Origin of the sequence: Perlabentimonas gracilis (assembly GCF_011174675.1) — a bacterium.
GTDB classification, from domain to species: domain Bacteria; phylum Bacteroidota; class Bacteroidia; order Bacteroidales; family Tenuifilaceae; genus Perlabentimonas; species Perlabentimonas gracilis.
In genome coordinates this window covers 1-57,671 of record NZ_JAANIG010000007.1, presented here as the reverse complement: position 1 = coordinate 57,671, position 57,671 = coordinate 1, and the positions used below count along the sequence as shown (strand labels likewise).

The window sequence follows — 57,671 nt, the reverse complement described above, 5'->3', positions numbered from 1 at the left end:
AGGACATCATCGATTACATTAAAACGGATCAGCTAATCTACCTAAAAGATTTTTTGAACCCCATTAGTAATGCCGACAAGTACCATGATTCTCGTGTACAAAACTTTAACCTGGGGGTTTATGCCGCTGATTTTGCTTATATCACGGTTTTTAAAACTTTAAGCGAAGCATCTGAGTATTTTGGAACTATCGAGAAATTGGCTTATCATGCGGGGTTGTCCTCAATTTTTGATGAACAGATGCGCAGGCGGGTTGAGGCTAACGAGGCTAATATCGATTCGCTTGGAGCCATTGCCCGAAACTCCTATAATGATATGGTAAACTACCTTACGCTGACTGGAAATGAGAGGCAGCTTGCCATTATTTCTGCAGGGGGGTACGTAGAGGTGCTTTATCTTGCCATAAATCAAACAGATGATTTGGAAGCTGATTACTCATTGCTGCGCAAAATATACGATCAACGCTATGGCTTGGAGAACCTTTGTAACTTTATGAGCGATTTCACCGACGATCAATGGATGAGTAATCTTTACCATGATCTGCAAGCCATTCTAGATGTGTTTAATCTCGTTGATGCTAAGATCGAATCGGAAAGCAAGGCCACCAAGGGTAAGGGTGGGGAGCTAAATTTTTCGGGGGGCAACATTCAACTGTCAATTACTCCCGAAAACTATGCTAAGCTTAAGCGCGTAGTTGTTGAAACGCGCGGGAAATATACAAGCCCATCTTAATGGTAACGATATAAGCAGGGTTTAGTAACAATGCAAATAACCCTACTCCACAACTAACTTTGGAACACGAAAGAAAAAGGTAGAGCCTATTCTGGGTTCACTCTCAACCCAAATTTTTCCCCCAAGCATTTCTATTAGATCTTTTGATATTAACAATCCTAGGCCAGTCCCCTTCTCATCATTGGTGCCTAGTTTCGATTCAACATCTTCACCTGTAAAAAGGGAGGAAGCTGTACTTTCGTCCATTCCCAAACCTTTGTCCCTAACCGAAAACTCCACGAAATCATTTTTGTCATCCACAACAATATCTACAATACCCCCTGTGTATGAAAATTTTATGGCATTTGAAAGCAGGTTGCGTAGAACGGCTTTAACAATATTTATATCGGAATGTATGGCCCTAACATTTATGTGCTTATTTACAACGATTTTTTTACTACAGGCACTCGTTGAAAGAACGCTAATGCAATGATCCACCAGTCTCTCGGTCTCAATACAGTCCATCTTAACACCTGTTCTGCTCGATTGGGCTCTCGACCAGTCCAAAAGGTTGTCGAGCAGGTTCATAACCTGAGCCGAAGCACCCCCTATCGCCTTGTTGAATTTTGCGGTTTTATTACAATCATACCCTTCAATGCTTTGGGTCATAAGGTCGTTAAGGCTTATTATACCGGCCATTGGCCCGCGCAAATCATGCCCAATAATGCTAAACAACTTTTCCTTAATGCTTAGAGCCGATTGTAGTTGGTTCGACTGCTCAATAAGCTCAATATTTCTTTGGGTTAAATCTTTGTTCTGCTTTTCAATGATGATTGATTGTATGATTCGATCGTTATTATACCTCCACATCACCAGCGAAAGGAAAAATCCTATACCAATGCTGGTTAAGCCATTTACTCGGTTCGAAAGGAGTATGTCAGGGTCATACTGGGTAAGCCCTAAGCCAATGTAAAACAGAATATAACCAGCAATAAAAAGGATGATTGTATAGCGAGGGTTTATTAAAAAAACCAGACCCAGAATTGTGCAAATAACCAAAAAGGGAGTTATTGATGGTGTAGCCCACTGGTCGATAACCACTATTGCAACAGCAAGAATAAGAAGGCCAAGAAAAACTAAACTGCTATAAATATTAATTAACTCGAGTTTCTTGTGCCGAACCCTTTTAAGTAAATAGTTTGCCAGTGCTATAAACAGTGAAAGGACTATTAGGCCTGAGTGTGCAGCAATTATTCCAATTCGCCAATTATACTCTATTGTGTTTGGTTCAGAAAGCTTTAGGTAAAAAAGAATAATATGTGCTAAACTTATGGGAATAATAAAAAAAGGAAAAAAGGATATACGCTTAAGATTTTGCAATAAAATCTTTTGCATCACAATACTTTTATCCACATTTGGTCTATTATTTTCCAGCATCCTTACAAAGTACTTGTGTATTAGAATTTGTAAAAGTACAACGTTTCCTAGTAAAGATAATTAAAAATACTAAGGCTCTTCCTCATAGCAAGTGCATATAAAGAGGATTTGTTAACATCTAACCACTTACAATGAGGAAGAACCATCCCCCCTATATCTGCTTAATTAAAACCCTATTCAAATTTGAATCCATCCACAAGCCAATCAGTTCCCTAAATTGAGTGAAGGCCTCAACCGGAACGATGCCATTTTTAAGTACAAGATGACGGCTCACCTTTAATTCACCATTTGCCCACTCAAAGGTTATGCTCACCCTGCCAAATTCATTTTCAAGAACCTCATTGTATTCTGGTGATACTAATTCAAAACCTTTTGGAATTTTTACCACATACTCATACAACTCATCAATTGCACCGGGTAGTTCCAAACGGGTCACTCTATCGGTGGGCAGCTCCCTTAAATTTGCCATAGCAATACCCTGTGCAATTCTGGGAAAACTGTAGGATATGTAATTATCAATCGTTTGTGCCTTAACCTTAGCAAACTCAAAGGCAATAACCTTCTGTCCGCCATCGTCGGGTTTATTTGTTGTGGATAGCATTGCAGAAGGAACATCGGTAAGTAAGCCCTTGTCCTTGTTGTAATTACTAAAGCTAATCGTTCCTTCGCACAGAACACTTTCATCCTTTTCAAAATTGAGCTGCGCTTGTAAATGGGCTCTTATATCTGGCTTTTCAACGGGTTTAAACTCGATGCTTGAAATATCATCTGCAACCGAAAGCATAGCTCGAGCGCCAGGGACTTCACTTCTATCGTCTATTGCCTTTATAAACTTAGTCTCTCCATTAATATCTACTTTAACCAGATATTTGTCAAAAACCATTGGGCATCCAACTTCTGGGCTCAGGTATTGAGGGTAAGCAGCAAGCGCTAGGTTGGCCTCGAAGCCCGCTTTTGTTAGTAGCGAAGCTAAAAGCATTGCCTTTTCGGCCTCGGTTCCTCCATTGCTTGCCCAAACCTCATTTGGGTTGCGGAACTGGTAGCCAGCATACCTTGGCGATACCCAGTAGCTATTCATGTTCTTAGCCACATAGGCTCTTATCTCTTCAACCAAATCCCAATCCTTTGATTTCCTTTTCAAAAGGCTTTCCATTGATTTATCTAACGAAAAATCCTTGGTCAAGGCATCCTTCAAAATCCTTACGGAGTTGGCTAGATCTACATTGCTAAACAAAAGTGTTTGGTAGTCGGTATACCCTTCAACCTGGTTGGGCTCGTTGGAGCGTGCCCTTAGTTCATTGGCTTTCCAGGTGTAGATATCAAAATTACCCTTGGTACTCTTGTTAAATCTTATGTTATCGTTTTGGTTAACAAAGAAATAGTTTAAAGATTCGCCTTTAGGAACTTTTACCATAACCTCCAGCTCCTTAATGGGTGAGCTCTCGTTTAGCAATTGCTTTTCTGCAAAAAATGGCGTAAAACCAGCATCGGAGTGCAGGGTGTAATCGAGTTCCACAACAGCACCAATCTCTAGCCCCACATGGGTAATAACCATCTCCCTAAGATGGTTGTATGCGGGAGCATCGGCGGCCTGAAAGGGGAGCACCTCGTTAAATGCATTCTCGGGCGATTGAACCTTTTTCCCATCGGCCATTGTGGTTTCGGATTTGGAAACTTTAAAGGATTGGAACTTGGGGTTGTAAACCACAAATGTTTCGCCATACAGGCGATGGAACGACATATAGGAATTGAACTGCCGTTGGTGGTAGTAACGATAGTCCATTGAACCATCGGCATTCAGTGTGTACTCATGTATTTGCTTTAGCAGGATAGAGTCGGCGTTCTTCTGCTCATCGGTTAGGGGCTTGGAGCACGATACTGCAATTAGTACCAGTAATCCAATTATATATTTTATGTTTTTCATCTCGATTTAATATTTTAGGATTACGGGTTGTTTAGCAAATTCGTTCTGATACTTCACCGCATTGCGGAACGAGGGCCAGTCCTCAGGATCGTAAACCCTTTTCTTGAGCGTAACGGTTTGGGTGAATTTGAGTGTATTACCATCGAGAGTATATGAAGATACGAAGTCGGCACCCGAGCCAGAAAGATTTTTCGATTCTGGGCTAAAGACCATCGTCATGTTGTCGGGTAGGGTTATGGTTTCGTTCAGTTCAATTAGCTTTGAGCAGCCATCGGTAAATTGATGCTCACGGGTTTCAATCGCAGTGTTAAAACTTAGATGGCTATGCCTACTACCAAAAAGATTTGCGGCCACAACAGGGGTAAAGATTACCTCGTTATCGGTTGCTACTGCGAAGTTTGGTATTCGGTACTTTACCGTAATAAGCACGGGATGTTTAAGGTACTCGTAGGGATCGGTTTTTGTAACCTCAATAATCTCAATTCGTGGTGATATTTTCACCAGTTCCCGCTCCAAATTAGCTTTCCAATCGGCCTTGTAGCTGCGGGTAAACAGGCCACGCACTGCAGCATCCGATTGCCCTTCGGCCGTTAGGCTGAACTCGCCGATTAATGTTCCATCCTTGTGGAGCTGAGACGTTCCATTTATTCTAAAGTAATGATTTTCGGGTGGAGAGATGGGGGTTTCCATTAAATCGGCACCCTCGGGCAAACCCATAAGGTATCCCTGCTGCTGCTCACGGCTACTCCACTCCTCGCGTACAAAAGGAACCCAGGTTGGATCGAGTAGCATATACTCGCCATTCTTTCGCTTTACAACCGTTACGGAGTGGTTAAATTGGTCAGCAGGAATACGATCAATTCTCGATCCGGCCATCGTCATCGCTGCATAGGATTCGAACCCTGCTGAACGGAGCATAGCCACAAGCATACCCGCCTTATCCTTACAAACGCCACAACGATCGTGGAAATTCATCTCGGCATTGTGGAGTGTAAAACCCTCGCCCTTACCCATTGATAGTCCGCTGTAGCGCATCTCATCGGCAACCCAATGGTTGAGTAGGGAAATTGAGTCGAGTTCAGTTTTAGCTTCCTTCAGTATCTCCTTAACCTTTTTGTCAACCTCAGGGGTTGGGATAAAACTCCCGTAATCCTCGTTTACCCCATAGAACCATTTCGATTTTGCATACCAGTCGGGGCTGGTGGACATTAGGAGTTTAGGAGCCACATCCGATAGGGCAACCATTCTCTCCTCGCGCTTCATTGGAAGAATGTTTTTTACAGCGAAAAAGAAATTTTCCCTTCCGTTTAGCTCGGTTCGCCTTTCAACGGCTTTGCCATTATAGAATTTATACTTTAGGTTTTTGTCCTTATCGATGGTAACCTGATACACCTTTTCCTTGATGGGAACGGGGCTAAAAAACTCCACAATATCATAAAAATGGCCACGCATTGGTGGAATGTAGTACTCATCGCTTAGTTCCTGCTGATAGAGCAAGGCGTATGAAAATCCTTTTTTAAAGAATTTTATTTCAATACCATCACCGGGCTCAAGCCTGCCTATGTCAATCATCTTTTGGCGAGCCCCCCAGTAAATCATTCGGGCTGGAGCAGGGTAGTCGTGTACCCGATCTGTATCTAAGTCCTCAGTATCACCATTTTTTCTAATGATACGTGCCCTTTCAATTCTCACAAAAGCCGTTAGGGGATCGTAATCGAACTTTAGTACGGCTAGCTTCTTTGCCCCCTCGGTTGTTAGCACCTTGTATAGGGTTGAAGTGTTAAAGTAGCTTAACCCTGTTTCCTGCACATCAACATGAATGCTGTCGTACACAAGCATATAGTCGGAGCCGGGGTAATCTTTAGGTCCACCCGCTCCTTGGAGTAGCTTGTGAGTCTGCGCCATAGAGCCAAATCCCAATAGGATTAGGAACAGGAATAATGATAATTTTAAACGCATAGGTTAAGAGTTTTAGGTTAATAGGATAAAGTTGTGATTTAGACCAGCATTATAAAAGCGGGTTAAATCAATACGGGTGTTTTGGTTGCCTTACGCCTCAAGTTCCCCAGCCCAATTTTAGCTTATGCTAAAAGGGGGATTGGGGAGGCAGAAGCTACACCAGGTAGTTGTTATTTCCCAAAAGTATTGATTAGTTTTTGTTTAATTATTCATTGCTGGCATTGCCTATATCCGTGGCCACCTTTAGAATTTTGTATACCTTACCGCTGGCATCTCTAATTGGGGTGTAGGTTTCCAAAAATATAAACTCTTTGCCCGCCAAGTTCACCCGAGTAGTTTGTTTTTGAACTTTACCCCTGCGCAAATCGGACCAAAACTCCTCATAATGCATACGTTGTTGCTCGGTAAGCACTAGATTATCGGAGTGGTGAGTGCCAATTGTCTCTTCGCGCTTTAGCCCTAGCAGGTCGAGGTAGGCTTCGTTAATGTTTATGATCTTTCCTTTGGAATCGTACTCCATAACGTAGGCCGATGCGTTTAACGCTTCAATTATGCCCTCCATTTCTATCGATTTACGAGTAGCCTCTTCCTGCGTGGCTTGCAGTTCCTCAAGGTTTTGCCGCATCTCCTCTTCCTGAGCGGCCATTACCTCGGCTTGTTCCTGCGATTTCTGAAGAAGTTCCGTAGTTCTTTGGTTTACCCTAACCGTACGTAGGGTTGAGGCAATGCTCTCTCCAATAATTTCAACGAACTCAATCTCGTGGGGCTCAAAAATCTTAAGCGAAGCTATCTCAATAACTCCCATCACCTCGTCTTCTACAACCAAAGGTACAATAAGTACGTTGTTTGGGTTGGTGGTGCCTAATCCCGACTTAATTTCGACATAATCCTCGGGGAGTTCCTTTAGGTATATGGTGCCTTTCTCGGCTGCACATGAGCCAATAAGCCCCTCACCCAGTTCGAACGATTTGGTTATGTATCTATTCCTATCGTAAGCGAAAGAAGCTGCCAAGTCGTACGTAACGGGTGAGTTGTTATCGTTTTTAACAAAAACACCACCCAGATTGGCGTTGATATACCACACCAGGTTTTTAATGATTTCCTCACTGAGCTTAGATAGGTTGTCGTTGTTCTGCCTAAGAATATCACCAAACTTGGCTAGCCCCTCGTTTGTCCATCTTCGTTTTTCATCCTCAGCTTTTCTCTGCTGTTCGTCATTCTCCGCCTTTCTAAGACTTTCGCGCATATCGAGTAGCGATTTGCCCAGCACATCATCATTACTCAAAAGGTTAAGCTCTGCATCTAGCTTACCCTCCTCAATACTTTTGGCAAATTCTGTTTTGGACAGCAGTCCATCAATCGACTTGTTTAGCGCATCGCCCATTCGGGCAACCTCATCACCCGTGTTAAGCATAACGTGCATACCCTTGTCTATTCTTCCGTGTGCAAGATCTTCGAGTAGGTGGGTGATGTGCTTAATTGGCTTGGTAATGCTATCGGCAAGGAGGACAATGGTGATAACAAGAATTATCATACCAATTACCCCAACCAAAAGCCCTGTATTGTAGCTCTTGGTGGCATCCATTAGGATGGTTTTTTCGGGTATAGCCATACCCAGCGACCAAGGTGTTTCAGTCCTGCCAACGGTTATTGGGCTAAAGCTGTAGAAGTAACTTTCGCCTGCATCATTTTTATGTGTAAAGCTGAACTTTTGCCCCCTTCTAATTTTGTGCATTACCTGCTGTTCATCTTCAAGGTTGGGGAATACCTCCTGAAATTTGCGCGAAAAGATGCTGGTGTCGGCATGCGCAACAAAAGTTCCCTGGTTGGAGATAAGGAATGCGTTTCCCTCTTCGTATGGCTTTATGCTGGTTATAAGATCTTGAAATCGGCCAAGAAAAAGATCGATACCCACCACTCCAATAAACTGTCCGTTGATATTCATTGGAGCCACCAGCGAGGTCATTAGCCCACCCTGCTGAAATGCTGAAACATAGGGCTCAATAACCGACTCTTTGCCCGAAGCTTTGAGTGCTCCATAGGCAGCAGGGTCTCCATCCATACTTCGCTGTTCATATCTTGAAACAAGCCTACCGTTCTCCCGCACAAAAATGTGCAGCCACCTTCCATAGGGTTTGTCCCAGCTGGGGTCGAGGTAAGTAAGCTCCCAGCTATCCCATATGGCATCAAAATGGGGGTTGGTAACCATTACCTGACGATACATACCCATAATTAGCTCGCGCCACTGCTCAAAAGGCAGCTGCCTATTCTCCAAAAATGAGCTTGAGATGGTTCGGGCTACTGCTATATCACTATTCAGCCAGCTCTCAATTACCTTTGAGTAATGGTCGGTGTATGCGATGGTGAGATCGGTTAGGTTTTTTCGGGCAGCTCTTTGCGAAGTTGTTGAAAAATAGCCAATGGTAACTGCAAACAGAATCAAGGCTACGCCTAGAACAAAAACGGAAATTTTCTGTCGAACATTGAGCTTAATCTTCATAACAAAGGGGGTGTTGGATTATCTTATCAAGCTTTAAACATAGCAAAAATTAGGATATCGAGGGTACAATTTGTCTAATTTATTACTTTATTGGATGCGCTATTGTCTTAAAATGCAGAATTGGCCTAAAAAAACATGAATGCTATTAATTTTTAATTATTTTTGCTTTCGATGCCATAGGGTACTTAACTAAGTAACTGCTAAGTAGCTAATCAAACGAAGCCACCATACAACTTAAAAACACGCAATGACCATTTCTTTTTCTGGTGACACAGATGCTAGGGTAAAGTTACTAACATCGATTTCAATCTTTAAGGATCTTGAAAAAGATCTGCTTTTTGATTTGGCTGAGGTCTTAACGCCAAGGTCAATTAGCGCCGATGAGGTTTTATTCAATAAGGGTGATAAGGATTACTCCCTATACCTTGTGGTGTCGGGTAAGGTAAAGGTTCATTCTGGCGATCATATCTTTGCATACTTTTCAAGCAACGAGTATTTTGGAGAGTACTCTTTGGTCGACTCAACTCCACGAAGCGCAAGCGTTACAGCCGTTGAATCTACAGAGCTGCTTAGGCTTGAGCAGCGGGTGTTCTACTCACTCATTGAGAAACGTCCCGATATATCGCAGGGTATGCTTAAGGCCCTTGTGATAAGGTTACGGGACTACAATAAGCTCGAAGCGGAACTTACTCAAAAGAATATTGAGATTGAGATGCAGGCCAAAGAGCTGGAAAAGCAGCGAGCCGAGCTGGAGGCCCTCAACTCCACAAAGGACAAGTTTTTTGCCATCATAGCACACGACCTAAAGAACCCGTTTAGCACTGTGTTGGGACTGAGTGAGTTGTTAGCCCGTGAGTTTGAAACCTTCGATTCTGACAGCCTTAAGAACTTCATTAAGCAAATCTATAAGTACTCAAATAATACTTTTAACCTACTGGAGAATCTGCTTCAGTGGTCGATGGTGCAAACCGGCAGAATGCCACTTAGACCGAAATTCGTTAGCCTTAGAGATATAGTGCACGATAGTGTTGAGTTGCTGGCGGGCAATGCCGAGAACAAGGGGATTGAGATTGTGGTTTCGCTTTGCGACGAGTGTACAGCATTTGTTGATACAAACCAGATTACAGCAGTTATTCGCAACCTGCTCACCAACGCCATAAAATTTACTTCTTCCGATGGTAAGGTTTCGGTATCAGTTAAACCCCAGGATGAGTTTTGGTTAGTTACCATTGCCGATAGTGGCATTGGGATTAGCGAGCATGATCAGAAAAAGTTGTTTATGATCGATTCAAACCCAACCACCATAGGTACTTCGCAAGAAAAGGGAACGGGCTTGGGCTTAATTCTTTGCCACGAGTTTGTTGAGCGCAACGGAGGTAAAATATGGGTGGAGAGCACCCTGGGAAAGGGGAGTAGTTTCATATTTACGGTTCCAAAATCCGATAAAATTACAGAACCTATTTAACCTTTGAAGATTGCTATTATTGGTACTAAGGGTATCCCCAATACTTATGGGGGGTTTGAGGCCTTTGCCGAGAATATTTCGGTAAGACTCCAAACGCAGGGGTATAATGTAACTGTCTATCAGCCCTATACCGAAAACAATTACCTTGAACCATTTGAATCCGTTTCGAGATTTGGTGTAAAGGTTTTCAGATACCTACCCAAAAACTTGCAAAGGGTTCAGTACAACCTGTCGTCGCTTAGTATTTTACAACAACATAACCCCGATGTGATCATTTGCTGTGGTCATAGCCCTTCCATTTTTTTCCCCTTCTTCTCCAAAGCATTTAGGGATAAACTTGTTGTTAATATGGATGGCTTGGAGTGGAAACGGGAGAAGTGGGGAGTAGTGGCACGTTTCGTTCTTAAATTATCGGAAAGATTGGCCGCTAGGTACTCAAGAGTAATGGTGGCCGATAGCATGGCTGTTCTGCGCTACCTCATGAGCAAGTACCGAAAGGAGGCGGTTTTCATACCCTATGGTGCCCAGTTTGGTGAAGGCGCTGAAAATGATGGTTGTACGGAAAAGTATAACCTAACACCAATGGAATACGGACTCCTTGTTGCCCGAATTGAACCCGAGAACAGGATTGAGCAGGCCATTAAGGCGTTTGCTTTACTAAACAAAAAGTTGGTTGTGGTAGGTGGAGTAAATACTCCTTACGGCAACGTTTTAACCAAAAGGTACGCTACCAACAGAAATGTTATTTTTGCCGGAGGTATTTACCATCTGGCATCGCTCAATAGTTTGCGTAAGAATTGCCGCGTGTATTATCATGGGCATACAGCTGGGGGAACAAATCCCTCGCTACTCGATGCTATGGCTGCAGGTTGTACCATCGTAGCAAGCGATAATGAGTATAACCGCGAAACACTTGCCGACGGCGGCTTATACTTTAAAAACAATGATGAGCTGATGGCAGCAATTAAAGCCATATGGAACTTCGATAACAATGAACGAAAGACCATGGCCCAGCGCTGCGATAGAAGAGTGAAACAACAATATACATGGTCTATTGTTGTTGATAAATACGTTAACCTTATTAACATCTTGACGAATGAGAAAGCATAGCGTTGCACTAGCAATAGTTGCCTTTACCTTGATATCGTTATTTTGGAGCGGATGCACAACACAGCGAATACACAGTCGCACTGAAAAGTTCGAAACCTTTTACAGCAGGTTTCATACTGATAGTGCCTTCCAGTACTCGCGGTTACACTTTCCGTTGCAAGGGAAAAGAATTGATGGTGACGGAGAGCGTAGTTGGACCAAGGAGAATTGGACAACCCTTACGGTTCCTGTCTTCGAGGTCGACACATCGATATTTAGCATCACCTACGAGCAGCAACCAAGGTCGTTTACCCAAAAATCATGGATTGACAACTCTGGCTTTAGCGTAGAGTTTCGGTTTGAGGTAATAAAGCGCAAGTGGTACCTTGTATATGCCGAGGAGGTTAACCTATAATTTTTCCTTCTATTCTTCAATTGGCGTGGCAAAACGCCACCTTCGGTGCGACCACAGCCAATCCTCAGGTTTTCTTCTTATTACCTCCTCCAGCTTTAGGGCATATATTTTGGTTAGCTCCCCCGCGGCCAGCAATTGGGGCTTGTTGGATAATAGCGAGAGTGTCACTTCGTAATAACCGCGCTTTACTCTATCGATATCAATGTAAAAAACAGGGAGGCCGTGTTTGGTTGAGTATTTCTCCGGGCCATACAAAAAGGGAGTTTGCTGACCAAAGAAGGTGGTCCAGTAAGCGTGTTCCAGCTGCTTTTTCAATGGGCTTTGATCGGCAGCCATTACAAAAACAGTGTTCTTGTCGATATGTCTCTCAAAGGTTTCGGCGGTGTTTTTTATCGATGCAAGAATTGTCCCATACTTTCTTCGACTTGCCTTTACAAACCGATCGACAATTGGGTTGGAGAGCTCCTTGTAAAACGCCACAACGCTTGCATTAATTTGGCCGCTGGCCGAAAGGCTTCCCCACTCCCAGTTGGCAATGTGGCCTGTAAGGCCAATAATGCTATGCCCCATTTTTAGGTAGGGCTCAATTACCTCGGGGTTTAATACCTTGTGCCGCTTTACCACCTGCTTGTGTGGCATAATGAATGCTTTTACCCCCTCTACAAACACATCGGAGATGTTTCTGTATATTCGTTTTATTAACTTTCGCTTCTCTTCTTCAGTTATGTTGGGGTATGCTCTCGAAAGGTTCTCGTCAATTATTCTTCGTCGGTAACCAAATACTTTATGCAGTAAAAATGCAAACAAATTGGAGAACCAATACATTACCCTAAAGGGCATGATGCCAATTAGCACTATTCCAACAAAAAAAGAGGCTGCTGTTACTAGGTTTGATATATTCTTCATATAAAAATTACGAAAGCAGAATTTAATTCGAGGTCAAAAAATCAATTGCAGGGTTAACTCAGAAAAAACTAGCTATAAGAAATTGGCATTGAGCAGTAAGCACAGGTTTGTTCTACGGCATATTCCCCTTGCGGTTACAAATGCAAAGAAAGATTTGCTTGTTGGTGCTTTAATACATTTTCATTGGGGCGAATAGCTATATCAAAAAATCAACAATTATTCCATCGGAGATCAGGAAGTGTTCTGGCTTAATCGAAATGCTGTCGCCCTCAATCTCTAACATTCCTTTTTTTAAATACTTATTGGCTGTTTCTCGGGCTTTTGAGGCCATATCCTTCCCAAAGTTTTTTTCTACGTCAGCCAAATTTGCACCCCAAATGGTGCGTAGCGAGGTTAAAAAGTAGTCGTTTATCCTATCGTTTTCCGAAAGTGTTTCAACCTCAATGGTTAGCCGGCCACTGGCAATTGCCTTTGACCACTGGCTAATCGATTTGGGGTTCCAGCATCTACTATTACCATCGTATGAGTGTGCCGATGGCCCTAGCCCAAGGTACGGTATCTGCTTCCAGTACGATGTGTTGTGCCTCGAGTAGTAACCCTCTAGCGCTAGGTTTGATATCTCGTAGTGAATAAACTCATGCCGGTTTGCGATTTGTTGCATAATCTTAAACTGCTCAACGCTCAGCTCCTCATCAACTGGCTTTACAGCACCTTTATTCATCTTTCTGTACAGGGGTGTATTCTCTTCAAATATTAAGTGGTAGCATGATAGGTGCTTTACTGGTAGCCCAAATGCAGTGGCTAGGTTGTCCTCCCATTTCTTTGTGCTGGAGTAGGGCAGGCCATAAATCAAATCGATGCTAATATTGTCGAATTGTGATTTCGATGCCCACTCTATGGATTTTAAGCCTTGGGCAGCATCATGCCGACGACCAAGCTGCTTAAGGTCACCATCGTCGAACGACTGAATGCCAATGCTAATGCGGTTGATCCCAACTCCTCTTAAATCTTGTAGATAGATCAGACCTAAATCATCGGGGTTTGCCTCAATGGTAATCTCTGCATTTTTACTCAACAGGAAGTTTGCTGAAATATCATCTAAAATTGCCTCAATATCTTTTATGCCTAACATCGAGGGGGTTCCTCCACCAAAGTAAATTGTTTCAATGGTGTCGTTGCCAAGGTAATTTTTTCGGAGGCGCAATTCTTGCGATATGTAACTGCCAAAGCGATCCATTTCACCACTTGGAACAATGGAGTAGAAATCGCAGTAGTCGCACTTGTGCTTGCAAAAGGGTACGTGTATATATATTCCCGACATTTTAAAAAGATGCGCTAATTGTGAATATGGCTAAAGAGGCTATCTTTGCAAAAATAGCAAATAACCATGAGAACATATCGAATAGCCATTGGCTGTGACCATGCTGGCTTTGAAACAAAAGTACAACTCGTCCAGTTTTTACAAGATTTAGGGCATGAGCTACAAGATTTTGGAACCTACTCCCCCGATAGCATCGATTATCCCGACTATGCTCGTCCAGTGGCTCAGAGTGTTGCCAACAAGGAGTTCGACTTGGGCATAGTGCTTTGTGGCAGCGGAAATGGAGTAAATATTACAGCCAATAAAACCAAGGGGATACGCTCGGCTCTTTGCTGGCTGCCCGAAATTGCCGCATTGGCTCGTCAGCATAACGATGCCAATATTTGTGCTATCCCAGCCCGATTTGTTTCAGTTGATACGGCCAAAGAAATAGCCAAAGCATTCCTTAACGCAGAGTTTGAGGGAGGAAGGCATGGCACCCGTGTTAGTAAGATAGAGCCTGAATAGATATACTTTTTACTGGCAGCATTACTTTGAGGTACTTTTTTGCTTGGTGATGTATTCCCTTGGCAGGGTTACCAAAATGGAGTGGGTTATGTGGTCAAGCCTGATTATAACCTTTCTCTTTCCCTTGTGCTTTACCACCTCACCAGTTAATCCCGCTAGCTTACCAAGGGTAATATCTACAGCTTGGCCGGGTTCGAATTGTTCTTCGGTTACCTCAACTTCAAATTCCTCTCCCAAAAAGAGTTTGAGCGCTTCAATCTGTTTGTCTGGAATTGGGGCGGCTTTGCCTTCAAACGTTACATAGCGAACTAGGCCGGGGATTGTTAGTGCTTGGTAGTACTCCTTCTCCGAGATCTTAAGGAAGATGTACGATCGAAGTAGTGGTTCTTCAACCCATTTCTTCCGATCGCTCCACTGCTTTTGGGTGCGATGTAAGGGGAGATATGTTTCGTACCCAGCCTCAACCAAACGCTGGTATACCTTTTTTTCGTTTCGAGGCTTGGTGTAGGCGGCAAGCCAATGGGGTTTTGTTAAATCTAGCACAGCAAAAATCTTTTCAGCACAAATTTATGTAAAATATTCCACTATATCGTACTCCACACCCACTGCACTATGGCAAAAACCAGCGGAAGGGTTACAATGCTAAGCAGGGTGGTTACAAACAGGTTCCCTCCGGCTAGTTGATGATCGCCATTATACCTGTGCGATAGCACAACAACAATGGTTTGACATGGCATTGCAGCCTGAAGAATTATTACAAAAAATGCCTCCTTTGAAATGTTAATCCCCAGTATATTTAGTGTTGACAGGTATAGAATTGCCAGTATAGATGGAACAAGAATTAGCTTGTTTAGGCTAAGGAGGTAGATACTTCTGTGCTTAATGGCTTTTCTAATGCTCATGGAGGCAAGCATAGCGCCAATGTATATCATTGATAGTGGGCTTGTGCAACGCCCAAGGCTTTCGAACGAAATGCTTACAACCTTTGGAATAGGGATCGCCAAAAGTAGAATAAGAGCACCTAGCACTAAAGCAATGGTATTGGGATTGATAAGGCTTTTCCATCCCGATTTTTGTGTTCCTGCGCTCAGTTTATACACTCCGTAGGTAAAGGTGATGGTGTTGGATGCAAGCTGATACATGGCTCCGTAGAAAACACCCACTCCGTTTGGGAACAGCGCATCGAGCAAGGGGAAACCCAGGAACACAATGTTGCCTAACATTGAGTGAAGCGTGTGCACCGTTGCCTGCGGAGTTTTAAGGCCTAGGATACGCGACGACAACCTTCCCACAAGGTTAAAAACTACAAGGTTAACAAAGGCTAAAGCAAAAACTAAAAGGCCGTTCTGCAAAACCTTAGGGTTGGCCTCCATATTGGCAAATGTGGTGAAAATAAGAAAGGGCAGCGTTACATCAATTACCACACGAGCTAGGTTGTTCTTCATCTCGGTAGTAATTAATTTTCGCCAGAAGCCTAGGGCTCCAGCACCCATAAGTATACCAAAAATTAGGAGTTGCCTAAGTATTATCTCCGTTGCCATCCAGCTTACTTTTTTATGATACTAAACGAACTAGTATCTGTACAAATATAATAAGAACTACCATGGCAATGGGGTAAACTGCAGCGTATGCCCTACCCGGAGTGTTGCTGTGGGTTAGCGTGTCGCATGCAGCAAGGCCAGGGGTGCTGGTCATACCGCCAGTTATGGCTCCCAGCAGTTCAAAGAGATTGAATTTAAAGATATATTTATTGAGAATTAAGGCCGATAGCATGGGCAGAATGGTAATGGCGAAGCCAATAATAAGCAGGGTAACCCCCGACTGCGAAATGGTTTCCATAAGGTGCTCGCCAGCCTTAGTTCCCACAGCTGCTAGAAAGAAGAGAAGACCCATCTGCCGAAGCAGCTGGTTGGCGCTCCCGCTCATGGTCCATACAATTGGACCCGTGCGACCAATGCCACTAAGCACTAAAGCAGCAATAAGCACCCCACCGCTAAGTCCTAAGCCTAAATTGAATCGTCCTAAAAATGAAATCTCTAAATAGCCAATAAGTATACCAATTACAATTCCAAGGGCAATGGGCAGAAAATCAGTGTCGGAAAGCAATCTTTCGTCGTTGCCGAGCAACGAACCCAGTCCCAACATGCTCTCCTTTGGGCAAGCAACGGTTAGCTTATCGCCAAATCGTATATGTAAGTCGGGCGAAGGGGCAATATCTATTCCGCTTCGCCTGATGCGTGTAACCACTGCATCAAAATTATGGTGCAACGAGAGCTCGTTCAAGCTTTTGCCAACTAGCTCCTTATTGGTAACAAGTAGCTGCTCCACGGTGTAATCCTTGCCAAGTGGAATCTGTTTGTTTACCCTTGGGCCAATTAGTACCTCAACTTTAGCCAGTGCCTGCTCCGAGCCCACAGCCCTAATAATATCACCCTGGCTAAGCTTGGTGTCGAACTGGGGAGTTATACAGCTATCGTTGTGCTGAACCCTCGAAACGGTAGCGCCTGTCATCGATCGGAGGTTGATCTCGTTAAGCGATTTTCCCGTAACAGATACATTATCAACTTCAAAATGAGCGAAGCTTATAACGGGGTAGGAGCCTCGCTCAGCCTGTTCCGTTTTGCGGTTTTCATAGGAAATATCAATTTTGAGTAGCCTGGGCAACAGCCTAACGAACAGAATTACACCAACTACACCCACGGGGTAAGCAATACCATATCCAATGGACGCCAAGGGCGATGCAGTGGCATCAATTGCAACGGTGAGTCCGGGTGTGCTTGTAAGTGCTCCGCATAGTATACCCACCATTAGTGCAGAGTCGATATCAAATATGTGCATTGCTGCAAGCGCCAGCAAAACACCAATTAGCACTATTAGCGAGGCCATAAGGGCCAGGTTTCGACCTTGTTTTTTAAAAGAGTTCATAAAGCCAGGCCCAGCCTGTATTCCTACGGTGAAAATGAAAAGTACCATACCAATACGTTCTATTACTTGCGGCACCACAACTCCAAAGTGTCCAAAAGCAAGGGCAACAAATAGTACTGCCGATACATCAAAGGAAAAGCCCCTAATTTTTATATTGCCTAGTATAAACCCTAACGATATGATTGCAAATAGGGCAAATATGGGGTTAGTAATCAGTTCCATATGTAAGAGGTGGTTTTGACTCGCAAATGTACTAAAACCCCCAACGCAAATACAGAAGACAGAACTATTTTACAGCATAATATCGAAACAAATCGGGGTTTAATGCGTTATTAGCATTAATTTTTTAATGCGATAGTGTTGACAAACCACTATTTATTTTATAATTTGTACAAAAGTTATTAGCAAATAATCTGCTTTAAAAACTAGCTTCACTCAGAAGGGAATATAAAAAAATATTATATAATTGCAGACAAATTAATTCTATCGTTTTGACCATAATGCATTACCAGCAAACCTACTATTCACTAATCAAAATTCACAAAACACAAACTTAATCTTTAACAATTTCAGTAATGAAATCAAAGAAGGAAATGAGAAAGCCAGAGCGAGACTTGTATGCTGGCGCCGAAGAGTTCAAAAAGAATCGTAAGCTCAAACCGGTAAAAAAGGAGAAAAACCCAAAGCGTGCTTTTTTCGATGAGATTGACGAGCTAGAGGACATTGAAATTGATTATCTAAAGGATGAATTTTATGATGACGAGATAGCTGATGATGAAGATGACGACTTTTAGTCTTGAAATAAATATTTGACTTTTAGGGGGCCCTTGCCCCCTTTTTTTGTTTAAACCGTAAACCTTTCGAAACCTAAAGGCACAAATTGGCGTAATTCCAAACAAACTTTACTATTTTTACAACAAACAGAATCCCAATGCCCAAACCCATAAATTTACGAACCGTGGTGCTTACACTTATCGTGGTGTTAGCCTGGCTGTGTGGATATGCTACCAATTTAAATACCGATTCAATTAATAGAATTATAAGCACAACCTCCGAGGAGAAGCGCCTAGAGGTTTTGCTCTCCACCACAGAGAAAATCTTACATAGGTACCCCGACCAAGCCATTATTTATGCAGAGCGAGCATTGCTTCTTGCCAAGGATCGGGAGGATGAAGCGGGAGAAGCAAAGGCTCACTTGCTCCTTTCAAAAGCAAAATCAATTACGGGTGAGTACGCAGTAGCTCTTGACCATTTAGAAGAAGCGCATCTATTCTTTGTGAGCGTTAGCGATAGCGCTCAGCTTGTTGAGAGCTACCAGCTGTACGGGAATATTTTTACTCGAATAGGTGACTTTAAAAACTCAATCGAGAATACCCAGCATGCCATTGATTTGGCTATAAGGTTGGGTAATCGCATATCCCTTGCCGACCTAACCCGTGAGCTTGGAAATGTGTATTTCTACTTTGGAGAGAGGGCCGTAGCGTTAGATTTTTTTCAAAAGAGCCTCGAGATCAGCCAGCAGATTAAGTACACCGACGGCATTGCGAAGGCCTATAACAATATGGGACGTGCTTTTGCCGAACAAGGGCGTTACCCAACGGCTCTAGATTACCTTAAACGATCATTAGACTCGAAGGATAGGGATGCAGATAGGGTAAGCTACGGAAATACCCTAATCAATATAGGTACGGTTTACCTTCGTACGCAGGAGTTTCAGCGTGCCATAAACTACTTTGAGGAGGCTAGGTTAAACTTTGCTGCTGTTAATAATATTGATGGGGTTGCCAACGCACTATACTATCTGGGCGATTCTTACTTTGCCCAAAAAAGGTACAACCAAGCCATAGCAATGCTTAATCAAGCATGGGAAATTGCCTCAAAAAGTAATTCGCAAAGACATTTGGTTAGGGTTAGTAGGCTCCTTTCAGAGGTTTACGTGAGTATAGGCGACTACCGTAAGGCCCATGAGTATTTGTCCAACTTTTTAACGCTCCGCGATTCTGTGTTTAGTGTCGACCAATCGAACCTACTTGTAGAGCTGGAGACCCGCTACAAGCTAAACGATAAGCAGCGACAAATTGAACTTCTCTCAAAGCAAAGAGCCCTTGAGGAGAGTGAGAAAACACAAATTCGAATTTGGATTACCCTTTTGGCAATGCTAGCACTACTTTTCATATTGTTTTCATACTTTACATACAGCCGGTATCGATATAAAAGTAAGGCGAACGAGAAACTCCTCGAGGAGATTGGTCATCGTAAACGTGTTGAGGCTCAGCTGAACGAGTATCAAGAGCAGCTCGAGAATATTGTGGAGGAACGGACATGGGAGCTAAAGGTGGCAAAGGATAGGGCTGAGGAGGCCGACAAGCTTAAAACAGCCTTTCTCACTAATATGTCGCATGAGATACGCACGCCAATGAACGCAATAGTGGGGTTTTCGTATTTGCTCGCCGACAAGGAGTCGCCCAGCGAGGCTAAGGCCGAGTATGTGAAGATAATTAAAAGCAATGGCGAGGTGTTAATGAACCTTATTAACGACATTCTTGATATTTCAATAATTGAGGCAGGGCAACTTAAAACAAAGATAAAACCTGTTGTTCTTGACGATATCCTTAATGAGATAAAATTATTCTTTCAGCAAGAGCTTGAGACCCTTAATAACCGTAAGCTCCAACTTGTAGCCGACTATGACGACAGGTGCAATCGGCTTGTTGTTATGACCGATGGTGTTCGTTTACGCCAGGTTTTATCGAATCTGCTATGGAATGCCCTAAAGTTTACACCTGAGGGACAGATCACCCTTGGCTACCGGCTTTCTGGTGCAGAGGAGTTAATATTTTTTGTTAAGGATACGGGTGCCGGTATCGAGGCCGATAAGCATGAGTTGATATTCGAAAGGTTTAGTAAGTTTAGCACGGGTGCCGAGACCAATGTGTACTCGGGAACAGGGCTGGGATTAGCGATTTGCAACGAATTGGTTGAGGCTCTCGGTGGAAGAATTTGGCTCGACTCACACTTAGGCAAAGGTTCTACCTTTTACTTCACCATACCCTACACGCCCAACGAGGATATGGCGGTTGTTTCGATTAGCACTAAGTCCGAGACCTACGATTTGACGTTACTCAGGGGTAGAACAATTCTAGTAGCCGAGGATGTGGTTAGTAACTATAAGCTTATTGAGGCGTTTCTCTCCGATATCGACCTAACTATTCTGTGGGCCAAGGATGGGGTTCAGGCAATTAATATGCTCCGCGATAATCCTGCCGTTAGTCTAGTTCTTATGGATGTGCAAATGCCCATACTAGATGGAATAAATGCCCTGAAAAACATTAGGAAACTGAACCCAGAGGTGCCTGTAATTATAAATACGGCTTTTTATCACAGCGAGGAAAAAGAAAAGTGCTTTGCCGCAGGATGTAATGATTATATGAGCAAGCCAATTCGAAAGGAGGATCTACTAGTCAAGCTCACGCAGCACTTAAGCTCCGAAGCTTAAACTCATTTCTTTACCAACCACTTGTCTTTTACGTAAACCTGCCGCTCGAAGGCCTGATCGAGTGAGATAAATGTTTCGGTATTCATTACCCCGGGGATATTCTGAATAGTGTTCACCAGCACCTCCATCAGGTGCTCATTATCTCGACAGAAGATCTTAAGCAGCAGAGCAAATTGGCCTGTAATAAAATGGCACTCCACAACCTCCTGCATCTGTCGTAATGCTTCAACCACCCCCTCGTACTGATTTGCTGCTGCAAACTGCACACCCACAAATGCGCATACATCGTAACCCAATGCCTTGGGCATAACTATCATTCGTGAACCATCAATTATGCCTGCTTCCTCCATCTTTCGAACCCTTTGATGGATAGCTGCACCCGATATGCCACACTCTCGAGCAATCTCGAGGAAAGGCATACGTGCATTTTTCACTAGGTACGCCAGTATCTTCTGGTCAACCTCATCGACCTGGTATTTTGAATCGGCCATTCTTGTTACAGATTTAAATTAATTACGTCATAAAATTAATGAATTGTAAGCAAACATATCCCATTCGGGTTCATTTTTATTAAAAATTGATTTTATAAAAGGGGTGTCTCATAAGTCCTCTATGGAACTTTGTGTAATATTTAAAATACAGATAAACAAAGCGATGCGCTGAGCGGTGCACTGAGTATATCGAAGTGTTTACCGAAGTGACTCACAAAGAAATCACAAAACCTGTCTGCTGAACAGGCAGGAACACAAAGAGAATAAAAATCACTACTGACCGACTAATAAATATAGATTTCGAGCGAAGCGAGACCACGAAGTAGCAGCGAAGCTAAATCTATCACATTATTATCATTTTACAAAATACTTAGTCGGACACTAATGAATAAAAATGATTTTTAGACTTTTAAGACACCCTCTTCAAAATAAGTTTTGAATCATTAGTAGTTTTGCTCAGGGTAAAGCTCGCTCCACCATGCCTGTTCGTCCTTCAGATGCTTGCTAAAGTATGCCAGAATGGTATTTGTCCACTCAATACGCCTGCTGTACTTTAGTATATGATGATCCTCGCCATCAACTTGAATTAGATCAACGGGTTTGCCCAGCAGCTTTAGCGCGGTGAACATCTGAATGCTCTCTCCTACGGGCACATTGGTGTCGTCTGTTCCATGCAGTAGTAGCAAAGGCGTAACCACCTTATGAGCATTGAATAGAGGGCTCCTATCAACATAAAGTTCCCTGTTGTTCCAAGGGAAACTATTTGCGCTGGCCTCGGCGCTATAGGAGTATCCCCAAAAGCCCTCGCCCCAGTAGCTCGATATGGAGCTTATGCCTGCATGTGAAATGGCAGCTGCAAATATGTCGGTTTGTGTAAGCAGATACATGGTCATAAATCCACCGTACGAAGCACCAATGCAGCCAATTTTATCCACATTCACAAAGTTGTGCTGTGCGGTAAACTTTTTGGTGCCCTCAATAATTTCGTCGGCGGTAATTTCGCCCCAGGCGTTCACATGTGCAGCCGAAAAATCTTGCCCAAAGCCAATGGTGCCACTGGGTTGCAACACCAACACTACAAACCCATTGGCGGCATAGTGCTGTTTGGGGTATCGGCCACCGAAGTCTCGTCCAACAGGGGTTGTACCGCCGTAGTAGTATACAATGGTGGGGTACTTGTTGCTGGGGTCAAAGTTAGGTGGTAAGTAGTACCTGCCCACAACCTTTTGCCCTCGCTCCGATACAAACTCCCAATCCTTTACTTCGCCAAGCTTCACGTGGGTATAATTCACCGCATCGGTATCGTCAACCACTTGTGTTTTCCCCGTTTTTAGATCGATGCTATATGCCTTGGGCCAGGAGTTGGTCCCCGAACCCAGGTACACTGCCAGCGGCTTGCCTGTGGCAAAATCTAGGCTACCAACCATCTCCTCCCTCAGGTCTAAGGGTGCGAATCGTTTGCGGCGAATATTGTACTCAAAAACTGTGTTTTTCTCCTTATCCACAGTATTGATGTAGATATTATTTGAGGTTGGGCACCAATGTGCTCCCCGTACCGAAGGATCGAAGTTGAGGGTAATAGGATCCACTGCACCTGTTTTGATATCATATATGTAAGCCTGGGTATCGAAACCGTTGGGGATTTTTCTGTCGGAAACGTTTACTCCAACATTGCCAAAGGCTAAGGGCGCTCCTGTAGCCAACAACTTGGTGCCGTCGGGGGAGTAAGCTACGGTTGTTGCAAAAAGTTTTTCGGCCCAAAGCGTGTCAATGGCTAGCGTGTTGAGGTTAAGCTGGAGTAGGGTTTGTCGGCGGTACGGTCTTTCGCTGTAATCCTCACGGCTAATACTAAAAAGAATGGCTTTGCCATCGGGGCTTATATCATGCAAGCTGGTGGATTGGTTGCCCCATGTAAGGCGTTGGTGCTTACCCGCTGATAGGTGAGTGATGTATAGGAAGCTGCGACTTCGCCAGTGCGATTGCCTATCCTCCATGGTAAGTATTTGCTTAATATCACCCTTGCGGCTATCATCGCGCTCGTATACGTTGTAAATAACGAAATCCTCGTTGGGTGACCATTCGTACCCCATCATATCATTAAGTCCCTTAAGAACCTCCTTTTCAATGCCCGAATCGAAATTGTAAATCCATAGGTTCCCATTGGCAATGTATGATAGCTTGTTGCCCTTGGGCATCCATTTTAGTTGAGACACCTCGTTCTGGCGGAATGACGTTATCGTCTTGCTGTCGCTCAACCTTACTACTCGACGGTAAAAATTGTTTCGTTCGGCTTTGGTATCCATCTCGCTAACGGTTATTAGCGCCATCTCGCCTGTGGTCGATACGCTAACCCCCGATAGCTTTGGCCCCTGAAGCAGGTGCTTTAGCGTTTTTACTTGACGAGGGTTGGTGCTAAGCGCAATTTTATCCACAGCAAAATCTGAATTTGGTTTAACTGCCACTTTCAATGTGGATGGGCCGGTAAGGGTATCGGTTGCTAGTAGTTTTACCATAACCAGATGATTACCCGCCAGCAGCTTTACCTCCTTCGAAACGGGATTTGCTGAATTGGACGCAGAGTACCTGTCGGCTATTTTGTTTTCGCCCACGTACAGTTCAAAGGGAAGTGTTGACTCCACCTCAATATCTCCCTTCCAAAAACCATCAGTTTCGATGTATGCTGCAGCCAGCACCAACTTGTAATCGTTGCTAGCGAGGTTTAGGTTTATTGCATTATGGGAGTTTACACTATGCTTAACCCAGCGAGTGCTCGCTCCCTGAATGTGTTTACCCTCTTCGGGGTAAAAGTTTTCAAAGCTAAGCGTTTGTTGCTTTAGCAAGTCGATGGGCTCAAAGGTTTTCCCCTTTACATTTTTGATGTTGGCCAACGATGGAAGTGTAACGCTTATACCATCTGCAACTAACCAATCTTCAATAAAATTTTCCTGTGCCCAGGCAGCATGTAGGGTAAGGAAGATAATTATAACGCTAACTAATTTTTTCATCCGTACAAAATATTTATATTATTAATTTACAACACATTACTATCTTGCTTTTAGCACTCTTTTTCGAGCGGATGGAACACCCATAGTTTGTTCATCGGTGTTTAGCTCCGCTGAGCTCTCTCGTCATTCAAACGAGATCGGTTGTGCAAACTACCTTACATGGGTGTTTCATAAACATTTCATTAAAATTTGAATTATAAGGTTTTGACCCGTGTTTGTGCAAAAGGTTAAAGGATGAATTTGAATATTTTAGCTCACCCTACGTGGTGGTGCAACTTCTTTACTAGAGTCGAACATAAGCCTGAAGGTTATATGCGTTTTTAGAACCCTAGCACCAATCTGCTCAACCATTTTGCACATGGTGGGATTAAAGTCGCCAATCCAGTTCAGCTCAATGTCGGTGTAGGGATAATCGTCGCGGAGCGCCCATCTGGCAAATTCTTTTACCAATGCACCATCAACCCCCTTACCTTGGTACTGAGGAATAATACCAAATATTAGCCCAAGAGCCTTGGTGCACTTCTTTTTTACTTTAAGCAGGTATATTAGCTTTAGCTTTGCCCAAAGATTAAACTTGCCATTAAGGTGCTTTACTATTTGGTTTAAGTCGGGAATCATTATCAGAAAACCTATGGGCTGGTTATTATGGTAGGCAAATAGGATTAGCCTTTCGTCGAGAATAGGTTTAATAGATTTTAGTAGCGCCATGGCTTGTACCCGTTTCATCTTGCCAACCCCTGCAAATCGGCCCCAGCCTTTATTGTATATCTCCACAAAGTCGGTAGCAAATTTTTGAAGGTCCTTTTTGTTGATGATTGTAACTCTGTATTCGGGGTTTTGCTCTATTCGATTGGCCTTTTCCCAAACCACCGGCTCAACGTGCTTGTCGCTAACCGGCATATGGTAGGTAAATTGCTTAAAGTAGGTTTTAAAGCCATAGGATTCGAACAGCGATTTGTAGTAGGGTAGGTGGTATCCCATACAGTAGTTGGGTTCGTAAAACCCATCAACGAGTAGTCCCCACCAGCGGTCGCGCTCGCCAAAGTTTATGGGGCCATCCATGGCTTCCACTCCGCGCTCTATAAGCCACTGCTTGCATGTATCGAAAAGTAGGTTGGCCGCATTCTGATTGTTGATACATTCAAAAAAGCCCATTCCCCCGGTTGGTTGCTCAGTGTTTTTTACATTTCTATCGATAAAAGCTGCCACACGACCTACCGTTTTGCCCTTGTCGTCTACTAATATCCACCTACAGGCTTCGCCGTTACGGAAATGTTTATTTTTTTTAGGATTGAATACATCCTCAATATCATGGTCGAGGGGCCTAATCCAGCTAGCCTCATCTTTGTAAAGCCTAACTGGCAGAAGAATAAACTCTTGCCTAGTTTTTGCGTTGGTTACCTCAATAATTTTATAATCCATTGAATTGAAAGGTTATCAAGGTTATTGCTTGTAGCCTGTAAATATATAAAAATTGATCTTTTTTAATTATGATTTCAGCTAGATGCCACGGCTAAACGACGATGAAAAAAAACCTGCTGATTTTAATGAATCAGCAGGTTTTGCTAAGTAAATAATGTGTTTACCTCTTAGTTTTTATGTTAATAGCATTCTGATTGCGGTAAGGATTATTGCCATTGTAAAGGATTTTATCGGCAAAATCGAAGTATTTATTCATATTCTCAGTGGTTTTGAACTTGACATGACCATGCCCAACGCCCTCAACCGTCATTAGCGTAGCAATCTCACGGCCAGTAGCCTCGTTTACCACATTCTTCATATTCACCGACTGCATGTAAGGCACCACCTTGTCGTTGGTTCCATGAACAAGTAGAATTGGTGGAAAATCGGGGCCTACCAGGTTTATAGGGTTAGCATCGTTGGTTTTTTCCCAGTTCTCCTGTACATTAAAACCCATAATTTCGTTGGCTGGGTGTGAGCCAAGGTTGGTTACCCTACTAATATCGGCTACACCGTACCATGAAATAACCCCTTGAACCGCACTGGAGAAGTTCTCGTATCCCATGGAGAGGTTCTCAAATGCCGGATGATTATTTGTAGCCCCCAACATCATGGCTATATGTCCGCCAGCAGAGGATCCCCAGGCTACAAGCTTCTTTGTGTCCAGTTCATAATCTGCACCTTTAGCCCTCAAAAAGCGAATCGCGGTTTTCACATCTTGCAGGGGTTTTGGCCAAGTCACCTCATCGGATAGCCTATAGTTTAACGTCACCACAGCGTATCCTTGTGTAGTAGCTTGGAGCATGGGGGCTAGCGTTTCGGCCCTTTTGTCGCCATACTTCCAACCACCACCGTGAATAACCACGATGGTTTTGTAGGGTGCTTCTCCCTCCGAGGGGTAAATAATGTCAAGGGTTTGACGCGGATTTTCCGTTGCAGTGTAGGGGATATCGAGAACTGTTTCTGGGAATTGGGCAACATCAATACTTTTAACCTTTCCCTTGGCGTGTGCTGCATACTCGCCCATTTCCGATTGGGCTACTCTATCGGCTCCCCCTTGATTTTGGCACGAAAAAAGTAAACCTATTAGGGGCAACCAAAGTAATGCGTGCTTGGTTCGTTTTGTTGTTTTCATAGCGATGGGTTTATGGTTAGGTTTTAATCTGTGTTGTTTTTTGCGTGATGGACAGCATATCAAATATAAAATCGAATAGCATGAACAAGGTACAAAAAAAATCGCCCCACTCCAACAAACCTAAAGAGTTTGGTGTTGGAGTAGGGCTTATGTTGTGTTGATAGTTGACTTCCTCGAGGCAAGCCTATTGGCTAAGCAATTTGGCGTATCGAACCTCATCGCATATTTTACCGTTTTTAAAGATAGCATCTTTAAAAATGGCCTCTTTAATGAACCCGCATTTTTCTAACACTTTTTGCGAGCCGATGTTATAGCTGAAAACCCCTGTGAATATTCGAACTATACCTAGGCTGATGAAACCATAACCACATATAAGTCTTACCGCCTTGGTCATAATACCCTTGTTCCAGTAGGGTTCTCCAAGAAAGTAGCCAATTTCGGCCGATTTTGCATAAACATCATCACCCTTATTTAGCCCAATGTTACCCACATACTCACCCTTATATTCTATAGCAAATACTTGGGGTGGCCTAGTTTTAAGGCACATATCAATAAACTGTATTGCATCAGCAACAGTGTATGGGCTCGGGAAACCATCCCTTAGGTTATCGCTAACTTTGGTGTTGTTGGCCAGCTCGGCGAGCCTAAACTTGTCTTCAGGCAAAAACTCCCTTATAGCAACCTCCCCATCATCAAACCTAAGCATATGATATTCAGTTCGATATTAAAAAACGAAATGGATACCTGTAAGCTCTTCCGACAAGTCCCAGAATCGCCGTGCAAGCTCTTTGCTCCTTGCCAGCTTAGTCGATTTTACCTCTACAGGAAATCCCGATAAACCCATAAAGCCTTTGGGCCCAATATAGTCGGCTCCCATAATGCTTTCGTCTGATGCCGCCCTAAGCATTGGCAGTACCCCAAGTTCTGCTTTTTGCCCAATTAGCTTGATGGCTTTGCTTGCAAAGCTTGACGACCTAAAAAGATTGGTGCTCGACACACCAGGGTGGCAAGCAATCGCTTTTGTGTCTATCTTATGCTCTTTTAGCTTCCTGTCAAGCTCATAGGTAAACAGAAGGTTGGCAAGCTTGCTTTGACCATAGGCCTTGTTCTTGTTGTACGATTTTTCCCAGTTCACATTAGCAAGATCCAGCTTAGATATCATAGAATGAGCAATGCTGCTTTGAGAAACAATTCGAGATTGGGGTGTAGCCTTCAAGATGTCAAACAGGTGTGCTGTTAGAGCAAAGTGTCCCAAATGGTTTATTCCTAGCTGTAATTCGAAACCTTGTTTTGTGGTCTCCCTTTTGGGTGGCCACATAACCCCGGCATTATTGATTAGAACGTCGAGGCGTGCATGCTGTTGCTTAAACTCATTGGCAAATGCAGCTACCGACTCCAGATCTGAAAGATCGAGGTGCATAAGCTCTAGCTGCGCAGAAGGGTTTGTTTTGTTGATTTGGGCAATGGCATCCTGCCCCCTGGTGAGGCTGCGAACCGCCATAATAACTCTTGCCCCCTTGCTGCTTAGTACTTTTGCTGCTTCTAGTCCCAGCCCACTATTGGCGCCAGTAATTACAATAATTTTATCCTGTTGCGAAGGAATGTCGTTTGTTGTCCAGTTCATATTTACTGTTGATTTATTTCTCGTTTTTTTGCCACTCTTCACCATAATCGCTGCCGGTAAGGCTATAAACCTCCAGATCGGTGAACTGACCGTTGGCTAGTAGTTCTCCGTCGCGTTCAATGCCTTCCAGAACAAAGCCAAGCCGTTGGGGAATTCTCTTGCTGGGTGTATTGCCCACAGCACACTTAATTTGAACCCTGTTGATATCAAGCTCATCAAATGCATAGCAAACCAACGCTTTAACCGATTTGGTAACAATGCCTCTGCCTTGCATTGCTTCGGAAAGCCAGTAGCCAATCTCTGTTTTTCTATTTGCCCTGTCTGTATCTTTAAAACCAATTAGCCCAATAAATTCGTTGTTGTACCTAATGGTAAACAGCAATTCCGCTTGGTTAGGTGGAACATTCAATGTCGATTTAACAAAGGCAATGCTGTCGTTTACCGTTTGGGTGAAAGGAACAAAGGGAAGCCAACGCTCTAGATATTCTCTTTGAGAGTCTATGGTATGAAAAATATCGTTTGCATCTTCAAGCGTAATGTGTCGAAGCGAAATGGTGCTGTCAATATCAATATGTAGGAGATTGTCCGTGTTGCTCATATTACTCGTTGTCGGTGGCGAACCACTCGGCGTAGCTGGTTGCTGTTTCGTGTAGCTTTAAGTGGTAGAGTTTTACTTCAGGTGGGAGCTCTGCCGAAATTAGGTTGGCGATATGTAGTAAAAGGTTTTCGCAGGTTGGCTGATAGTCTACCCGTTCAATTTTACCTATTGTGTGAATAAATTGATGATCAAGCATCTGGTTGTCGTTCTTAACCATCAATACGTGGTCAAACCTATCCACTACAAGCTTTTTCACAATAGTTTTAAGCTGGCCAAAATCCATTACCATACCATACTTTGGGTCTGACGCGTCGGGGTTTGGCTCACCTATAACTGTTACAAATAATCGGTATGAGTGACCATGCACATTTTTGCAAGGGCCATCGTATCCCTCAAGCATATGCGCCATTTCGAAGGAAAATTCCTTCGTAAGCCTTATTCTTGGCATTGTTTATTAGTTAGTGTTTAGCTTGTTTTGGTTGGTAAAATAATACACACTCCAAAACAACTTAACCTAAGATTTGTTCTACTGCGGGGATAAGCTATACAAACGATTATGTGGTGCACTTGTTTAGGCACTCCATAATCTTCGCAAGGCTATCGTTTTTAAGGAAGTAAAAGGTGTTCTTTCCTTCGCGCTTCGAGGCTAAAACCCCTTTATCCTTTAGGATACCTAGGTGGTGTGAGGTGGTGGATTGCTCAATCTCTAGCTTTTCGTGGATTTCGGTAACAGTCATCCTATTACCATCTTCCAAAAAGTTTAGTATGGCTATCCTCATAGGGTGTGCAATGGCCTTAAGCATGCTGGCAGCCTGCTCTAGTTGCTCAATTCTTAAATCCTTAACGGTGTTCATAACAACATATTTAATTGATGCAAATATATAAATATTTAATCTTTTTTGCTTTGTGCCTCTAAATTTTACGATTACCAAAATAATTCTTTGGTTCCCAAATGTGCAAAAGGAAAAATTGACGAGGGTTAGTTTTTTAGATTTAACAAGCATGTTAAGCAAAAAAGTAGTTAATTTGTCGATGTTAAAAAATTAGATTAAGTGTCACACCTAAATTCCATAAAAAAGCCGGTCGCTAACGAGTTGAAGGCTTTTGAGCCATACTTCAGTAAAATTATGAGCAGCAAGGTGCCGCTGCTTAGTACTATAACCAACTACATCTATCGTCGTAAGGGAAAGCAGGTTAGGCCATTGCTTGTTTTTCTATCAGCCGGAATGAATGGGTCAATAGGAGAGTCCACATTTGTTGCCGCAGGAATGATAGAACTTCTTCATACAGCCACCCTTATTCACGATGATGTGGTTGATGAAGCCAATGAGCGGAGAGGATCGTTTTCAATCAACGCGCTGTGGCGCTCAAAAATTGCTGTGCTCGTAGGCGACTTTCTCCTTTCAAAAGGCCTTTTACTTGCCATTGAAACCAATGAGTTTGAGCTGCTCCGCAATATGAGCAATGCAGTTAAAGAGATGAGTGAGGGCGAGCTATTGCAGATTGAACGCTCCCGCAAAATGAATATCGACGAGGAGACCTATTTCGATATAATTCATAAAAAAACGGCAACACTAATTGCTTCATGCCTGGTGAACGGCGCTGTTTCTGTAGGTGCAGAGCAGGCTAATGTCGAAAGAATGTATGAGTTTGGTGTTAACCTTGGCCTTGCCTTCCAGATAAAGGATGATATTTTCGACTACCAAGCGAAGGGCGCTTTGGGAAAACCCACCGGAAATGATATTAAGGAGAACAAACTTACCCTGCCGCTAATACACGCCCTGTCAAATGCCGATCGTTCTACCCGAAAGGCAATACTTTCGAAGCTACGCAAGAGCAAGCGGAGCCAAAAGGCAGTTGAGGAGGTAATCCAATTTGCCAATGAGTATGGCGGAATTGACTATGCCACCCAAAAGATGAACGAATATAAGGATAAAGCTATAGCCGCACTCGAATCTTTTCCCGAATCAATATACCGCGATGCGCTTGTTGATATGGCCAATTTTGTGGTGAATAGAAAGAAATAGAAAAGTATTAACCCTAAAATAAAACCTGATGAGCATTTTAGATATTATACTTATTGCGGTATTCATATTTGCCGGCTTCAATGGATATAAAAAAGGCTTAATTGGCCAAGCCGCCGGATTAGTTGGGCTCCTGCTAGGAATTTGGGGGGCAATTCATTTTTCCGACTATACCGCAGGGCTAATCATGGAGCATTTCTCGTTCAGCACGCCCTACATGCCACTTATTGCCTTTGCCATTACTTTTGCTGCCATTGTTGTGGGGGTACACTTTTTGGGTGCACTTGCCGAAGGGGTTGTGAACCTTGCTTTTCTTGGTATGGTCAATAAGCTGCTGGGTGTTGCCTTTGGAGTTGTAAAAACTGCACTTATCCTAAGCGTAATTCTACTGTTGCTTGGTAAGGTGAGCGACAGGGTTAGGGTTATACCCGATGATTTTGGCAAAAATTCATTGCTTTATGGCCCTGTTGAACGTTTAGCCCCAAGTATTTTCCCATACCTAAATTTCGATGAGATAAAGGAGAAGGTTGAGGAAACGTTTACTGTTAACAAGGATAAAGCAATAGAAACCTAGGCTAATCCATACTACACTCCTCAAGATTTACTTGTAACCATAGCTTTTGCATAATGCCAACTGAAAAAGAGAGTGGCATTTAATAGCATTTTATATCTTTGCCCAAAATTTTTATTACCATGAATTTTGTACAAGAATTACAGTGGCGAGGCATGATTCACGATATGATGCCCGGCACCGAGGAGCAGCTCCAGAAGGAGATGACCACTGCCTACGTGGGAATTGACCCCACGGCCGATTCGCTACACATTGGCCATCTAGTATCCGTTATGATGCTTAAACACCTTCAGCGTTGTGGGCATAAACCCGTTGTGCTGGTAGGTGGTGCAACCGGGATGATTGGCGACCCATCAGGGAAATCGCAGGAGCGGAATCTGCTCGACGAAAAGACCCTAAGGCATAACCAGGAGTGCCTAAAGAGTCAACTTTCTCGCTTCCTCGATTTCGACTCGAGCGAGCCCAATGCTGCTGTTATGGTAAACAACTACGATTGGATGAAGGAGTTTTCTTTCCTCGACTTTATCCGCGATATCGGCAAGCATATTACCGTAAATTACATGATGAGCAAGGATTCGGTGAAGAAACGCATTAGCGGTGAGGCTGGTGCTGGTCTGTCGTTTACCGAGTTTACATATCAGCTGGTGCAGGGCACCGATTTTCTTCACCTATACCAAGCCAATGGGTGCAAATTACAGATGGGTGGTTCCGATCAGTGGGGCAATATCACCACGGGTACAGAGCTTATCCGCCGCAAGTTGGGTGGAGAAGCGTTTGCCCTTACGTGCCCACTTATAACCAAAGCCGATGGTGGTAAGTTTGGTAAAACCGAGGAGGGTAATGTTTGGCTTGACCGAAACCTTACTTCGCCCTACAAGTTCTACCAATTCTGGCTAAATACCTCCGACGAGGATGCCGAGAAGTACATCAAAATATTTACTCTGCTTACTCAGCAAACGGTTGAGCAGCTGGTGGCCGAGCATCAGCAGGCACCCCATGAGCGTAAGCTGCAGAAGGTGCTGGCTAAGGAATTAACCACCATGGTGCACACCGAGGAGGATTACAACACAGCCGTTGAGGCATCGCAAATCCTTTTTGGTAAATCAACCTCCGATATTTTGCATAGGATAGACGAAAACACTTTTTTATCCGTTTTTGAAGGTGTGCCCTTGTTCAACATATCAAGAGAGATAATCACCAGTGGAATTCCATTCTCAGAATTGGCGGCCGAGAAAAGCGATATTTTTCCATCCAAAGGCGATTTAAGAAGAACGGTTAAGGGCGGGGGTGTAAGCATTAACAAGGAGAAGATTGAAGATTCCGACATGGTAATTGACGCCACTAGACTTATTAACGACAAGTACTTGCTGGTTCAGAAAGGTAAAAAGAATTACTTTCTAATAAAAGTAGACTAAAAGAGTTGAGCAATGGAAAAGGAACTACCCGATTTTAATCTGAATGGAACAAACCTAATTCAGATGATTTGGCAACGGCGAATGGTTTTCATCCTTATAGGAGCTGTTGCCTTTGCGGTATCGTTAGTGGTTTCATTCCTAATAACGCCTCAGTTTAAATCAACGGCTGTGCTTATTCCGGCTGCATCAACACAGGCGGCTAAAGATGTGTTTGTGGCATCTCGTGCCAAAGGACTTACCGTTTTTGGCGACGACGAGGAGGTGGAACACCTCATTCAGGTCCTTTCGTCGGAAAGGTTGCGCAGGCATATTATTATTGAATTTAACCTGTTTGAACATTACGGCATTAATCCCGACGAAAAGTTTGCGTGGCATAAGGTTAATGGTGCGTACAATAGTAACATTTCATTCAGACCATCGCGGTATCGCTCGGTTATGATTGAGGTTTACGATAACGACCCCCTTATGGCAGCCAAGCTGGCCAATGCCATTGTGGTTACAGCCGATAGCCTAACCCGTGAGGCCAAGCGCCTAGTAGCGCAAAAAGCCCTCGATGTGTTGGAGTATCACTACCAGCAAACCCTGTCGGAGGCATACATGATTGATGATAGCTTATCGTTTGTAATGTCCAAAGGAGTGCTCGATTTGCCATACCAAGCAAAGGAAGTTACTAGGGTATATGCCGAGGCTTTGGCAAACAATAGTACCTCCGTTACTTCGCGTATCGAGAAGTATATGGACGAGTTGGCAGCGCACGGTGCCCGTTTTACGCGCTTTTTTAACGATGTGCAGTACAAGTCGCTGCAGCTAAAGGATATGCAGGAAAATCTACACATACTAAGGGCCGAGGCGGAGGGTATAATCCCCTCGCAGTTTGTTATAGACTGGGCCTACCCCGCCGACAAAAAGGCCAAACCAAAAAAAATGATTATTGTTATGGCGGCCACCCTATCGGCATTATTTTTCTCTTTGTTCCTGTTTGTACTGATCGATTTCTTTAGAAAATCGATAAATCCACCCCGCGTTGCACAGGAGTAAGCTTGAAATATGGCTTGTTGTTCTTCTTAGCCTGTTATTCGTTGCGGCCAATAGCTTCTTGTTGTACAAGCAATCGTTCGTGGCAAGTGCAATACCGCTATTGCTTCTGGTTGCCGTATGGGTATTCTTTGCACCTACCAAACTATTCTTTGCGCTGGCTCTATTGGCTCCTCTCTCAATCCCTTTACGCAGGTTAATTCCCGGATTACCCTTTGATTTTTGGTTCCCAACGGAGCCCATGCTGGTGTTCCTGCTATTTATGCTGATATTAAAATCGTTTAGGGAGCGATATTTTAGGCGAGAACTGATGGAGCATCCCGTATTTCTGGCCATACTGTTTTATTTGGGGTGGCTGCTAATTACTTCGGTAACCAGCGAGATGCCAGTGGTATCCATCAAGTATTTTTTGGTTAGGGTGTGGTTTATTGGCATATTCTTCTACTTGGCATACGTTCTTTTTGTCGATAACAGAAAGAATATTAACCGTTTTCTGTATTTGTATTCGCTTGGGTTGCTGGCTGTGTCTCTGTTAAGTCTTGTTAAGCAGGCACAGTATGGCCTTTTCGATCATAAGGTGGCCCACGGCGCATCGGCACCCTTCTTTATCGATCATACCTCGTACGGTGCGGCTCTTGCCTTTGTAATTCCAGTAACCATTGCTTTGGCTGTTAATACTTCCAAAGGGCTACTTAAGGGATTATTGTGGGCTTTATCGGGCTTTTTTGTTGTGGCGTTGGTTTTGTCGTATTCCAGGGCTGCATGGTTAAGTTTAGTTGTTGGGGCGGGAGTATGGTTTCTTATCCTATTCAAAATCCGTTTTCGAAGTATTATCATTACCCTTGGGGTTATGCTGGCGGTATTCTTTATTTTTCAGGATGATATAATGTGGCGATTGGAACGTAATACAACCGATTCCAGTGGCGATCTTACGGAGCATATTCAATCTATTATTAATATTAAATCCGATGCCTCTAACCTAGAGCGCATCAATAGGTGGGATGCTGCTTTGGCTATGTTTAACGAAAGGCCATTTTTTGGTTGGGGCCCAGGCACCTATCAGTTTCAGTACGCTCCATTCCAAATGAGCTACAACAAAACCATAATTAGCACAAATTTTGGCACTGGGGGTAATGCCCATAGCGAGTATCTAGGGCTTATGTCTGAGGCTGGATGGCCTGCCTTGCTGGGGTTTGTGCTTATAATTGTTTTTATTCTAGCAACAGGACTAAGGCTTATTGTTAACCCAAAAATTGGCAAAAAGGATAGAAATATTGCCATTGCCTGCTTGGTTGGGCTTGTAACCTATGTTTTCCACAGTTTCCTAAACAACTTCCTCGATGCCGATAAAATTGCGGCTGTGTTCTGGGGATTTATGGCAGTAATAGTAGCCCTAGAGCATAGGGCAAAGCAGTTGGCTGCTGGTGATAATACTCTTAATTAAGGCGATAAGCTACCTGAACTCAAATCCTAGGATAGATATATCATCGAAAATTTGAATGATATTCGACTCCTCCTCCTCAACACGTACCCTTACAATTTCATTCACATTGTCGGCAATATTTCCTTGGTTGCCAATGCAGTTCTCTACAATGCTATGATCCATAACCACCTTACCTTCTTTAGCGAATTCAACTAGTCCGTCGGTGTAGCATATAAGTTTTGATGGGGAGGTAACTCTAAGGGAGCCAACGTTCATAACCGGAATGTCGTCAACCATTCCAAGCCCTACACAACCACTGGTAAGCTGGTGACACTCTTTGGTTTTGGAATCGTAAAAAATTGGGGGGTTGTGCCCTGCGTTAATATATTCAAGGGTTTTTCGGTTTGGGTTATACCGCCCAATGAATAGGGTGATAAATCGTTCACCCTTTGCAGCATCCAGCACCCTGGTATTAAGCTTCTCAACCAGGCCAGTGAGCGTAATGTCGTAGGTGAAAAGTGCACTGAGGTTGGCCTGAAAGTTAGACATAAGGATGGCTGCAGCCATTCCCTTACCCGACACATCAGCAATACAGAAGCCAATCTCGTCGCGTTCAAGCGGAATAACATCGTAAAAATCGCCACCAACCTCAGCGTGGGGGTGGTAGTATGAGTGGATTTTAACGTTGTTGGTTTGGGGTAGATTCTCCTGATTAGGGATAAGCAAGTTCTGCATTTTTGAGGCCAGCTCCAGCTCCTTCTTCATGGCCTCCTGCTCCAGCGTTTTGTGGAAAAGCCTAAGGTTCTCGATGGCAACAAAAATGATGATGGACAGGGTTTGTACAAAGTTGAGGTGCTTAATTGTTGCACTTACACCTTTTGCCTGATCCTTGGTGTCGGCTATAAGAATATAGGCAAGAGCCTGATTGTTCTGCACCACAGGAATTATAATGTCGAACTCCTGTAAAACCCTATTGGCCGAGGTACTAACAAAGGTAATATCATCGAAGCAAAGCAGATCTTTATCCGGATCAATTTGTGAGCTGATGCTCTCGGGGCAGTTAGTTGAAAGTAGTAGCTGCCATTTCTCCTCGAACTTAAAAAAGAGCACCCGGTCAATCTCCAGATCCTCGTTAAGGATTGTTCGCATCCTATCCATTAGATCTTCAGTCCTCATCTCGCCACTTATGGCTTGCGCCATGCTAAGTAGGGTGTTGAGCTTGAACGTGCTGAGCTTTAGTCGCTTGGACGAATTGAATGACATAACACCTAAGGTTCGTTTATTACAGCCCTAACAATGAATTATGCGCTTAAAATTAAAAGGATAAGATACAAAATAAATCTATCCCCAAGGTAAGTTTATGGGGATAAATTTGAATTTCACTAGTATTGTCTACTATTTTACTCTTTCGGAGTAATCGCGGGTGCGGGTGTCTATCTTGATTTTCTGGCCAATCTCAATGAAGAGCGGCACGTTTATGGTTGCACCTGTCTCAACGGTGGCTTGCTTAAGGGCTGTTGACGAAGCGGTGTCGCCTCTAAGGCCCGGTTCGGTATAGGTTACCTCAAGCTCTACAAAGGGGGGTAATTCGCATGAAAGTACTGCCTCGTTTTCGGCATGCACCATTATCTCAACGCCTTGCCCCTCTTTAATTAGATCGGTACCATCCACTTGCTCTTCTTGTAGGGTAATCTGCTCAAAGGTTTCAAGATGCATAAAGTGATAGCCCGTTTCGTCCTTGTAAAGGAACTGGTAGGGACGACGTTCAATGCGAACGGTGTTTATCTTTACCCCAGCATTAAAGGTATTCTCCAGTATTTTACCTGTTTCTAGGTTTTTCATCTTGGTGCGTACAAAGGCGGCGCCTTTGCCAGGTTTTACATGCTGAAACTGCACAATGGTGTAAAGCTTGCCATTAAACTCTATACACAATCCGTTTCTAAAATCTGCTGTTGTTGCCATATCTATTTATCTACAGTTTTAAATTTGGAGCAAAAATAGTAAAATAGGTTTTTGGGAGGGGCTGTTTTATCATTTTTTTTGATGTTTTGTTTTGATATTTCGATGGTTAGAGCCCCAACTCCATTGTTGCAATAAGTTGCAACATCAGTAACAAGTGATAGTTGCATTCAACCATTATTGGTTGTAGAATTAAGCACTACTTACTCCCAAGTACCTTGTTTTTGGCCACGGTAGCAACAAAATCTTTTAAATACAGCGGTTCAAAGTATGCCACATCTTCAAATAGTTGCTGCTCAATGCACTTGGTTGCCAAGGGTAGCATATACTTGGCCGATGGTAAAAAGTTGTCAACGAATGAGGCGTTGGCAGACGTAATAATTTCTTTAGCCTTTTGCGAGCCGTTACCCAGAAAAAGCATCCTTTTCGATTTTAGCATTTCGCTAAACGAATTGGCATCAAGAATTTTTGCCTCCACCTCGGAAATACTCTTTCCGTTCATATCGAAAAGTTGAGTGTAAACCTCCATCCTCCGGGCATCAATCAATGGGCAAATTATATCGGGGGTAAAGCTTGGGTTGTTATCCTGAAGCCATTCGAGTGCTCCATAGGTCATCGAATTTAGGCTGCCAATGGCAATAAGCGGAATGCCTGCGCCATAGCATATGCCCTTAGCAGCCGAAACGCCAATGCGCAGACCTGTGTACGATCCGGGTCCTTTACTTACCGCAACAGCAGCCAGATCGGTAGCTTTTAATCCTTGTACCCTTAGTAGCTCTTGCGAAAAAGCCGTAAGATTTTTTGCGTGGTTGTTGTTTGGTTCGTGGTTTTCCATTATACCCAATAGCTCCTGGCTAAAACCAAGAGCTACTGAGCATGTATTAGTACCCGATTCAATGCAAAGGATCGGTTTCATAGTTCGTTTAATTACTGGAATAGCTTCCCTTGTTCTACCTTTTTAACTAGTTTGCCATCCTCAAGCCTGCGTGAAATTGCGCTAAAGGGAGCAACCACAACCTCCTCTTCACCTTCGAGACCGCTGGTAATCTCAATGTTGCGGTTGTCCTGTATACCCGTGGTTACCCTAACTAGCCTTGCGGTATCGCCAACGGCAACAAACACAACCTCTATTTGCTTTGGAGCGTTATCGGCAGTAGCATCTTTAGGTGTTTCTGTCATATCGTTACCTCCCATTACGGGGATAGTATCGTTGCGCGTTGTAACCGCTTGGATGGGAATAGTGAGAATATTAGCTTTGGTAATGGTTTGAATATCAACAGTAGTTGACATTCCTGGCCTGAATGGGTTTGGCTGGTTCTGTTTGAACAGATGGCTGTATGAGTTCTCCAAAAGGAATATTCGCACCTCAAAGGTTGTAACCTGGTCGGTAGCCACACCTGTAACGCTGGCCGAGTTGGCTATTTGCGTAACCACACCCTTAAAGGTTTGGTCGGGGTATGCATCTACATAAATCAGCGATGTGTCCCTAAGCTTTACCCTAACAATATCGTTCTCATTAACGCTAACCCTTGCCTCCATTCGCGATAAATCGGCAATCCGCAGAATTTCTGTTCCCGCCATTTGAGCTGTTCCCACAACACGTTCGCCCAGCTCTACGCTTAGCTTCGATATTGTACCGCTCATGGGAGCGTAAATGGTTGTTTTGTTAAGATTTTCAGTGGCTTCTTTTAGCGAGGCTTCGGCGCTCTCCACATTAAATAGAGCCGCTTTTACATCGGCTTGCGCTACCTGATAGCTGGTTTTTACATTCTCAAAGTCAGACTCAGAGATGGCTTTCTGCTCAAATAGTTTCTTGTTGCGATTGTATGCAAGCTCCGACTGTTGCAGCTGCGCCTGTGCCTGTGTTAATCGGGCTTTGGCCGAGTTTACTGCGGCTTCGGCGCGTTCTCTCATCGAGATGTATGTGTCGGGCTTGATGCGGCAAAGCAGCTGGCCACGGGTAACGTTATCTCCCTCTTTTATGGGTAGCTCAATTATTTCGCCCGACACCTCTGGGCTTATCTTCACCTCAACCTCTGGTTGAATTTTACCGTTTGCAGATATACTTTCGATAATGGTTCTAAGCTCAGGCTTTTCAACAACAACATCAATGGTCTCGGGTTTTCCGAATTTGCCCGATTTTTTTCCAATTATGGCTAATACTATTAGTATTACAACGGCAATGATTAGGTATCGTAATAAATTTTTTCGTTTCATGGCTTTTGTATGATTATAGGCTTAAAGGGTTACCTTGGTAGAAGTCGAGTATTTTCGATTTGAATATGAATTCGTACTTAGCGCTAAGCAAGTCGGCCTCTGCTTTGGTTAGGCGGGTTTTGGCTGTAGTGTAGTCCAGGGAGTTAACCAAGCCCAGATTAAAACGATGCTCAGCGTATCGGAATGCCTCCTCGAGAGCCTTAACGCTTTTTTCAGATGCTTTGAATTTTTTTAGCGCAGCCAATGCGTCGGTGTATGCTTGCTGTATATCTTTGTACAATATGTTTTTCTCTTGCTCTAGGTTGTAGCGGGCATTATCGAGCGAAATAAAAGCATTGGAGATAGAGGTTTTCACTTGCCAACCGTTGAAAATTGGTATAGATAAGCTTAGCCCAATGCTTAAACTTGCATTATCCTTTATCTGATCCATAAAGGGATCTTCGGACACAAGAGGATTGCTTTTAAGAAATCGGCGTGAACCTGAGCTGTAGCTGGTTCCCAACGATAGCCTTGGGCTTTGCCCTCCTTTGGCAATTTGAACACCCTTTTCAGCACTATTTACCCTTAGGCTAGCACCTTTAATTTGAGGTAGAAAGTTCACTGCCTGATCGAACACATTATGTGGCGAGCTGGCCGGAATTGTTTCATCAAAGCCTGTAAGGTTAGGGGTTTCAATTGTAAACCCCTCGGTAGATTTAATGTCGAGAAATTGTGTAAGGGTAAGGTACGATAGCTCCAGCTGATTTTGAGTGTTTACAAGCTGCAACTCATCTGATGCGAGCTGAGCCTCAATCTCAAGCAAATTACCCTCGGGGAGGCTCCCAGCATTTACCAGCTGCTTGGTTCTTTCTATTTGCATCGATGTGAGCTCTACTTGCTTTTTGGCAGTTTCAACAAGCTCCTGGCTGAAAAGAATTTGTAAGTATGCCGCTGCAATATTCAACGAGATGTTGTTGCGTAGCTTTTCCACATCGCTAATGGAGGCCATTAGGTTAAAATGATCCTGCTTGCGCGAATTCGTTATTTGAAACCCATTAAAGAGGGTTACATTTGAGTTCATCGAGAAGCTTGTGGCCTCCATATCCTGCGAAACGGTGTTGGTGCCATAGTCGATAGCCCGACCAAAGCTGTAGTTGTGGTTCACCGAAGCATTTAGGTTAGGGTAAGCGCTTAGCTTTGATCGGGTCAGCTGGTTTTCACTAACTTTTACGTTAAGCTCTTGCTGCTTAATCTGAATGTTGTTCTCAAGTGCATACTCAATGCAACGTTCAAGGCTCCAGGTTTCTTGACCGATAGAACTGCTTGCAATGAACAGTAAGACTAGGGTTGTGATTAGGTTAACAAGTCGAAGCATAGGGCGTATAGTTTCAAAATAATTTACGAAGATAAATGTTTATTCAATAGTATTGAGTAAAAAAAAGCTAAAGGTTTAGTTATATCAAAAACCTTACCCAATTTATTATCAGTTTGGTTTAAAATCTTATTTACGATTATCTGGTCTAATATTGCTCATTAGTTGCTGTGCTAACCACAAAAGGCAATCCTGTGTTGGATTGCCTTTCGTTACATTTCAGCTATTGTTTACTGCATCAATATGGTTTCGCCCACCCCAATGGGTAATCCCAAGTAGAACCATAGCAATGTAAGGGCAATCCACATGATAAGCAAAACAACCATGTACGGGATAAGTAGCGATACAATTGTGCCTATACCAATATTCTTGTTGTACTTATGTATCCATCCTAAAAGTAGCGGGAAGTACACGTAAAGTGGTGTTACGCAGTTGGTAATGGAATCGCCAATACGGTAAAGTAGCTGCACAAAAGCAGGGCTGTAGTTGAGCTGCGATAGCATGGGGATGAAAATGGGTGCGAAGATTGCCCACTTGGCAGAGCCACTACCAATAAATATATTAAGGAATGCTACCAGTATAATGAACAGAACAAACATTAGGGGACCGGTTAGTCCGGCAGATTGTAGTAGGTCGGCACCTTTAATGGCCAGTATTGTGTCCAGATTACTCCAGTGAAACAGGTTGATGAACTGAGCAACAATCAGCATCAGCACGATGTACCCCGAGAGATCCTTCATTCCCTGCTCCATATGCCTCAGCACATCGGCTCCGCTCTTTATTGTACCAACAGCCTTTCCGTAGTAGTATCCAGGTATTGCAAATGCAAAAAACAGGATTGGAACCAACCCTCTAAGGAATGGCGAGGGTACCAAAGATCCCGTTTCTGGATTGCGAAGGGGAGCCCAAGAGGGCACCACAAGAATTAAAATTGCCGTAAGGTAAATCAGGAATGCTATTCCAGCATGGCGCTTTCCCTTTTTCTCCTCTGGGGTAACAATATGCTGGGCGTCCTTACTTATCACCTCATCGGCATTAGCTATCTCAAACTTATTGCATCGAGGAATGGTAAACCGCTTAACTATGAATGCCCCCCCAAGGCCAAGCATAAAGGTTGAGGCTATCATGAAGTACCAGTTTGAGGTGGCGCTAACCTCATCGAGATGAGCAAAATGCTCGGTAATTTCGGTGCTTATGCCGGCCAGCAGCACATCGGTTCCCGCAATAAGGAGGTTGGCGGTAAAGCCCGCTGTAGCTCCTGCGTATCCAGCAATTAGCCCCGCAATGGGGTTAATGCCCATTTGGGCAAATATAAGTGCCGCAATGGGCGGAACTATTACCACTCCTGCGTCGGAACCAATATTGCCCGATGCACCAATTATGAAAATGATTGGGAATATAATTTTTCGTGGAACCGAAAATGCCAGCGACTTGAGGATAGAAACAAGTAATCCTGATTTTTCGGCAACCGAAACACCCATTAACATCACAAGTACAAGGGCGAATGGGGCAAAATGACCAAAGTTGGTCACCATATTCTCAAGGAACAGTCGCAGTCCCTTGCCCGAAACAAGATTTTCGGCCATTATCGTTTCGCCAGTGGCTGGATCCACAGCACTTATGCCCAAAAGCGCAGCTATACCGCTAAACGCAACAACGAAAATACAAATCCAAATAAAAATCCAGAATGGATGTGGTAACTTATTGCCAAACCGCTCTATCCAGCCCAGGAATCCTTTGCCCTCGGTGGGTGCATTGGTGACTTTACCTTCTTTTGCCATAGCTTCTTAAGTATTAGATTAAGGTCAGAAATACGCCCCTAATTGGGATAGCTACAAAGAAAATTAAAAAAAGTCGCAAAATATTATTTTACTACAAGCATCAGCCAAAATATGGGTTGTTTTTTAATTAATTGATGTTGGTTATGCTTGGACACTAGATTTGCGTATAAATCACATAAACAGATGTATAGATAGATCGATTAAATGATTATGTGAAGTTTTTTGCTGCATAAAAAACTGTTCATGTTTCGTAACATAATGGTTAGTATACCTAAATATCCAACTTTAATTTAACATGAAACCCGGTGTGCTTTCGGATATTTATTACCAATCCTCCCTCAAAAATTAGGTATTGCCCCTTTATTCCCTTGAGCACACCCTCAACTATTGGTTCTTTAGTTAGATCCTTTGATACAATCTTGGTTGGGAACGATGCAACAGGGTATTCTATTTGGTACTCATCATCGGGGGCTATGGTAAATTCAATTCCATGCTGATTTATATAATCAACCGCTTGCTTTTTTTGATCAGCAAGTGAGCGCTGCTCGTCGTTGCCCATAAGCATTTTGCGCCAGTTGGTTTTGTCGGCCAATATCTTTTTTAGAGCTACCTCAATAAGCCCTGCTGTATGGCGGTTTTTTGCAATGGCAAGTTTTATTGCTCGGTTGGCGCCCTGATCTACCCAACGTGTTGGCACCTGATGATACCGGGTAACACCCACCTTAAGTCCTCCCGATAGGGCTAGATATATGTACTGATCGATAAGGCAATTCTCCTTGGCGAACTCCATATCGCGGGCTATTCCCTCATGTGCACGGCAAAGCTCAGGCTTTAGTACACACTCCTCGGTTTGCGGTACCGATATAAAGCAAGGGTAGCAATAGCCTTGTCCATAGGATTTCTTGGTCTCTTTTCCGCAGCTAATGCAAGTAATCTTTCCGCCATAGGCTATGGTTAACTTCTTACCAATGGCCTCGTTAAGGTTTGCCTCATAGCTTTGGGCGGCCAGGTAGTAGCTTGGTTTGATCATGAATTCTGAACCCGAATTGTGGAACCTCATCTTGTTGAGCTGACCACTAAAAAGTATACTCATCACTAAATCATTTTAAAATATGTTGAACTAAAGGTAAGGCTTTTCATTCTATTTTTTGAAAACGTTTGGAAATGTTTAAACATCAATACTTGCTAATCACCACAAAAACAACAATATGAGGAGGTGCTTGAAAAATATTTTAAAATTTATGCAACTATGTATTGCAAGGTAGTGAGAAATGGTATATATTTGCAAAGTGTTAGAACTATCCTAAACAATGTATAATTATGAAAAAAACAGTTACAGTAAGCCTTGGTGGATTGGTTTTTTGCCTTGAGGAGGATGCGTATATAAAGCTGGACGGGTACCTCAAGCGTTTGGAGGCAGGATTTGCCAATGAGCCCGACAGGCGAGAGATCATGAACGATATTGAGGCTAGGATTGCAGAGCATTTTAAAGAGGCATCACCTAAACCAGACGATGTAATAAACCTATCCCAAGTAGATAGGGTGATAGACATTATGGGTGATCCCACCGATTTGGGTGCTGAGCAAAAGGAGTACAGAGCAACCAGCGGTAAGCCTTTCAACAGCACAGGGAAGAGGTTGTATCGTGATCCCGAGAACTCCATAATTGCAGGCGTATCGTCGGGGTTATCGTACTACTGGAATATTGATCCCGTGATTATCCGAATCCTATTCGTAATAACTGCTCTTTGGGGCGGAGGCGGATTTTTTGTGTATGTTATTCTGTGGATTGTAATACCTGAAGCACACACAGCGGCCGAACGGCTCGAGATGACAGGTGAACCGGTTACCGCCGAGAATATTGGTAAAACATTTCAGGGATCATCAAATCAACGTAAATAACAGATAAAGATATGAATGCAGAGAACGCAAAAGCCCAAATGCGAAAGGGTGTGCTGGAGCTATGTATCCTTTCAATTCTCTCGCGGGGCGACTCCTACACAACCGACCTGATAAACCAGCTTAAGAATGAGGAGATGCTGGTGGTTGAGGGCACACTTTATCCGCTGCTAACCCGTCAGAAGAACGCCGGATTGCTTAGCTATCGATGGGAGGAGTCGCCACAGGGACCACCCCGCAAGTACTATGCCCTTACACCTCAGGGTGAGGAGTACCTTAAACAGCTCGAGGAGGGCTGGGACAAGCTGGTGAAAACAGTAAACGCTATCAGGTTAAACGGTTAAAAACAGCACGATGAAAAAATCAATAAAAATTAGCTTAGGAGGCATTGCCTTCACCATCGAGGAGGATGCGTACGCCGCGCTGGAACAGTATGTTGAGTCGCTTAAGGCTCACTTTGGATCGGACAAAGAGGCGCAAGAAGTGGTTAGTGACCTCGAGGAACGAGCAGCAGAACTTCTAGTAGAGATGTTGGCTGGAAAAGAAATAGTGACCATTGAGATGGTGACAGAAGTGATTGACACCCTTGGTAGGCCTGAGCAAATTATTAGCGAGGATATGGGGGGGCAGAAGGAATCAAGCTCTACAGGTCGGGAACGAAGTACAAAGCATCGGCTCTACCGCGACCCTCAGAATGCACTGGTTGCTGGTGTGGCAGCTGGGTTGGGTGCATATTTCAATATCGACCCATTAGTTTTTCGTATACTTTTTGCAGTGCTCACGCTGGCCAATGGGCTTGGGGCTGTGATCTATATAATTCTTTGGATAGTGCTTCCTCAGGCAGAGACCGTGCGTCAGCGGATGGAGATGCGAGGCGAAGAGGTAAACCTATCGAATTTGGAGAAGAATGTTAAGAGTGAGTTTGAAAAGGTGCGTAGTAATATGAGCAGAAACAGATTTGCAGGAGCAATGGAGCGCTTCTTTAGCGCTTTAGGACGAGTTTTCGTTTCGTTGGGTAGTGTACTGGTGGTGTTGGCAAAGGTAATTGGTGCAATTATCGCTGTTGTGTTTATTGGCATTGGGCTCATGGGCATTATGGCCTCGGTGCTTTCGCTATTCATGGGCGATATTGTGGTTGCTTTGCTTCCTAACCACAGCGGCCTAACCATTGGACAGCTGCTAGCCACTACATTCGATATCGGGTCAACGCTTTGGATCTTGATTCCAGTTTTTCTAATAGTACTAATCCCATTCCTAACGCTTATATTTTTGGGGCTACGCATGGTGTTTAGGTTTAGCGTTAGGGGATCCGTAATATTTGTAACGGCTGCCAGTGTCTGGATTTTGGCAGTTCTCATGCTTGCCTCGGTTACCTTTCTGCAGGCTCGCAGCTTTACTATACGCGAGAGCGTAAAGGAGCGGTTTGAGCTTTCGCTTGCCGATTCCACAACAAGAACCTTAAGGCTTGTTGGCGATGAAGATTTTGACTATGGCGACTATAACCCCGAAAAGATAGTTAGGATAGACGACTATTCTGTTGCTTACAACGGTGGATTTACCAAAATTATTGGTAAGCCCAAGATATTCATTGCCAAAAGCGAGAGCGATAGATTTGAAATGTCGGTTGTGAAAAAATCCCGTGGAGCCACACGCCAAACAGCAAAAAGCAGTGCCGATGCCGTTAAGCTGGAGTATACCTTGGTGGGCGATAGGCTTGTGCTAAGCCCCTACTTTTACATCCCTTATGCGCATAAATGGCGAGTACAGGAGGTAGAGGTAACCATCTTTGTGCCCGATGGCAAGGCTATTTACATCGAGCATAATCTCGAGAACATCCTTAGCAGCCACCAGGAGTACTGCTCATGCTGGCCCGACGAGATGGTGGGCAACACCTGGCTGATGGATGATAATAGGCTGGTTAAGCAGTAGATATGATTTTTTGAAAAAAAGTTTTTGCCACTCAAAAAAAAGCTTATATATTTGCCACGCTTTTGCAGAAAAGCAAATTATGGTACTGACCTATGGTGTAATGGTAGCACAGCAGATTTTGGTTCTGTCGGTCAAGGTTCGAGTCCTTGTAGGTCAACAGAAAGCCCCTTGAAAACATTGATTTTCAAGGGGTTTGTTTTTTGCTAGGGGCTAGACTAGGGGCATTTTATTGCCTGCTTAACCGTTTTACTCGCCAAAAGCAAGTTTTTTTCGAACCTCAATCAATAAGAAAGAGAGTAACTGTAACCCTCTTTAGAAACTTGCTGCAACCCAACAAACATAAGAGTTTCGCTAAAATAGCGCAGCAGAAAAGCGACAAGAATATTTGCCCAGTTCGGTTATTAAAACATTAAAGACCTGTAATACAGTATTTAACGCTTTAAACTATGGGCTTTCTGTTCGGGAATGATACCACGCAACACGCTATCGCGAAGCTGCCGCTTTTGGTGTATCCGTTGTGTAATATGCTGGCGCAAAAATAATGGCAGCCGTGTTAGGACTGCCATTGGGTTGACCTATGGGCGGCTCACTGGCTACCCATACAAGGCAACGAAGCTACTTCACATCTCTTTCCTTGATAGCCTTGCGCGCGTTGTCGTAGGCCTCGTTGATTAGCTCGAGGTGTTCAATGCCCAGGATAAGCAAGTAGCGAATGGCTTGGCTTAGGGTTTCGTTTCTGGAGTCCGCTTTCTTTTGAAGTTCTCTTTTGACCTCGGGCTGGACACGGATTGCCAGCGTTACGGTTTTGGGTTTGGCACTCATCGTTTTATCTTTTAATGGTTTTCGTCTGTGTCGTCAACTATCTCGGCATCAACAAACGATTCCCTCAGGTATTTTCGTCTAAGTTTTCGCTTGTACTCGTCGAGTTCCTTTTGTGTCTGGGGAACGTCAGGGATACCCAACAGGGCTGGATCAGCAGAGGGCTCCCACGATGGGGGCTGGATTTGGTCCCAGTCCACGGGGTCAACCTCCTCCTTGTCGAGCTTGGTGTACTTGCCCAGCCCGGCTGCAGCCAGTGCCATTTCTTTTGGCCGGCCCTGCGCCTGGGCCATACTGAACGCCTCTAGGAACATCTCTATAACCCGGGAGCGCTGGAATTCACGGCCAGAGTTCTTCACGTTGCCAAGGATAGGCTTAACCTCATTCAGGTAGCGGTAAGCCTGTGTCTTACCAATATCCCAACGCTCCATAATGTAATCCACCGTTGCCTTATCGGTGTGGTAAGGATGCTGCAGGCATCTATTAAAGATATCCTCCAGCATCAGCTTGAGCTGCCTATCCCGCTCAGTGAGCTCGGCGTGCGACTCACTGAACAGGATGGGTAGAATTTTATCGGTACGACTCACGTTAGGCATTGCTACTCTCGGTTTACGCTATCGCGATAAATCCTTAAGGTACGAGGGGGAATGTAGAGCGTATCTTCGCCTTCCCCGTGCCAACAGCAAATATCACGTATGTCGCCATGGAACACAAATCCAATGGCTTGGAACTTTTTTCTCAACCTAGCAAAGTATTCGATTTCTTCAAGAAACTCAACCTCCTCGTCAGTTTCGGTCGTGACGGTGTTAGTCCTCTTCACCAGGGAATAGATTTCGGTTTCGCCCTCCTCTGGCGTTGGGAAAAGTTCCAGCTCGGCGTTGTATATTAGCCCAGCATTAGCCCTTAGGAGGTTGCTGTACCTAGGCGAAAGATGACCAATAAGCCTTTTGGCAGCTGTTATCTGCTCGATAAGCGCTGAAAAGTCGGGCGTATCGAGCAATCCTTGGGCAAGTACCTTTTCGAGCTTAAGGCCTAAGAGGTTGATATCATTCTCTTCCACCCATTGGTTAATAAGAGGGCCTTTTAGATAGCTTGTGGACAACAGCTCCTGCAGCTTGCCCACCTCAAAGGATTTAAATACTTTCAGATATTCATGTCTGCACTGTTCCAATTGACCAGCTAAGATTCTTAGCCCCTGAAAATCGGACCTAATTTGCGACTCGTCTACAAGCGTGATGGGTTGTTTTTCTGTTTTCATTGTTTTAGTTGTTAGGGGGTTAGTTTAATTATTTTCTGGAAACATTTTTTCGGATTTTATCGACTTTATTCTGGGCGTCCTCTATCTTGGCGTAGTGGATGTTGGCCGATATGCCGTTGGCTAGTTGCTGGCTAAGCGAGGCCATTAGCGCGGTGTTGGCGTTAAGCGCCTTGTTGTTGTTGGCCAGAATGGTGTTCATTTCGCTGCCAGGGGCGGAGGAGGCAATACGCTCGGCCACGTTGCCCGTGGCTCGCTGGGGTACCATGCTAGCCCTTATCTTAGGTAACACGTCGGGAAAGTTCACCTGAACGTTTCTGAGCGTGCCGTGGTCAACTATTAGTTCGGGGCCACGCTCGGCAACTAGGGTTGGCTTGCCGTATATGCCCGTTTTCATGTCGCCCTGGTAGGGTACATTGCGGTAAGTGCGCCCATCGTCTTCGCCAATAACATCATATTTCCCATACTCCCGCTGAGATACCTTTGCTTTAACACCAGCAAATATAGCCTTGATCGCACCTGCACGCAACGCGCCAATAAGTGTACCAGCAGCTACACCATACTTCGCAATGCTGGAGATAAGCGCCTCAGCCAAGTATACATCAACCACAGCCTCCAGAGCCGTAATAGCGGAAAGAAGGATTGCCTTGGCCAGGGCCGCAGAGTTCTCCTCCGTCGAGGTAGCCCAACCGCCTACAGCGGCTCCTAAATCTTCGCCAAATTTTTCGATGATTGGCAAATAGGTATCCATTCGTGCTTCGTAGTCGCGCTGAGCATCCTCATCCATCTGCCTTCTTTTTTCGTATTTTGCACCCCAAATGGCGATTTCTTTTTCTGCGGCCGCAAATTCGGCCTCAATGGAGGCCTTATTGGCCAAATCCATTTGGCCAATTATCTCCCCCGCTATAGCTAATTGCGCCCGCTTAAACTCTTCCATAGCTTGTATCTGCTGGGCTACCCGTTGCTTTTCTAGCTCAGTAGTATTCATGTTAAAATGTCGATACATGGCTATTCGCGCTTCCTGGTGAGCCCACTCGGCCATTTCAAGTTGCTGGTTATGGGTATCCTTATTATGGTGCTCCTCTAGATAGGCACGGTCGATTTCTAGCAGTATGAGTTGATGCTGCTGTTCCAGGGCTTCGAGTTCGGCTTTCTGGGCATCTGCATCGCGCTGTTTTTTTTCGCGCTCCAATGCTTGCTGACGGCGAACAGCATTGCGCTGCAGGTTCTCATACTGAGTTTTGGCAGCCGCAACGGACTTAAGCGCCTTGGCCACGTTATCGCGCTGAGCATCGGAAAACTTATCTATCACATCATTTAATTGATAATAGGCTAGTTCCTTTTCGTTTAGCAATCCCTTGGTTGCTCTCACTTCCTGTGAGAGGATGGCTAAGGTTTCTTTCTCATCTTGTGTCATTTCCCTCATTCGATCCCCTCGGGCGGAGGTTCTTGCCCTAGTTATTCTGCCCTCCTCTTGGTTCAACTCCTCTTTAGCAGCAAGTACTTTATTTACGTTGAGTAACTCTGCCTCGGTTAGCTTGTCGTACTCACGAACGAAATCAACCAGTAAATCAACTTCGCCTTCAGCAAGGGTATGCTGCTTCATAAGTTTATCGCGTTCGGCTTTTATAAGCAGGTCAGCATTTTTCTTGGTGGCCTCTAATATTTCTCGGTTCAGCTCCATGTATCGATTTTGGGCTTGCTCGCGTTGCTCTATGGAAGAGGTTTCCACGGAAGACATTATATTTCTCAACTCCTCCATTTCACTTTTTTGCTCGTCCGTCCGGACATCCACGGCGCGGGTTCGATCGGCCAGCTCGTCGAGGGCGGTGGCGTAGTTGCTGGCAGCCTCGTAGCCCTGGCGCATATTGGATATGAGGTTGCTCCAGTCGCCTTGCGCAATGGTCTGTTGCAGGGCTGTGGTTGCCCCCTTTACACCCTGCAGGGTGCGCTCTAGAGCATCGCCCCCGCCTTGCGTTGTTTTAAGGGTGGAAGTGAAACCACGCCAAAGAGCCATTGCAGAACCAACAGCCCCGGCCATCCAAAGAAAGCCCGACCGCATCTTATCAATCATCCCCTGGTTGGCGCCGGCAACCCCTCCCATCTCAGCGCGCACCTTGCCGAGCTCCTTATTAACCAATTGGAGCTGTTTGCTTTTCCGCGCGTACTCCTCAGTACCTCGGGCCATTCCCTTCATCTGCTCGGTTAGCTTACGCTTGGCGGCCAGCAGCTCCTTCATTGTTGCGCCGGAAAGGTTTTTCATTACCGCATTTACATCGGCGGTGGATTTCTCAATGGTTTTCACGGCCGTATTGTACTCGTTGGCCGATTTCTTGGCCTTATCGAAGCCAACCTTATCGTTGGCTTTTTGCGCTTCGACCATAGCACGGGTGTACTGATCGGCCTTGGCCTTTAGTTCATTGAGCACCTCTTCGGCGCTCTTGCCGTCCACCTCAATGGAGGTGCGGGCTTTAGTTAGAATTTCGCTTCGTGCCATTTGCTGTATTCATTTGTTTGACAATACAGCAAAACTAGCTGTGGGCTAAGTTTTAATAAAGGACGAAATTATTATGCAAGAGTTGATAAGCAGTGCTTACCAACTGAAATGAACCTCCCTCCAAAAAGAGGAAGGTTACACTGTATGATGGGAGGTATTGGTGGGTATATCTTAGCAGTTGCAAAAAAAAAATAGTGTTCCATAATGAAACACTATTACGAAGATCTTATGTGATGGTTATGTGATGGGAAACTATACGCCCTATAGGTTTGCTATACGTTAGTTCCCTTAAACCTTTTGGTTTTTTTTGTGGTGATACGAGCCAACCGCTCAACGTTCTTTGCCTTTAGCCTTGCCTGGTCGATATCGTACTGGGTTTGAAATCGCATCCAGTAATCGGCATCAATGCCCAACGATTTTTCAAGCAGCAGGGCAAAATCGACAGAAATGGAACGCTTGCCCTTAATCACCTCGTTTAGGTAGGTTGGCGAAACGGCTATTTGGTTGGCAAAATCTTTTTGAGAAATCTCTCTGGCTGCCAGCTCGTCAAGCAGAACCGTTCCGGGGTGCGTTGCCTCAAATGGGGTTATCTCTTTGCTTTTCATAAACAAATTAATTTGTGGAATCAGTCCACAAAAGTTTCCTTGATTACCATCTTAACCCTTTGAGTTTCCTCCTCGTTTAGGCTTCCTAAAGCCTTAACAACCCTTTGTTTGTCTATGGTTCTAATCTGGTCAATCACCACCCAGCCCTTGTTCTGGTTGTGCCCCTTAACCTGAACCCTAGTTGGATAGTTTTTCGACTGGGTTGTCATTGGTGCAACGGTGAGGGTTCTCAAGTGCCTATTCATCTCAACTGGGGAAATAATTACACAGGGTCTTGTTTTCTTAATCTCACTGCCAACCGTTGGATCAAGGTTAACCAAGACAATAGCGTACTGCTTTAGCTCCATTCCTCAAGGTTTTCGTCTTCAAAAATATCGTCCATTAACGGCTTATCGTCCTCATTCTGACGCATCTGCTTAAAAGCCTTTTCCCATCCCTTGCGCGGCGTGGCCTTGGGCTTGAGAATGATATAGCCTTTCTCAAAAATTAGCTCAACCTTATCCCTAATATTATAGCGATCGAGAAGGGCTTTGCCCAAACGAATACCCTTAGAGTTGCCTATTTGTATAACTGAAACGTCCATACGAAATATATTTGATTGTGTAGACAAAGTTATTACAATATAATTACATTTACAAGTTTCCTTTAAAAAAATACTGAGGGTTAAAGATCAAAAGCAAGCGTAGGGGCCGAAGCACCCCAAGATGTTTGCAAAACGCTGTTTGGCTTGGACCCTACGCTAATTCAGTTCAACCCACTAGTATTTAAGGCTGCTCTTACCCTTTTTACCTGAAGGTTTAACAGGCTGGAAAACCATTTAAACTCTTCCAACTTTTTGTGTCTTATGCAATACTCTTCCCTGTAGAACTCCTGCTGATTATCGTTAACATCCGGATAAACCCTTAAAAATGTTTCCTCAATCCTTTTGCACTCCTGGTCAATCTCTTCAATTCGTTTCTCAATGTGATTCAGGGAGTATTCCATAACGTTAACCTGAAAAAACAAGGTGTAATTTAGGGTATCAATCTCGTTGAAACTAAGTAGCGATTGCATTTTTGGGGTTTCCATGGCTATGTTTTTAGAATTAAAAAACCACTGGACAAGTGTACTAAGTGATTCTAAGGAATTTTTTTTCTTCGGATCGATCCCAGCTTCTTCTTAGCATATCGTAACTTATATGCTTTAGCGGAAGGTTATACACAATACAAAAATCTTCAATGGCCTCCTTTTGGGTTTTTGCTCCGCTTTGTATGGCCCCAACCATAAAGTTGTGAAAGATGGATTTAAAGTTGAAATAGAGCGTTCGGCTAATAAAATGGTGGCCCATTGGTGAGAGGAAGTTACGGTAAACGTTAAAGTTGCGGTTTTCTCCAATCTTTCCGTTAGGCAATAAAAAGGTTATGCACTCTTGTTCTGGTAACTTCCGGAACTTGTAATCTACGGGCGGCAACTCTAGCACCATTTTTAGCAGCCAGCCGAAATGGCTCTCATACCGCGGCACAATTACGTGTGAGCCGTAGTAACAAACCGTCCACTCGCGGACAATTGGGCTAACCTTTACTTCTACTGGGATGCGCATTTGGGGTCGATTTAAAACCGCAAAATTGCGGTTTATGATTGTTTTTTTTTGTTCAGGCTGACCGATATCATATATCGGTCAGGCCTGATAAATTTACCTGAGTTGCCTCACATCATTTTCAACGGATTCCAAGAAGGAAACCAGCATCTGCTTAAGGTTGAAATACTCACCAATGTCCTCACCAGAAGAGCCTCCTGCCGTTACCGAGGCTTCAATACCTATCAGGTGAAGTTTGTTGTTTAACTCTTTCGCATCAGCATACGAACAGATTTCGTGTAGCAGACGTGTTTGCTCCGGGTTTAAAGTGATTGTTTTTTCCATGGCTTCAATTTCTTGATTATAAATTAGTATTGTGATCTCGTTTGTTTTGTTTTGACCTGACCAACCAAAATAGTTGGTCAGGTGTGATCTGCTAGATCTTGCTGCATCGGACTGCCTTTCGCTCTCTATGTTCCTCTAACCATTTGGTTTTACGCTTATCGGTCATTCGCTTTTTTACCTTTTCCCTCACTTCGGAGGGGTGCCGGCAACCTGCTCTGGGTTTAGTTTTCCATTGCATAGATTTGGGGTTTAGGGGTGTCAGTATTTTAGCGTAATCTTGTTTTCATTGTGCGAAAATTAAAAATGGCAGGCGAAGCCAAAGCTAAAGACGACGGAAAGTCATTAGCTAACGCCTGCCGGGTCACGGGGTAACCACGCCCGTGTGTAATTTTTTTAAATGATGAAATTTTTGAAAAACACCCAATTTTTTTTACATTTTTTACAAACCAGTACTGGTAAGGGCTAGAGTAGTAAAAAGTGGTTTTTACAAAATTTACATTTTTTACAACGCTGTAATTCAGATATATAATAAGAGATATTATTATAAATAATTGATATTCAATATTGTAAAAAATGTAAAAAATGTAAAAAGTTAAAATATGGGTTTTTACCAGCCTAATGCCAGTGCTTATGGGCTTTGTAAAAAATGTAAAAAATTTACCTGATTTTTTCATTTTATTAAAACGGTAAGTTATCGTTTTCTTTGTTTTGGTTAACTGTCTCTTTTTCTGTCGATTCATCATTTCTCACCCAATCCTTACGATCAAAGAGGTAGGGTGTGCCAGTTTTATGGGTTATTAGGATCCCGCTCACACCATAGAGATTATACTTTTTAAGTTTTTCGGGTTCGACACCCCTATTTCTCAAAATATCCTTTATTCTGGTAGGTGCCACTTTATAGGGTAAGTAATCGTTTAGCTGCATCGCAATATCTTTCGGTGTGAATTCCAAAACGCTCTCATTCTCATTTGCGTTAAAGACTTCGCGTATATGCTCGTCCAGTTCCCGCTCTATCCTGTCCTTAGTCGTCTCCTGAACATCGAGCATGGCCTGAGTGGTGAAGGCATCAAAATCGAACCACGATCTAGATTTTTCCTCAATGTGGTGTAGCTGCCTGTGCTTTAGAAAATACAGAAAAGCTGGCACTTCCTTTTCCATCTTATCGAGTAGTCGGGTGTCATCATTCTCCAGGGAATTCACCTTTAAAACACAATGCCTATTTTCCCCTAAGTCGATTTGCATAAAATTTCTCTCATTATTCGAGCAAAGAATCAACTTTCCAAAAAAGTCTATTTCCTGGGCATCCTTACCCTTATACTCTAGCCATTGCCTCTTTCCCGTGGCTAGGTTCTTGATGCGCTCTTTCATATGCTCCTTGTCCACAGGAATGAAAGATTCATCCACGCCAATAATGAGCTTAGAAATGTAATGAGAAGTAAATTTGCCAGTGAATCGCTCGTTGTCGAGTATCGTCGCGTTCTCATTGAATAGCAGCCTGCAGAAATGCAAAAAGGTTGACTTTCCTGTGTTCCTCTCCTTAGAAACAAGGCAAAGAACTGGTAGCATCTGAGTGGGCCTAATGTAGCAAAGCGTTAGCCAATCCAGAAGAAAAGGATAAAGACTTTCTCCTTTAAGATTTGTGGAGTTGGCGATGTGTTTTAAAAACTTTATAATATAGGGGGACTCACCCTCTCTAGGCTGATGCTGCAATTTGAAGTATCGATTGTAGGCCAGCGTTCTTAATCCATCGCGTTCAATGGTAATGACCTTCTTGAAGTTTTCTGTGTGGTCGGGTACATTGCAAAAAACGTCAACCTTTGGGATCTCTCTAAAGAAAGCTTTGTTATTGTAATGGTCTCGGTTTATTTCGCCGGGTGACCAATTGAGGAGTGTTTCCTCTGTCTTCCCCTGTGCATTGATTAAGTGGCCACGCTTATAGTAATTGGTCCCTACCCTAAGGTATTGCTGGGCTTCGCCATACCAGGAAACCTGTAGTTTCTTTCCATCGTAGAAATACTTTGTATTGCGAAAAATAAACTCCTTTTCACCAATCTCATTTTCGTGTTTTCGGTAAAAATCATCAACGTTATTTAGACCGAAATACCCGTAAATCTTAAATATTGAATTATCGGAAATATTATCCCAATGCAGATACATGCTCTTGCCTGTGGTGAACTGTCCCAGTTCTTTCTTTAGCTGCGCCTTGTTTGTGTCTGGAAGCATTATTAAGTCATCGAGACCTTTGGCCACTTTCGCTAGATCGGGTAAAATATGCGTAAAATAAAGATCGACATTAAGGGGTTTACAGTACTCTTTAAATCTCTTAATGGCACTGTAAAAAGAAGTGGGCCTGGTTGCCAAATCCTTTTCAAAGTCATCGGTTATGTTAAGGCAGTCGGCATCGAACAGCAAAACTACGTTTGACACCCCACACTTTTCAATAACCTTAACTATGTCCGGGTGGAGCTCATTGGTGTCCTTGTCAACAAAATTCTGAATTCCTCCTATCCCCATTATATCTAGGCCAAGGTGCTTATCCCCTGCCATAGCCTTTTTTTCTCCCTCCACCAGGTAAAGGGTCTTTATCTTCTCACCCGCTTTGTATTTTTCAATTATTCGAGGGGTAATGAAGGGGAAAACGCCTGAGCCTGCAGGCTGTGAATACTTGTTGGGGTTGGGTTTGGCATAACGGATACGCTCATAGTTCCTGAGTTTTCCGTTGCTGTTGGTGTATTCCTGAATATACCCCTCAGGACTAAAATAGTGTATTTTAAAACCCTCTTTGCAGGGACTAAACAAAGGGAGCTTCATTAACTTCCCGGGTTCATCGCGATAAGCACCAGTAATATTAACATCCTTATCTGCTAACTGTAATTCGCTGCGAATAATTTTGAGAAAATATTCCGATTCCGTTGAATTATTTTCCCTTTTCCCTTTGATATCTAGTGTATTGGTGCTACCTTTGCTCCTGTTCATAAGGTTGTAAGTTTTTAAAGCATCTCCGATTGGGTACCGGGATGCTTTTTTTTATAAAAAAAAATCTAGATCGAACTTTCGTAACGCCTGGCGGATAAGGTCGGCTTTACTTACCTGGTGTTTCTTGCACAGCTCATCGAGCTGCTGGTGCTCCCGCTCGGACATGCGGAACTGAAACAGCTTGTTTCTGCGGACGGTGGGTGTAATTTTTAGCTTTTTCATTGTGTTTGGTTTTGTTGTTAAACTTGAGTGTAAACCTATGCATACACCAGCAGCAAAAAAAGGACAAATAATCGGCGTTGGTTTTATGGCTCGCTAGTACAACTATCATGGAAGTTTGCGTTCCTGAAGTTGCTCCTCAAACTCTTTTTTTCGTTCGACTTGTGCCACGCATTGGAAAGCGATTTTTTTACGCTATCGCTCATCTCTATCTGGTACACCTGGCAAAAATCGCATATGGCATCGGTAGCCACTTGCCCACCACCGTTCAAATATGCTCTTACATAAGATGCGAATATATCCTTGAACTTTTCCCAAATCCTTTTGCTTAGAAATCCTTGCAACGCTAATGGGTTGGCTGTTTTTGGGTAGTGGGAGTTTGGGAGTATAACCTTAATGGTTGGCTGGTTATTGGAACCCGGACTGCATGCTGGTTTCGTTTTTGCTTTAGCTGCCTTAGTTTCAATGAAATTTACAATCTCGTTGGCAAAATGGCTTTCTGGTATTGGCGCTATTGCATCTGATCCGGTTGTTGAAACAATAAACCTATAAGCAGCCTCTGGTACATTTACGGCTAGCTCGTTTCTGCTGTTAGCAGCTTGTGCTGCGCTTGTGTTGGTGTTGTTGTTTGTTTTCATTGTTGTTAGATTTTGGTGTGTGTTTTATTTTAAAGGCCTAATTATTCCCATCCATTATTATCTCGGTATTCCGTCCAGCAATCAATAACAGTATATTAGCCCCAATTAAAACCGAGCAGAAAAATTGCTAAATTTCTGACGGTATGAAAAAGAACAGTTACTGGACATCAAAGCGAAAAGCTGAAGTAGT

The 57,671-nt window shown here is 43.8% G+C and carries 53 protein-coding genes and 1 tRNA gene (1 of these 54 running past the window's edge); 16 read left to right on the top strand and 38 right to left on the bottom strand.

The window, feature by feature from the left end; genetic code table 11:
• Window positions 1-731 carry the 3' portion of a hypothetical protein gene (locus G8O23_RS04825; protein WP_166362358.1) on the top strand. The gene continues 160 nt to the left of window position 1, outside the view, so 731 of the gene's 891 nt are visible here — the last part of the coding sequence; its start codon lies off the left edge, out of view; the stop codon is at window positions 729-731.
• A gap of 42 nt (window positions 732-773) precedes the next feature.
• Here the strand turns inward: G8O23_RS04825 and G8O23_RS04820 are convergent, their stop codons facing one another.
• From G8O23_RS04820 to G8O23_RS04805, 4 genes are all read right to left on the bottom strand, one after another.
• Complete coding sequence (locus G8O23_RS04820; protein WP_166362356.1) at window positions 774-2,105, bottom strand: sensor histidine kinase; 1,332 nt, start codon at window positions 2,103-2,105, stop codon at window positions 774-776.
• 193 nt (window positions 2,106-2,298) lie between these two features.
• Window positions 2,299-4,071, bottom strand: coding sequence for a DUF3857 domain-containing protein (locus G8O23_RS04815; RefSeq protein ID WP_166362354.1), 1,773 nt, complete (start codon window positions 4,069-4,071; stop codon window positions 2,299-2,301).
• A gap of 6 nt (window positions 4,072-4,077) precedes the next feature.
• A complete protein-coding gene (locus G8O23_RS04810; protein WP_166362352.1) occupies window positions 4,078-6,030 on the bottom strand; it encodes a DUF3857 domain-containing protein in 1,953 nt (650 codons plus the stop codon).
• A gap of 205 nt (window positions 6,031-6,235) precedes the next feature.
• Window positions 6,236-8,530 carry a cache domain-containing protein gene (locus G8O23_RS04805; protein ID WP_166362350.1) on the bottom strand — a complete coding sequence of 765 codons (2,295 nt, stop codon included), beginning with the start codon at window positions 8,528-8,530 and terminating at the stop codon, window positions 6,236-6,238.
• Window positions 8,531-8,777: 247 nt separating this feature from the next.
• Here G8O23_RS04805 and G8O23_RS04800 point away from each other — a divergent pair, with 247 nt between their 5' ends.
• The 3 genes from G8O23_RS04800 to G8O23_RS04790 are packed head-to-tail and all read left to right on the top strand — an operon-like array spanning window position 8,778 to window position 11,499.
• A complete protein-coding gene (locus G8O23_RS04800) occupies window positions 8,778-9,995 on the top strand; it encodes an ATP-binding protein (protein WP_166362348.1) in 1,218 nt (405 codons plus the stop codon).
• 3 nt (window positions 9,996-9,998) lie between these two features.
• Window positions 9,999-11,105 carry a DUF1972 domain-containing protein gene (locus G8O23_RS04795; RefSeq protein WP_166362346.1) on the top strand — a complete coding sequence of 369 codons (1,107 nt, stop codon included), beginning with the start codon at window positions 9,999-10,001 and terminating at the stop codon, window positions 11,103-11,105.
• Window positions 11,092-11,499: a DUF4348 domain-containing protein gene (locus tag G8O23_RS04790; protein ID WP_166362344.1), complete on the top strand. Its 408-nt coding sequence runs from the start codon at window positions 11,092-11,094 to the stop codon at window positions 11,497-11,499. The genes G8O23_RS04795 and G8O23_RS04790 overlap by 14 nt, the downstream gene beginning before the upstream one ends.
• A gap of 9 nt (window positions 11,500-11,508) precedes the next feature.
• Here the strand turns inward: G8O23_RS04790 and G8O23_RS04785 are convergent, their stop codons facing one another.
• Together G8O23_RS04785 and hemW are read right to left on the bottom strand one after the other, a co-directional pair.
• Window positions 11,509-12,405: a lysophospholipid acyltransferase family protein gene (locus tag G8O23_RS04785; protein ID WP_166362342.1), complete on the bottom strand. Its 897-nt coding sequence runs from the start codon at window positions 12,403-12,405 to the stop codon at window positions 11,509-11,511.
• A 196-nt stretch (window positions 12,406-12,601) separates the two neighbouring features.
• Window positions 12,602-13,726 (bottom strand): radical SAM family heme chaperone HemW, encoded by a 1,125-nt coding sequence (hemW, locus tag G8O23_RS04780; protein ID WP_166362340.1) that lies wholly within the window; start codon window positions 13,724-13,726, stop codon window positions 12,602-12,604.
• A 66-nt stretch (window positions 13,727-13,792) separates the two neighbouring features.
• Here hemW and rpiB point away from each other — a divergent pair, with 66 nt between their 5' ends.
• On the top strand, window positions 13,793-14,233 hold the full coding sequence (rpiB, locus tag G8O23_RS04775) for a ribose 5-phosphate isomerase B (protein ID WP_166362338.1): 441 nt from the start codon (window positions 13,793-13,795) through the stop codon (window positions 14,231-14,233).
• 21 nt (window positions 14,234-14,254) lie between these two features.
• On the opposite strand, the gene G8O23_RS04770 is transcribed toward rpiB, so the two are convergent.
• The 3 genes from G8O23_RS04770 to G8O23_RS04760 are packed head-to-tail and all read right to left on the bottom strand — an operon-like array spanning window position 14,255 to window position 17,380.
• Window positions 14,255-14,776, bottom strand: coding sequence for a UpxY family transcription antiterminator (locus G8O23_RS04770; RefSeq protein WP_166362336.1), 522 nt, complete (start codon window positions 14,774-14,776; stop codon window positions 14,255-14,257).
• 41 nt (window positions 14,777-14,817) lie between these two features.
• Complete coding sequence (locus tag G8O23_RS04765) at window positions 14,818-15,774, bottom strand: AEC family transporter (protein WP_166362334.1); 957 nt, start codon at window positions 15,772-15,774, stop codon at window positions 14,818-14,820.
• 13 nt (window positions 15,775-15,787) lie between these two features.
• Window positions 15,788-17,380, bottom strand: coding sequence for an aspartate:alanine exchanger family transporter (locus G8O23_RS04760; protein ID WP_166362332.1), 1,593 nt, complete (start codon window positions 17,378-17,380; stop codon window positions 15,788-15,790).
• 353 nt (window positions 17,381-17,733) lie between these two features.
• Here G8O23_RS04760 and G8O23_RS04755 point away from each other — a divergent pair, with 353 nt between their 5' ends.
• Together G8O23_RS04755 and G8O23_RS04750 are read left to right on the top strand one after the other, a co-directional pair.
• Window positions 17,734-17,952 (top strand): hypothetical protein, encoded by a 219-nt coding sequence (locus G8O23_RS04755; RefSeq protein ID WP_166362330.1) that lies wholly within the window; start codon window positions 17,734-17,736, stop codon window positions 17,950-17,952.
• A gap of 137 nt (window positions 17,953-18,089) precedes the next feature.
• Window positions 18,090-20,654, top strand: a complete 2,565-nt coding sequence (locus G8O23_RS04750) for a tetratricopeptide repeat-containing hybrid sensor histidine kinase/response regulator (protein WP_166362328.1) — start codon at window positions 18,090-18,092, stop codon at window positions 20,652-20,654.
• Between the two features lie 2 nt (window positions 20,655-20,656).
• Here the strand turns inward: G8O23_RS04750 and G8O23_RS04745 are convergent, their stop codons facing one another.
• The 9 genes from G8O23_RS04745 to G8O23_RS04705 form a co-directional block, all read right to left on the bottom strand.
• Window positions 20,657-21,145 (bottom strand): Lrp/AsnC ligand binding domain-containing protein, encoded by a 489-nt coding sequence (locus tag G8O23_RS04745; protein ID WP_166362326.1) that lies wholly within the window; start codon window positions 21,143-21,145, stop codon window positions 20,657-20,659.
• A gap of 443 nt (window positions 21,146-21,588) precedes the next feature.
• Window positions 21,589-24,150, bottom strand: a complete 2,562-nt coding sequence (locus G8O23_RS04740) for an alpha/beta hydrolase family protein (RefSeq protein WP_166362324.1) — start codon at window positions 24,148-24,150, stop codon at window positions 21,589-21,591.
• A gap of 249 nt (window positions 24,151-24,399) precedes the next feature.
• On the bottom strand, window positions 24,400-25,572 hold the full coding sequence (locus G8O23_RS04735; RefSeq protein ID WP_166362322.1) for a hypothetical protein: 1,173 nt from the start codon (window positions 25,570-25,572) through the stop codon (window positions 24,400-24,402).
• Window positions 25,573-25,732: 160 nt separating this feature from the next.
• Complete coding sequence (locus tag G8O23_RS04730) at window positions 25,733-26,746, bottom strand: alpha/beta hydrolase (RefSeq protein ID WP_166362320.1); 1,014 nt, start codon at window positions 26,744-26,746, stop codon at window positions 25,733-25,735.
• A 184-nt stretch (window positions 26,747-26,930) separates the two neighbouring features.
• Window positions 26,931-27,452: a GNAT family N-acetyltransferase gene (locus tag G8O23_RS04725; protein ID WP_166362318.1), complete on the bottom strand. Its 522-nt coding sequence runs from the start codon at window positions 27,450-27,452 to the stop codon at window positions 26,931-26,933.
• 18 nt (window positions 27,453-27,470) lie between these two features.
• Complete coding sequence (locus tag G8O23_RS04720) at window positions 27,471-28,370, bottom strand: oxidoreductase (RefSeq protein ID WP_166362317.1); 900 nt, start codon at window positions 28,368-28,370, stop codon at window positions 27,471-27,473.
• 13 nt (window positions 28,371-28,383) lie between these two features.
• A complete protein-coding gene (locus tag G8O23_RS04715; RefSeq protein WP_166362315.1) occupies window positions 28,384-28,968 on the bottom strand; it encodes a GNAT family N-acetyltransferase in 585 nt (194 codons plus the stop codon).
• A gap of 1 nt (window position 28,969) precedes the next feature.
• Window positions 28,970-29,416: a 6-pyruvoyl trahydropterin synthase family protein gene (locus tag G8O23_RS04710; protein ID WP_166362313.1), complete on the bottom strand. Its 447-nt coding sequence runs from the start codon at window positions 29,414-29,416 to the stop codon at window positions 28,970-28,972.
• 106 nt (window positions 29,417-29,522) lie between these two features.
• The gene (locus G8O23_RS04705; protein ID WP_166362311.1) at window positions 29,523-29,822 is read right to left on the bottom strand and encodes an ArsR/SmtB family transcription factor; all 300 of its coding nucleotides are present in this window, start codon (window positions 29,820-29,822) and stop codon (window positions 29,523-29,525) included.
• Window positions 29,823-30,095: 273 nt separating this feature from the next.
• Here G8O23_RS04705 and G8O23_RS04700 point away from each other — a divergent pair, with 273 nt between their 5' ends.
• From G8O23_RS04700 to G8O23_RS04680, 5 genes are all read left to right on the top strand, one after another.
• The gene (locus tag G8O23_RS04700; RefSeq protein WP_166362309.1) at window positions 30,096-30,995 is read left to right on the top strand and encodes a polyprenyl synthetase family protein; all 900 of its coding nucleotides are present in this window, start codon (window positions 30,096-30,098) and stop codon (window positions 30,993-30,995) included.
• Between the two features lie 28 nt (window positions 30,996-31,023).
• Window positions 31,024-31,566, top strand: coding sequence for a CvpA family protein (locus G8O23_RS04695; protein ID WP_166362307.1), 543 nt, complete (start codon window positions 31,024-31,026; stop codon window positions 31,564-31,566).
• Between the two features lie 119 nt (window positions 31,567-31,685).
• On the top strand, window positions 31,686-32,978 hold the full coding sequence (tyrS, locus tag G8O23_RS04690; protein WP_166362305.1) for a tyrosine--tRNA ligase: 1,293 nt from the start codon (window positions 31,686-31,688) through the stop codon (window positions 32,976-32,978).
• 12 nt (window positions 32,979-32,990) lie between these two features.
• Complete coding sequence (locus G8O23_RS04685; RefSeq protein WP_166362303.1) at window positions 32,991-34,016, top strand: Wzz/FepE/Etk N-terminal domain-containing protein; 1,026 nt, start codon at window positions 32,991-32,993, stop codon at window positions 34,014-34,016.
• Window positions 34,003-35,457: an O-antigen ligase family protein gene (locus G8O23_RS04680; RefSeq protein WP_166362301.1), complete on the top strand. Its 1,455-nt coding sequence runs from the start codon at window positions 34,003-34,005 to the stop codon at window positions 35,455-35,457. The genes G8O23_RS04685 and G8O23_RS04680 overlap by 14 nt, the downstream gene beginning before the upstream one ends.
• A gap of 9 nt (window positions 35,458-35,466) precedes the next feature.
• Here the strand turns inward: G8O23_RS04680 and G8O23_RS04675 are convergent, their stop codons facing one another.
• The 7 genes from G8O23_RS04675 to G8O23_RS04645 form a co-directional block, all read right to left on the bottom strand.
• Entirely contained in the window at window positions 35,467-36,699 is a 1,233-nt protein-coding gene (locus G8O23_RS04675) for a PP2C family protein-serine/threonine phosphatase (RefSeq protein ID WP_166362299.1), read from the bottom strand.
• Between the two features lie 132 nt (window positions 36,700-36,831).
• Window positions 36,832-37,398 (bottom strand): elongation factor P, encoded by a 567-nt coding sequence (gene efp, locus G8O23_RS04670; protein WP_166362297.1) that lies wholly within the window; start codon window positions 37,396-37,398, stop codon window positions 36,832-36,834.
• 196 nt (window positions 37,399-37,594) lie between these two features.
• Window positions 37,595-38,311 carry a tRNA (adenosine(37)-N6)-threonylcarbamoyltransferase complex dimerization subunit type 1 TsaB gene (gene tsaB / locus G8O23_RS04665; RefSeq protein ID WP_166362295.1) on the bottom strand — a complete coding sequence of 239 codons (717 nt, stop codon included), beginning with the start codon at window positions 38,309-38,311 and terminating at the stop codon, window positions 37,595-37,597.
• 11 nt (window positions 38,312-38,322) lie between these two features.
• Window positions 38,323-39,612, bottom strand: a complete 1,290-nt coding sequence (locus G8O23_RS04660; RefSeq protein ID WP_166362293.1) for an efflux RND transporter periplasmic adaptor subunit — start codon at window positions 39,610-39,612, stop codon at window positions 38,323-38,325.
• Between the two features lie 13 nt (window positions 39,613-39,625).
• Window positions 39,626-40,966 (bottom strand): TolC family protein, encoded by a 1,341-nt coding sequence (locus G8O23_RS04655; protein ID WP_166362291.1) that lies wholly within the window; start codon window positions 40,964-40,966, stop codon window positions 39,626-39,628.
• Between the two features lie 227 nt (window positions 40,967-41,193).
• Window positions 41,194-42,744: an AbgT family transporter gene (locus G8O23_RS04650; RefSeq protein ID WP_166362289.1), complete on the bottom strand. Its 1,551-nt coding sequence runs from the start codon at window positions 42,742-42,744 to the stop codon at window positions 41,194-41,196.
• A gap of 271 nt (window positions 42,745-43,015) precedes the next feature.
• Window positions 43,016-43,837: a DUF2797 domain-containing protein gene (locus G8O23_RS04645; RefSeq protein WP_166362287.1), complete on the bottom strand. Its 822-nt coding sequence runs from the start codon at window positions 43,835-43,837 to the stop codon at window positions 43,016-43,018.
• Window positions 43,838-44,064: 227 nt separating this feature from the next.
• On the opposite strand from G8O23_RS04645, the gene G8O23_RS04640 reads away from it, so the two are divergent.
• The 4 genes from G8O23_RS04640 (at window position 44,065) to G8O23_RS04625 (ending at window position 46,729) form a co-directional block, all read left to right on the top strand.
• Window positions 44,065-44,646: a PspC domain-containing protein gene (locus G8O23_RS04640; protein ID WP_166362285.1), complete on the top strand. Its 582-nt coding sequence runs from the start codon at window positions 44,065-44,067 to the stop codon at window positions 44,644-44,646.
• Between the two features lie 11 nt (window positions 44,647-44,657).
• Window positions 44,658-44,987, top strand: a complete 330-nt coding sequence (locus tag G8O23_RS04635) for a PadR family transcriptional regulator (protein WP_166362283.1) — start codon at window positions 44,658-44,660, stop codon at window positions 44,985-44,987.
• Between the two features lie 10 nt (window positions 44,988-44,997).
• The gene (locus G8O23_RS04630) at window positions 44,998-46,572 is read left to right on the top strand and encodes a PspC domain-containing protein (protein WP_166362281.1); all 1,575 of its coding nucleotides are present in this window, start codon (window positions 44,998-45,000) and stop codon (window positions 46,570-46,572) included.
• An 86-nt stretch (window positions 46,573-46,658) separates the two neighbouring features.
• Window positions 46,659-46,729, top strand: a tRNA-Gln gene (locus G8O23_RS04625).
• A 458-nt stretch (window positions 46,730-47,187) separates the two neighbouring features.
• On the opposite strand, the gene G8O23_RS04620 is transcribed toward G8O23_RS04625, so the two are convergent.
• From G8O23_RS04620 to G8O23_RS04560, 13 genes are all read right to left on the bottom strand, one after another.
• Entirely contained in the window at window positions 47,188-47,394 is a 207-nt protein-coding gene (locus G8O23_RS04620; protein WP_166362279.1) for a hypothetical protein, read from the bottom strand.
• 11 nt (window positions 47,395-47,405) lie between these two features.
• On the bottom strand, window positions 47,406-47,987 hold the full coding sequence (locus G8O23_RS04615; RefSeq protein ID WP_166362277.1) for a hypothetical protein: 582 nt from the start codon (window positions 47,985-47,987) through the stop codon (window positions 47,406-47,408).
• 2 nt (window positions 47,988-47,989) lie between these two features.
• A complete protein-coding gene (locus G8O23_RS04610) occupies window positions 47,990-48,649 on the bottom strand; it encodes a hypothetical protein (RefSeq protein WP_166362275.1) in 660 nt (219 codons plus the stop codon).
• Window positions 48,650-48,677: 28 nt separating this feature from the next.
• A complete protein-coding gene (locus G8O23_RS04605) occupies window positions 48,678-51,143 on the bottom strand; it encodes a coiled-coil domain-containing protein (RefSeq protein ID WP_166362273.1) in 2,466 nt (821 codons plus the stop codon).
• Between the two features lie 272 nt (window positions 51,144-51,415).
• Window positions 51,416-51,748, bottom strand: a complete 333-nt coding sequence (locus tag G8O23_RS04600; protein WP_166362271.1) for a HigA family addiction module antitoxin — start codon at window positions 51,746-51,748, stop codon at window positions 51,416-51,418.
• Window positions 51,749-51,768: 20 nt separating this feature from the next.
• Window positions 51,769-52,095: a type II toxin-antitoxin system PemK/MazF family toxin gene (locus G8O23_RS04595; RefSeq protein ID WP_166362269.1), complete on the bottom strand. Its 327-nt coding sequence runs from the start codon at window positions 52,093-52,095 to the stop codon at window positions 51,769-51,771.
• Window positions 52,086-52,331, bottom strand: coding sequence for an AbrB/MazE/SpoVT family DNA-binding domain-containing protein (locus tag G8O23_RS04590; protein ID WP_166362267.1), 246 nt, complete (start codon window positions 52,329-52,331; stop codon window positions 52,086-52,088). Before G8O23_RS04590 ends, G8O23_RS04595 begins: the two co-directional genes overlap by 10 nt.
• Before the next feature lie 161 nt (window positions 52,332-52,492).
• Entirely contained in the window at window positions 52,493-52,816 is a 324-nt protein-coding gene (locus tag G8O23_RS04585; protein ID WP_166362265.1) for a hypothetical protein, read from the bottom strand.
• A gap of 40 nt (window positions 52,817-52,856) precedes the next feature.
• Window positions 52,857-53,327 carry a hypothetical protein gene (locus tag G8O23_RS04580; protein ID WP_166362263.1) on the bottom strand — a complete coding sequence of 157 codons (471 nt, stop codon included), beginning with the start codon at window positions 53,325-53,327 and terminating at the stop codon, window positions 52,857-52,859.
• A gap of 93 nt (window positions 53,328-53,420) precedes the next feature.
• Window positions 53,421-53,648, bottom strand: a complete 228-nt coding sequence (locus G8O23_RS04575; RefSeq protein WP_166362261.1) for a hypothetical protein — start codon at window positions 53,646-53,648, stop codon at window positions 53,421-53,423.
• Window positions 53,649-54,326: 678 nt separating this feature from the next.
• Entirely contained in the window at window positions 54,327-56,624 is a 2,298-nt protein-coding gene (locus G8O23_RS04570) for a DUF5906 domain-containing protein (RefSeq protein WP_166362259.1), read from the bottom strand.
• A 51-nt stretch (window positions 56,625-56,675) separates the two neighbouring features.
• Window positions 56,676-56,846, bottom strand: coding sequence for a ribbon-helix-helix protein, CopG family (locus tag G8O23_RS04565; protein ID WP_166362257.1), 171 nt, complete (start codon window positions 56,844-56,846; stop codon window positions 56,676-56,678).
• A gap of 83 nt (window positions 56,847-56,929) precedes the next feature.
• Entirely contained in the window at window positions 56,930-57,481 is a 552-nt protein-coding gene (locus tag G8O23_RS04560; protein ID WP_166362255.1) for a hypothetical protein, read from the bottom strand.
• Between the last annotated feature and the right edge of the window lie 190 nt (window positions 57,482-57,671).

Excerpts from the sequence above, each read along its gene's own strand:
- G8O23_RS04820 (WP_166362356.1), bottom strand. The coding sequence starts at position 2,105 with ATGCAAAAGATTTTATTGCAAAATCTTAAGCGTATATCCTTTTTTCCT.
- G8O23_RS04815 (WP_166362354.1), bottom strand. The coding sequence starts at position 4,071 with ATGAAAAACATAAAATATATAATTGGATTACTGGTACTAATTGCAGTA.
- G8O23_RS04810 (WP_166362352.1), bottom strand. The coding sequence starts at position 6,030 with ATGCGTTTAAAATTATCATTATTCCTGTTCCTAATCCTATTGGGATTT.
- G8O23_RS04805 (WP_166362350.1), bottom strand. The coding sequence starts at position 8,530 with ATGAAGATTAAGCTCAATGTTCGACAGAAAATTTCCGTTTTTGTTCTA.
- G8O23_RS04800 (WP_166362348.1), top strand. The coding sequence starts at position 8,778 with ATGACCATTTCTTTTTCTGGTGACACAGATGCTAGGGTAAAGTTACTA.
- G8O23_RS04790 (WP_166362344.1), top strand. The coding sequence starts at position 11,092 with ATGAGAAAGCATAGCGTTGCACTAGCAATAGTTGCCTTTACCTTGATA.
- G8O23_RS04785 (WP_166362342.1), bottom strand. The coding sequence starts at position 12,405 with ATGAAGAATATATCAAACCTAGTAACAGCAGCCTCTTTTTTTGTTGGA.
- hemW (WP_166362340.1), bottom strand. The coding sequence starts at position 13,726 with ATGTCGGGAATATATATACACGTACCCTTTTGCAAGCACAAGTGCGAC.
- rpiB (WP_166362338.1), top strand. The coding sequence starts at position 13,793 with ATGAGAACATATCGAATAGCCATTGGCTGTGACCATGCTGGCTTTGAA.
- G8O23_RS04765 (WP_166362334.1), bottom strand. The coding sequence starts at position 15,774 with ATGGCAACGGAGATAATACTTAGGCAACTCCTAATTTTTGGTATACTT.
- G8O23_RS04760 (WP_166362332.1), bottom strand. The coding sequence starts at position 17,380 with ATGGAACTGATTACTAACCCCATATTTGCCCTATTTGCAATCATATCG.
- G8O23_RS04755 (WP_166362330.1), top strand. The coding sequence starts at position 17,734 with ATGAAATCAAAGAAGGAAATGAGAAAGCCAGAGCGAGACTTGTATGCT.
- G8O23_RS04750 (WP_166362328.1), top strand. The coding sequence starts at position 18,090 with ATGCCCAAACCCATAAATTTACGAACCGTGGTGCTTACACTTATCGTG.
- G8O23_RS04745 (WP_166362326.1), bottom strand. The coding sequence starts at position 21,145 with ATGGCCGATTCAAAATACCAGGTCGATGAGGTTGACCAGAAGATACTG.
- G8O23_RS04740 (WP_166362324.1), bottom strand. The coding sequence starts at position 24,150 with ATGAAAAAATTAGTTAGCGTTATAATTATCTTCCTTACCCTACATGCT.
- G8O23_RS04735 (WP_166362322.1), bottom strand. The coding sequence starts at position 25,572 with ATGGATTATAAAATTATTGAGGTAACCAACGCAAAAACTAGGCAAGAG.
- G8O23_RS04730 (WP_166362320.1), bottom strand. The coding sequence starts at position 26,746 with ATGAAAACAACAAAACGAACCAAGCACGCATTACTTTGGTTGCCCCTA.
- G8O23_RS04725 (WP_166362318.1), bottom strand. The coding sequence starts at position 27,452 with ATGCTTAGGTTTGATGATGGGGAGGTTGCTATAAGGGAGTTTTTGCCT.
- G8O23_RS04720 (WP_166362317.1), bottom strand. The coding sequence starts at position 28,370 with ATGAACTGGACAACAAACGACATTCCTTCGCAACAGGATAAAATTATT.
- G8O23_RS04715 (WP_166362315.1), bottom strand. The coding sequence starts at position 28,968 with ATGAGCAACACGGACAATCTCCTACATATTGATATTGACAGCACCATT.
- G8O23_RS04710 (WP_166362313.1), bottom strand. The coding sequence starts at position 29,416 with ATGCCAAGAATAAGGCTTACGAAGGAATTTTCCTTCGAAATGGCGCAT.
- G8O23_RS04705 (WP_166362311.1), bottom strand. The coding sequence starts at position 29,822 with ATGAACACCGTTAAGGATTTAAGAATTGAGCAACTAGAGCAGGCTGCC.
- G8O23_RS04700 (WP_166362309.1), top strand. The coding sequence starts at position 30,096 with ATGAGCAGCAAGGTGCCGCTGCTTAGTACTATAACCAACTACATCTAT.
- G8O23_RS04695 (WP_166362307.1), top strand. The coding sequence starts at position 31,024 with ATGAGCATTTTAGATATTATACTTATTGCGGTATTCATATTTGCCGGC.
- tyrS (WP_166362305.1), top strand. The coding sequence starts at position 31,686 with ATGAATTTTGTACAAGAATTACAGTGGCGAGGCATGATTCACGATATG.
- G8O23_RS04685 (WP_166362303.1), top strand. The coding sequence starts at position 32,991 with ATGGAAAAGGAACTACCCGATTTTAATCTGAATGGAACAAACCTAATT.
- G8O23_RS04675 (WP_166362299.1), bottom strand. The coding sequence starts at position 36,699 with ATGTCATTCAATTCGTCCAAGCGACTAAAGCTCAGCACGTTCAAGCTC.
- efp (WP_166362297.1), bottom strand. The coding sequence starts at position 37,398 with ATGGCAACAACAGCAGATTTTAGAAACGGATTGTGTATAGAGTTTAAT.
- tsaB (WP_166362295.1), bottom strand. The coding sequence starts at position 38,311 with ATGAAACCGATCCTTTGCATTGAATCGGGTACTAATACATGCTCAGTA.
- G8O23_RS04660 (WP_166362293.1), bottom strand. The coding sequence starts at position 39,612 with ATGAAACGAAAAAATTTATTACGATACCTAATCATTGCCGTTGTAATA.
- G8O23_RS04655 (WP_166362291.1), bottom strand. The coding sequence starts at position 40,966 with ATGCTTCGACTTGTTAACCTAATCACAACCCTAGTCTTACTGTTCATT.
- G8O23_RS04650 (WP_166362289.1), bottom strand. The coding sequence starts at position 42,744 with ATGGCAAAAGAAGGTAAAGTCACCAATGCACCCACCGAGGGCAAAGGA.
- G8O23_RS04645 (WP_166362287.1), bottom strand. The coding sequence starts at position 43,837 with ATGAGTATACTTTTTAGTGGTCAGCTCAACAAGATGAGGTTCCACAAT.
- G8O23_RS04640 (WP_166362285.1), top strand. The coding sequence starts at position 44,065 with ATGAAAAAAACAGTTACAGTAAGCCTTGGTGGATTGGTTTTTTGCCTT.
- G8O23_RS04635 (WP_166362283.1), top strand. The coding sequence starts at position 44,658 with ATGAATGCAGAGAACGCAAAAGCCCAAATGCGAAAGGGTGTGCTGGAG.
- G8O23_RS04630 (WP_166362281.1), top strand. The coding sequence starts at position 44,998 with ATGAAAAAATCAATAAAAATTAGCTTAGGAGGCATTGCCTTCACCATC.
- G8O23_RS04620 (WP_166362279.1), bottom strand. The coding sequence starts at position 47,394 with ATGAGTGCCAAACCCAAAACCGTAACGCTGGCAATCCGTGTCCAGCCC.
- G8O23_RS04615 (WP_166362277.1), bottom strand. The coding sequence starts at position 47,987 with ATGCCTAACGTGAGTCGTACCGATAAAATTCTACCCATCCTGTTCAGT.
- G8O23_RS04610 (WP_166362275.1), bottom strand. The coding sequence starts at position 48,649 with ATGAAAACAGAAAAACAACCCATCACGCTTGTAGACGAGTCGCAAATT.
- G8O23_RS04605 (WP_166362273.1), bottom strand. The coding sequence starts at position 51,143 with ATGGCACGAAGCGAAATTCTAACTAAAGCCCGCACCTCCATTGAGGTG.
- G8O23_RS04600 (WP_166362271.1), bottom strand. The coding sequence starts at position 51,748 with ATGAAAAGCAAAGAGATAACCCCATTTGAGGCAACGCACCCCGGAACG.
- G8O23_RS04595 (WP_166362269.1), bottom strand. The coding sequence starts at position 52,095 with ATGGAGCTAAAGCAGTACGCTATTGTCTTGGTTAACCTTGATCCAACG.
- G8O23_RS04590 (WP_166362267.1), bottom strand. The coding sequence starts at position 52,331 with ATGGACGTTTCAGTTATACAAATAGGCAACTCTAAGGGTATTCGTTTG.
- G8O23_RS04585 (WP_166362265.1), bottom strand. The coding sequence starts at position 52,816 with ATGGAAACCCCAAAAATGCAATCGCTACTTAGTTTCAACGAGATTGAT.
- G8O23_RS04580 (WP_166362263.1), bottom strand. The coding sequence starts at position 53,327 with ATGCGCATCCCAGTAGAAGTAAAGGTTAGCCCAATTGTCCGCGAGTGG.
- G8O23_RS04575 (WP_166362261.1), bottom strand. The coding sequence starts at position 53,648 with ATGGAAAAAACAATCACTTTAAACCCGGAGCAAACACGTCTGCTACAC.
- G8O23_RS04570 (WP_166362259.1), bottom strand. The coding sequence starts at position 56,624 with ATGAACAGGAGCAAAGGTAGCACCAATACACTAGATATCAAAGGGAAA.
- G8O23_RS04565 (WP_166362257.1), bottom strand. The coding sequence starts at position 56,846 with ATGAAAAAGCTAAAAATTACACCCACCGTCCGCAGAAACAAGCTGTTT.
- G8O23_RS04560 (WP_166362255.1), bottom strand. The coding sequence starts at position 57,481 with ATGAAAACAAACAACAACACCAACACAAGCGCAGCACAAGCTGCTAAC.